This window comes from Enterobacter cloacae complex sp. P24RS, from assembly GCF_014982165.1.
GTDB classification, from domain to species: domain Bacteria; phylum Pseudomonadota; class Gammaproteobacteria; order Enterobacterales; family Enterobacteriaceae; genus Enterobacter; species Enterobacter quasihormaechei.
In genome coordinates this window covers 1-57,671 of record NZ_JADCKU010000018.1, presented here as the reverse complement: position 1 = coordinate 57,671, position 57,671 = coordinate 1, and the positions used below count along the sequence as shown (strand labels likewise).

Sequence of the window (57,671 nt, the reverse complement as noted above, 5' to 3'; positions counted from 1 at the left end):
GGAGGCAGCATGGACTACAGCGTCAGGCAGCAACAGAAACGTAAAATCGCAGGCTTTCATCTCGTGGGGCCGTGGGAAAAAACGGTCAAGCAGGGGTTCGAACAGCTCGTGATGTGGGTAGACGGACGTCATATTCAGCCGCAGGAATGGGTAGCCGTTTATTACGACAACCCGGATGACGTGCCGGCGGAAAAGCTCCGCTGCGATACCGCCGTCACGGTCCCTGATGATTTCACTGTTCCTGAGAACAGTGAAGGGGTGATGATGACTGAAATCGCTGCCGGGGATTATGCTATCGCCGCTGCCCGTGTGGAAAATCATGATTTTGCCACCCCCTGGAACCAGTTCTTCAACTCCCTTCTCCAGGACAACGCCTACCAGATTGCGCCAAAACCGTGCTTCGAACGTTATCTGAATGATGGCAATGCAGACGGCTACTGGGACATTGAGATGTTTGTACCGGTAGAGCACAAGGTGGGATAAACCTGCGAAACGCAGGGTTTTTGAGCCGGGTGCGATCCACACGCCTCAAAACACAGTACAATTGTGGTTTGCCGTAAAGCTGGAGACGGGTGTGCGCCCCGACAAGTCATTAACCCCATTTGAAATTCGGTTATACAAACATTATCGCGTGGTGCACGGTTGCCGCATTGCGCTGGCGTTTGTGTTGACCTTCGTACTGGTTCGTTTGCTGGATATCCCGGAAGGAACGTGGCCGCTGATCACGCTGGTGGTGGTCATGGGGCCGATCTCATTCTGGGGGAACGTGGTTCCTCGTGCCCTCGAACGCATAGGCGGCACCGTTTTAGGCTCGGCGCTTGGGCTTATCGCCCTGAAGCTGGAGCTGATTTCATTCCCGATCATGTTGCTGTGGTGCGCGGGGGCGATGTTTCTTTGCGGGTGGCTGGCGCTGGGCAAGAGGCCGTATCAGGCGCTGCTGATTGGCATTACGCTTGCAGTTGTGGTCGGCGCGCCGGCGGGTGATATGACCACCGCACTGTGGCGAAGCGGGGACGTTATCCTCGGCTCGTTGCTCGCCATGCTGTTTACCGGCATCTGGCCGCAGCGCGCCTTCCTGCACTGGCGCATTCAGATGGCAAACTACGTGACGGCATTTAACCGTGTCTACCAGGCCGGGTTTTCGCCGAATCTGATCGAACGCCCGCGGCTGGAAAAGCACCTGCAAAAAATCCTCAATGACGTGGTCAAAATGCGCGGGTTGATTACCCCGGCAAGCAAAGAAACGCATATCCAGAAAGCAATTTTTGAAGCCATTCAGACGGTGAGCCGTAATCTGGTCTGTATGCTTGAACTGCAAATCAATGCCCACTGGGCTTCACGCCCCAGCCACTTTCTGATGCTCAACGCGCATACGCTGAAAGAGACGCAGCAGATGACGCAGCAAACCCTGTTGACCATTGCACATGCGCTCTACGAAGGGAATCCACAGCCCATACGGGCAAACAGCGAGCGGCTGAACGAAATCGTCGCCGAGCTGAAACAGCTGATGAATGAGCGTCAGGCCGACAATGTGGCGGAAACGCCCATTCACGGTTATGTCTGGCTGAGTATGGAGCTGGCACGACAGCTGGAATTATTATCGCAGCTGATTTGCCGGGCACTGCGCAAATAAAAAGCGTACGTGATGCCTGCTGCTTCGATTCAGCAGCAATTAGGGTTATGATGGTTTTAAACGATATACTCATTGTCATTCGCAGCCGCTGTCTGTTAAAACGGTTGCCTTAACGAATCCGAATCTCACATTATCAGGGGTGTAAAAATGGAAACTATTAAGCCTTCGTTCCAGGATGTTCTGGAGTTCGTCCGCCTGTTCCGCCGTAAAAACAAGCTACAGCGTGAAATCCAGGACGTAGAGAAGAAGATCCGTGACAACCAGAAACGTGTCCTGCTGCTGGACAACCTGAGCGACTACATCAAGCCGGGGATGAGCGTTGAAGCTATTCAGGGCATCATCGCCAGCATGAAGAGCGATTACGAAGATCGCGTTGATGACTACATCATCAAAAATGCTGAGCTGTCCAAAGAGCGTCGCGATATCTCCAAAAAGCTGAAGGTGATGGGCGAAATCAAAAACGTCGACGCTAAAGGCGAGTAATCGCGCAATCTGGTGCCCGGTGGCGTTGCGCTTACCGGGTCTGCGATTCCGTAGGTCGGGTTAGGCGTAGCCGCCACCCGACAATTTTACCGAACGCAGAAAAGCAAAAAGCCTGCTTTGAAAGCAGGCTTTTTAAATGTGGCTCCTCTGACTGGACTCGAACCAGTGACATACGGATTAACAGTCCGCCGTTCTACCGACTGAACTACAGAGGAATCGTTGTGGAGGCTTATCTTAGCGGCGAAAAAACTTTTGTCAAACCTCATCTTAGGCAAAAGTGACTGATTGATGATTCTGTCGTCATTTTGTTGCCATTTCAGACATAAATTAATGGAAAATACTTTGCAGGATATGCATTTCTGCCCCATCATTTGAAATGGAGTTTCAACTTTCTCGCTAAGGTCCATTTTGAACGTCACCGCACCCATACGCCAGGCGATTATGCGCACGCCCTGGTATGCCAAACGTAAAAGTTATCGAGTTCTGTTCTGGCGTGAAATCACCCCCCTTGCCGTGCCTATTTTCCTGGAGAATACCTGCGTCCTGTTGATGGGCGTTCTCAGCACCTTCCTGGTGAGCTGGCTCGGCAAAGAAGCGATGGCCGGGGTAGGGCTGGCGGACAGTTTCAACATGGTGGTGATGTCCTTCTTTGCCGCCATCGATCTAGGGACGACGGTGGTGGTAGCGTTTAGTCTCGGCAAACTCGATCCGAAACGCGCCCGGGAAGCGGCCAGACAGTCGCTGATGATCATGACGATTTTCTCGATCGTTCTTGCGGCGGTGATTCATTACTACGGGAAAGAGATCATCGATATCGTCGCCGGCGAAGCGACCGGTGAGGTGAAGGCGCTGGCGCTCACCTACCTTGAAATGACGGTGCTGAGCTATCCGGCGGCAGCCATCGCGCTGATTGGCAGCGGCGCGCTTCGTGGCGCAGGCAATACCAAAATTCCGCTGCTGATAAACGGTGGGATGAACATCCTGAACATTATCATCAGCAGCGTTTTGATTTACGGCGTCTTCTCCTGGGATGGCCTGGGCTTTGTCGGTGCCGGTTTAGGGCTGACGATTTCCCGCTATATTGGTGCGGCGGCGATCATTGGCGTCCTCATGGCGGGCATCACGCCGTCGCTGCGCCTGACGCTGAAAAGCTATTTCCGTCCGCTTAACTTCGCCATTATCTGGGAAGTGATGGGCATCGGGATCCCGGCCAGCATCGAATCCGTGCTGTTTAACGGCGGGAAACTGCTGACGCAGATGTTTGTTGCCGGGATGGGCACCGACGTCATCGCCGGCAACTTTATTGCCTTCTCCATCGCCTCGCTGATTAACCTGCCGGGTAACGCGCTGGGCTCGGCGTCGACCATTATTACCGGTAAACGCCTCGGCAAGGGGCAGATAGGGCAGGCGGAACGGCAGCTTCGCCACGTCTTCTGGCTTTCAACTATCGGGCTGACCGCGATTGCGTGGGGCACCGCGCCGTTTGCCGGACTGATGGCCTCGTTTTATACCCACGAAAACGACGTAAAAGAGGTGGTGAAGGTGCTGATTTGGCTCAACGCGGCGTTTATGCCGATCTGGGCCGCGTCCTGGGTACTTCCTGCCGGGCTGAAAGGGGCGCGCGACGCCCGCTTTGCCATGTGGGTCTCTATGCTCGGCATGTGGGGCTGCCGCGTCGTGGCGGGCTACACGCTGGGGGTGATGCTAGGTATGGGCGTGGTCGGCGTCTGGCTGGGGATGTTCCTTGACTGGGCCGTGCGCGGCGCGCTGTTCTACTGGCGCATGGTGAGCGGACGCTGGCTGTGGAAATACCCGCGAAAAAAAGCGGAACAGGCGGTTTCGGAAACCGCAAACGCCTGACAAATGCGCGAAGTGGAGAATAAATCGGCAAACGATTGAAAATCTGCATTCACCCTTTGACATCCTCAGGGCGCATCGATAATATGCGCCCCGTTCACACGATTCCTCTGTAGTTCAGTCGGTAGAACGGCGGACTGTTAATCCGTATGTCACTGGTTCGAGTCCAGTCAGAGGAGCCAAATTTGAAAAGCCTGCTTTTAAAGCAGGCTTTTTGCTTTTCTGCGTTCGGTAAGTTTGTCGGGTGGCGCTCCGCTTACCCGACCTACGAATCCCAGGCCGGGTGAGTGGTGTGCGTGATGTGTCCTTGTTATCAGCGGAACGGTGGCTCATTAAAGGTGCGCAGCTTGCGGGAGTGCAGTTTATCGCCCTCGGCACGCAGTAAATCTATAGCGCGAATACCAATCTGAAGATGCTCTGAGATCGCCCCTTCGTAAAAACGGTTCGCCTGGCCCGGCAGCTTGATCTCGCCGTGCAGCGGTTTATCGGACACGCACAGCAGCGTGCCGTAAGGCACGCGGAAGCGGTAGCCCTGCGCCGCAATGGTGGCACTTTCCATATCGATCGCCACCGCGCGGCTGAGGTTAAAGCGCAGAGCGGAGGCAGAATAACGCAGCTCCCAGTTACGATCGTCGGTAGTGACCACCGTGCCGGTGCGCAGGCGCTGCTTCACCTCTTCACCCGGCATACCGCTCACCTCTTTAGTGGCGTCATACAGGGCGCGCTGGACTTCCGCGATGCTCGGGATAGGAATGTCCGGCGGCAGAACCGCGTCAAGGACGTGGTCGTCGCGCAGGTACGCGTGGGCGAGAACGTAATCCCCAATCAGCTGGCTTTCGCGCAGGCCGCCGCAGTGGCCAATCATCAGCCAGACGTCCGGGCGCAGAACCGCCAGGTGGTCGCAGATGGTTTTCGCGTTCGACGGCCCAACGCCAATATTAATCAGCGTAATGCCCTGGCCGTCGGCGGTGATCAGGTGCCAGGCCGGCATCTGGTGCTTTTTCCACGCCAGGTCGGAAATGGCCTGCTCCGGCGCTTCGGTTTCAGCGGTGATCCAGATCCCGCCCGCGCAGGAGAGGGCGACGTAAGGGCTATCCGGATCGAGGATCTGGCTACAGCCCCAGCGAACAAACTCGTCCACGTAGCGGGTGTAGTTGGTAAACAGCACGAACGGCTGGAAATGCTCGGCTGGGGTGCCGGTGTAGTGGCGCAGGCGCGCCAGCGAAAAATCCACGCGACGGGCGTCAAAGTGCGAGAGCGGTGAAAATTCTGCCGGGTGATAAATTCCGTCCGCCGTCTCGTCGCCAATCTGCGAAAGCTCGGTGGTTGGGAAGTGGCGCGTCAGCCCCGCGCTCATGGAGCGGTCCAGCGTTAGCGCCGAGCCGTCAATCACGTACGGGTAAGGGATTTCGTGCAGCGACGGTTCCACGGATATATGCGCACCGTAATCCTGATACAGCAACGTGAGCTGTTCTTCCAGGTAGGGGCGGAACAGCGCAGGGCGCGTGATGGTCGTGCTGTAACAGCCGGAATGGGTAAAACGTGCATAGGCGCGGGTTTTCGGATTGCTGCTGGCGCTGCCGTCCCAGGTGACAGAGAGCGATGGATAAACAAAAAGGCCCTGAGTTCTGGCCTTTTCATCGGGAAGTTTCCCTGTTTCGATATATTCACTGATGGCGCTGCGCAGTGCGTTGACGGATTGCTCATACAGCGCGTCGAGTTTTTCCAGCGCCTGAGCCGGGGTCAGGCTGGAGCCCTTATTATTCATGTCTGTCTCCTTGTTCCACAGGTGTGCGGCAATACCCGATAGTATGTCACACGCCCGTGAAACTAAAGTGAGGAGATCGGCCTAGCGCGTTTCCTTCATGAACAGGGCGGTCGCGGCGGAGAGCAGGCAGCCTGCCAGCAGATAAATCGCCACGCTGTGCCAGTTCCCGCCGGAGAAGGTCACCAGCGCGGCGGCGATAAACGGCGTAAACCCGCCGCCGACTACGCTCGCCACCTGATATCCCACGCCCGCGCCGCTGTAGCGGTAGCTGGCGCCGAACAGCTCGGTAAACATCGGCTGCTGCACGCACACCACCATATCGTGGGCGATGTTGGCGAGCATGATGGCGAAGAAGACGATCCAGAACACCGACTGCGCCTCCAGCGCCATAAAGAACGGCCAGGCGCTGAGCGTGCCGATAAGCGCGCCCGTGATGTAAACCCGGCGGCGGCCAAACCGGTCTGCGAGCCAGGCGAAGCAGGGGATGGTCAGGCAGCTGATCCCGCCCACCACCAGGCCAATGTTCAGAAACAGCTCACGCGGCAGGCCGAGGTTCTGGGTGGAGTAGTTCAGGGCGAAGGCGGTGACGATATACATGGTCAGCAGTTCGCACAGGCGCAGGGCGATGATTTTCAGAAAAGCGCCAGGGTGCTGGACCAGCGCTTCCATCACCGGCAGCCTTTTTTTCGCGACCGGTTTTTCGCGCTGCTGCTGCTCAAACTCAGCGGACTCTTCCATGCCGTTGCGGATCCACAGGGCCGCGATGACCAGCACAATGCTGAAGATAAACGGAATGCGCCAGCCCCAGCTCAGGAACTGCTCGTCTGTCGTGAGCTGGCTAATGAGCGACACCAGCCCGGTGGAAAGCAGTAGCCCCACGCCATAACCCACCTGCACGCCGCTGCTGTAAAACGCCTTCCTGTGCTTCGGCGCGCTTTCTACGGACAGCAATGCCGCGCCGCCCCATTCACCGCCGACGGCAAAGCCCTGAATGGCGCGCAATGTTACCAGCAATACCGGAGCCCACCAGCCAATCGACGCAAAGGAAGGCAAAATACCGATAAGCGCGGTGGCAATGCCCATCATCCAGACGGTGAGCATCAGCATCCGTTTCCGGCCAAGGCGGTCACCGAAGTGGCCGAAAATGATGCCGCCCAGCGGACGAAACAGAAAACCGACGCCAAAGGTGGCAAATGCGGCGAGCGTGCCCATGGCGGGGCTAATCTGGGGGAAAAATTCGCGGTTAAATACCAGCGCAGCGGTAATACCGTAGAGCAGAAAGTCATACCAGTCGACGACGGCGCCTGCGAAGCTACCTAAAGCGGCGCGGCGGGCGCGGTTCAGCGAAGGCGTCTCCTCGCTGCGGCGAGCGGAGATGAGGGTGGAGTCCATAGTTGTCCTGTCTGTACTGATTTTTAATTATTGGTATAAGAAAAGGTCACTCACATTGCGGCCGTCATCGTGACGGAAGGTATGAGACTACCGCGATGGGCGACCAGAGAAAACGTTTTTATCTTTCCTGAAAGTGCTGAATAAATAAATTTCATCTTACCCGGGCCCAATATAAATCAGCCTGTTTGGCTCCGGTTAGGGCTGAATGGTTTACAGTAATAGTGATCGCTGCGTGACGTAAGCTGAGGGAATAACGATGAAACGCCTCTTTCCTGCACTCTGGGTAGTCCTGTTTTTGGTGGCTTCGCCGCTGCATGCGGAGCCGAAAGTCTATGGTGAACAGCGCATTCACCGCTGGTGGGATGCGGTAACGGACGATATTTCTCAGACCTGGGAGCAGCCGGAGCGTTACGATCTCTACCTGCCGTTTCTGAGCTGGCACGCCCGCTTCATGTATGACAAAGAGAAAACAGACAACTACAACGAAATGCCGTGGGGCGGTGGGCTGGGCGTGTCTCGTTACAACGACGAGGGCAACTGGAGCGCGCTCTTCGCCATGATGTTTAAAGATTCCCACAACGAGTGGCAGCCCGCGATGGGCTACGGCTGGGAGAAGGGCTGGTATCTGGATAACGCGAAAGATTTTCGTCTGGGGCTGGGCGCCGCGGCGGGGATCACCGCGCGCGACGACTTTGCTAACTACGTACCGCTGCCGTTTATCTTTCCCCTGTTCTCAGCCGGATACAAGCGCGTTACCGTCCAGTTCACCTATATTCCCGGCACCTACAACAACGGCAACGTGCTGTTTGCCTGGCTGCGCCTGGGCTTTTAAAGGGTAATGACCTTTTTGGCCACCGCGTTGGAGAGGATGAGCAGCGAAAACAGGACCGACGTAATAAAGGTCAGCACAATCAGGGCCAGCTTGATGCTCAGAGAGGTCACCGGAATGAGCGCCGTCAGCAGGTGAAACACCGAGTAGTGCATAATATAGACCCCGGTCATCGTTTTGCTAATGGCGGCCAGCACGGACTCTTTAAACTCCGCATTGCGGCGAAAGCGTACGCCGTTGGCCGCGATCACCAGGGCGATAATCAGAATGTAGATTTGCGATCCGGTGAGGATAAAGGCGTTTCTGTCCGCTTTAAACAGGGCAAAAAAGAAGTGCCGCTCGTAGAACCACGTGAACAGATAGATAAACGGGATGGCAATCACCGCTGCCCTGACCACGTTTTTGCGGCCAATCCACGCCGCGATGTGCGGATCGCAAAAGAGTTGTCCCGTCAGATAAAACAGCAGCCACGTCCACAGGCGATACTGCGGCGACAGCGAAAGGACATGAACGTCAGGATAGAGCGCTGACAGCAAATCGTACCCGTAGGAGAAAAGCAGCAGGGCGGCAATCACCCCAACGAAAAGCGTTCGCCGCTGGCTGAGCCACTCCACCACCGGATGAAATGTGTAAATCACGATAAACGCGAACACGAACCAGGGCTGGATCAGATATCCGCGCTGATAGGGCTCCCACAGGTAGTAAATGGTCACCCAGAACAGAAAGACGATCACCAGGCTTTTGATCTTATCAAGCTGCCAGCGGGTGCCGTGGCGGGATTGCCCATCCAGATAGCCTGCCACCACAAAAAACAGCGGCGTGGCAATGGTCGAGATAAATGTTAAAAAGCCGAGGATCCAGTGATAGTCATAATCATACCGATCCCAGGTATTGTAGATGGTGAAAAAAGTCACCGCCGTCATACAGCCCAGCGTCTTGATGATGTTCAGTCCTGTCGCATTCATTGTTGTTCAGCTTCGTCCTTACGATGGAAACACGCGTAAATTACCGGGAGTACCAGCAGCGTCAGGATTGTAGCAAACCCAAGTCCAAACATAATCACAACGGCCATGCTCTGGAAGAACACATCCAGCAGCAGAGGAGCGAGCCCGAGCACGGTGGTAAAGGCGGTGAGCAGGATGGGGCGCAGGCGCGAGGTGGCGGCGTAAACGATCGCGCTGTGCTGATCCTGCTGCGCTTTCTGCTGTTCAATCTCCTCTACCAGCACAATGCCGTTGCGGATCAGCATCCCGCTCAGGCTCAGCAGGCCAATCAGCGCCATAAAGCCAAAGGGGATCCCGGTCAGTAAAAACCCCGGTGTCACGCCGATCAGCGCCAGCGGCACGGTCAGCCATATAGCGACGGCGTTTTTCACCGAGCTGAACATCAGCACCGTGATCACAAACATCACCAGATAACCGAGCGGCAGCGTGGTGAACAGCCCCTGCTGCGCTTCGCTGGAGTTCTCCGCGTCCCCGCCCCACTCGATGCTGTAGCCGTGGGGCAGGGGGAGCGCATCAATTTGCGGCTTCACCCGGGCGAGAATATCGCCGGAGGTTTGCTGGCTTAGCGGGTCGGGATCGGTCTGCACGGTCAGTACGCGGGAGCGGTCGCGGCGAAGGATCAGCGGATCTTCCCACTCCAGCGCGAAGCCGCTGACGACGTTGCTCAGCGGGATATACTGCTGCCGGGTCTGGCTCCAGACCAGGACGTTATTCAGGTGATTGGCGTCCAGCCGCTCGCTTTCCGGCGGGCGCACCACCACGGGCAGCAGATCGCTGCCTTCACGGTACAGCCCCGCCCGGCTGCCGGAGAAATTCATCTCCAGTGCGTTATCCACGTCCTGCTTATCCACGCCAAGCTCGCGGCCCAGCGCGGTAACGTACTGTGGGCGGATCACTTTACTGCGGTTTTGCCAGTCGTTCCTGACGCTGTCCGTGGCCGGATCGCGCGTGAGGATGATGTCTACCTGGCTGGCGATCAGGCGCAGCCTGTCCGGGTCAGGCCCTTTAATACGCACTTCAATAGCGCTGTCGCCGGAAGGACCAAACATCACCCGTTTCGTGCTGGCGTTAACCTGCGGATAGTTCCGGGCGATGTACTCATCAACGTGGCGGGTCAGGGCAGAGATGTTACGCTGGTCGTCCATCCGCACCATGATTTGCGCATAGTTGCTGTACTGGCGCTGTCCGCTGTAGGTCAAAATAAAACGCATACTTCCCTGACCGATCGTCGAGACCGTGGTTTCCACCCCTGGCTGGCCGTTGATGGTTTTCTCGATATCGCCGGTCATCTTCTCGGTCCATTTAATGTCGGTACCGTAAGGGAGCCAGAGGTCGACGAAGAAAATCGGCGTGCTGGAGGAGGGGAAGAAATTCTGCCGCACCGAGCCAAAGCCCCAGATGGCGGCTGCCAGCAGCGCGGCCATCACCACCAGCGTTGGCGCTTTACGCCGCAACAGCGCCCTGAGCAAACCCTGGTAAATGCGATAGATGCGTTTGTCGTAGGGGTCCGTTTTGTCAGCCTCTGGCGGCGCAGCGTCGTGTTTAAACAGCCACCATTTGATCAGCACCGGCGTAATGGTGAGGGCAGAGAACCAGCTCAGCATGAGCGAAATCAGCAGAACCTGAAACAGCGACTTACAGTATTCGCCGGTGGAGTCCTGCGACAGCCCGACGGGCGCGAAGGCCAGGATGGCGATGACCGTCGCGCCCAGCAGCGGCAGCGCAGAACGGCGAATAATGTGGTTAATGGCGCTCAGCAGGGGTGAGCCCTGCTGCCGGGCGATCAGTACCCCTTCGACAACCACGATGGCATTGTCTACCAGCATGCTGAGGGCGATGATCAGCGCCCCCAGCGAAATGCGCTGAAGTTCAATGCCCCAGAGATACATGATCAGCAGCGTGCCCAGCACGTTGAGCGCGAGGGAAAAGGCGATAATGATCCCGCTGCGTACGCCCATAAAGATCAGCAACACACCGACGACAATCGCCAGCGCCATCAGGAAATTAATGATAAATCCGTTAACGGAATCACCGACCTCCGCCGCCTGATCGTAAAACAGGTCGATATGGATGCCTGCCGGCTTTTCGGCTGACATCTGCTCAAGCTTCGCCTCCAGCGCATGTCCCACGTCGATGACGTTTACGCCGGGGATAAAGGAGACGCCCATGGTGACGGCTTTTCTGCCGTTGGCATGGTAGATGCTGGAGGGGGAGGCATCCAGCCCGCGAGACAGGGTGGCAATATCCCGCAAGCGGGTAGCCGCCCCAGCGCCGGGCGGGGTCACGATCAGATCGGCAAGCTCGTCAATATTCTCGAATTCCCCGGTAGGATGCAGGCGAATGGACTCGGTCCCGGCGGGAATGTCTCCGGCGCTGGAGACCACGTTCAGCCTGCTCAACAGGGCGGAAAGCTGGTTCAGCGTTATCCCGCGGGCGGCCATTTTGGTCAGAGAGATGTCCACGTTAATCTGCTGGGTGATGGCACCGCCAATGGCGACTTTGCCCACGCCCGGCACAAGGACCAGCTCCCGGCGCAGCTGCTCGGCATACCGCACCAGTTCCGGATTGCTGAATTCATCCCCGGAAATGGCAAAGAAAAAGCCGAACACGTCGCCAAAATCGTCATTCACAAACGGGGCGACTACGCCCGGCGGAAACTGTCGGGCGGCATCTCCCACCCGGCGACGCAGCTCATCCCAGATTTGCGGTAGCTCATCTGAGTGGTAGCGCGAGGCAATATTGACCGTGATCTGCGACAGGCCGTTGGAGGAGATGGAGCTGACGTTATCGAGGTAAGGGAGCTGCTGTAGCGCATTTTCCAGCGGCAGGGTGACCTCTTCCTCAACCTGCTGCGCCGACGCGCCCGGATAATGGGCGATCACCACCGCAGTTTTGATGGTAAACGCCGGATCTTCCAGCCTGCCGATGTTCAGCAGGGCAATAATGCCGCCCACGCCCAGCAGCAGAATAGTCAGCCAGACGCGAACCGGATTACTGATAAACTGACGAGAGATATCCATTACAGTCCCCGTTCACGCGTCCAGATGCGTACCGGCTGGTTGGCGTGTAGCTCGCCAACGCCTGCGGCCACCACGCGTTCACCGGCCTTAAGCCCGTCGACGACGACGATGCCCTCAGCGCTAACTTGCCCCACGCTGACCTTTCGATCTTCCAGGTGCAACGTTTCGCCTTCGCCCGTTACCACCCAGACGTGCGGCTCATTGCGCGGGCGGTTATCCGGGCTAAAGACCGCCTCAACCGGCACCACCAGCGCCTCGCTGCCCACGCCCGCCGGCAGGTCGGTTAAATTGACCGTGACCGTCCCGCTGACGCCGCCCACAACGGGAAAATCATCCGGGCGGGGCATGGTTAAAATCACCTGCCAGGTCAGCGTGTTGCTGTCGCTACTGCCCGAGTGTTCTTTGTACACTGCGGTGAACTCGCGCCCGGGCAGGGCATTGATCCTCACCACCGGTCTGTACTGCGCATTGCGGATATCGAAGGTTTTAAACAGATTTTCCGGAAGGCTGAACACCACGTCCAGCAGGTCTGTACGGGTCAATGTGACGACGGGCTGGCCGGCTGACACGACCTGATGATTTCGCACATGGACGCTGGCCGCTGTCCCGCTAAAGGGGGCGACGAGCGTCATCTGGCTCAATTCTTCTCGCGCAATCTGTAGCGCGGCGTTTGCAGAATCGCGGCTGGCGCGCTGGACATCCATCTCGGCCTTCGACACGGCCTGACGTCCCGCCAGCGTCTGGAAGCGGTCGAATTGCCTCTGCGCCAGGGTTGCCGCCGTTTGCCTGTCGTTCAGACGCTGCCGGGCTTCGCGATCGTTAAGACTGGCGAGCCGTTGCCCCTGTTTGACAACGGCGCCCTGGCGAATGTCCAGGGTCTCAATCTGCCCGGCACGTTTGAACGCGAGATCCGTAGCATCGCCGGATTCGATGCGGGCGGGAAAGACGCGCTGCTGCGCGTTGCCGGCCTTCACCACCTCTGCGACTTTTACCATTTTCGGCAGGGGCGCGGCGCGATCGGGTTTAGGATCGCACGCCGTCAGCAGTAATAACACAACGGGCAGAAGAGAGACGTAGCGCTTCACAGTATTCCCCTGATAATAATTGTTTTATTTATTTCGTCATCAATGCTGGGGTGGCGCTATTCTGCCAGGGCCGAGACGACCACATAGGTAAATAAACCGATTGCTGTGCTGGCGATAATGGCAAGCGCGATAAACAAACCAAGGCGAATCAGGCTTAAACCGTACATGCATTCCTCCATGAGGTAGAAGGTGGCGCAGGGTAAATATGAATAAACGTATTGCATGCCTGACTATGAGCATAGTCGGTGAATAAATAAATGTTAAATAACCATTATTAGTGGCGTGGCAGGCTAAGGCGAAACACGTGTGACGATAGCGTATTCGCTTTGAATAACAACCTGATATTCCTGTGCTACGTTTAATAGCATTCATCCCTTTTTTCCGAAAAGGCCTTTGCGCATATACCCCCTGGTTTGATGCGATCTCTCCTGATTCACTCACAGCTGTGTTGGTTATAAAAAGGATGCTTGATATGTATAAAACGATTCTGGTGCCGGTGGATGTTTACGAAACAGCGCTTTCAGATAAAGCGCTACAGCATGCCCAGTTCCTGGCGCAAAGCGCATCGGGTGACGTTCATCTGCTGTACATTATGCCAAAGTTCTCGGCTGAACTGACCCGCGGTTTTATTGCAGACGCGAGAAAGATGGATGAATATATGGTTAATAATGCTAAAGAAAAACTTGCCGCGCTGGTAAAAAAAATCAACCTGCCGGAAGAAAATGTTCATCTTCACGTTCGCAGCGGGAATATACGTGATGAGGCGATCAAACTGGCGGATGAACTTAACGCTGGCGCAATTATTGTGGGGTCGCGCAATCCAAATATTCAAACCCACTTATTAGGTTCAGAGGCGGCGAGTATCGTTCGTTATGCGCATGTTCCTGTTTTCGTTATTCGTTAATTGCATGAAAGCAAGGTGATTTCTGAAAAGAACCCGAGGAAGGAACGATGATAACAGAAAAGCCTCACCGTCCGTATTATCAACAGACCGTTGATGAAACCCTGACAAATATCCAATCCAGCCTGGACGGACTTAGCAGTGCGGAAGCCACCGTCAGGCTGGACAAATATGGTGAAAATGCCTTACCGCAAAAACCGGGTAAACCCGGCTGGCTGCGCTTTCTGGCCCATTTCAACGATGTTCTCATTTACGTTCTTCTGGTGGCGGCGCTGCTGAAGCTGATAATGGGACACTGGGTGGATATGTTTGTCATTCTCGGGGTGGCCGTCATTAACGCCCTGATTGGCCATATTCAGGAGAGCAATGCGGAAAAATCGCTGCAAAGTATTCGCAATATGCTCTCCAGCGAGGCGGTGGTCATCCGGCAGGGCAGCCATGAAACCATCCCCACCACGGCGCTGGTGCCGGGAGACATCGTGGTTATACGCGCCGGAGATCGCATTCCTGCCGACCTTCGCGTGATAGAGGCGCACAACCTGCGGGTGGAAGAGGCTATCCTCACCGGCGAATCCACCGTGGTGGAGAAAAGCAGCGATGCGCTCAGCGGTGAACTGCCGTTAGGCGACCGTTACAACCTGCTGTATTCCGGCACCACGGTCAGCTCCGGTGGGGGAAAAGGGCTGGTGGTAGCGACCGGCGGTGAGACCGAGCTCGGCCATATCAACCAGATGATGTCGGACATCGAAAAACACCGTACCCCGCTGATGGTGCAAATGGACAAGCTCGGCAAGACCATTTTCATCACCATTCTGGTCATGATGCTGGCGCTGTTTGTTTTCAGCCTCATCTTCCGCGATATGCCCGTTTCAGAGCTGGTGCTGTCGCTGATTAGCCTGGCGGTGGCGGCGGTGCCGGAAGGATTACCGGCCATTATCTCGATCATCCTCTCGCTGGGCGTGCAGGCGATGGCGCGCCGCAAGGCGATTATTCGCAAGCTGCCTACCGTGGAAACCCTGGGGGCGATGACGGTTATCTGCTCGGATAAAACCGGCACCCTGACCATGAATGAAATGACGGTAAAAGCGGTGATTACCGCGGATACCACCTACCGCGTGGAGGGCGACAGCTACGAGCCGGTAGGCACTATTCACCCTGTTGACGATCCGACGCCAGTCAGCGTGACCCAGGGATCTGTGCTGGAGCGCTATCTGCGCACCGTCGATCTCTGTAATGACAGCCAGCTGATCAAAGATGAGCAGGGGTTATGGAAAATCACCGGCGGCCCCACCGAAGGCGCGCTGAAGGTGCTGGCGGCCAAAATCCCGCTGCCAGCAGTTGATGCCGAGTTGCGCAGTAAAATCCCCTTTGATTCGCAGTACAAATACATGTCCACCCTGTATCGTCTGGGCGACGAAGAGGTGATGTTAATTACCGGTGCGCCGGACGTCCTTTTCCGTCTTTGTCAGCACCAGCAGACCCACAGCGGGCTCGAGCCGTTCAACCTGCACTACTGGGAAGAGAAGATTGAAGAGTATGCGCGCGAAGGATTGCGCATGGTGGCTGCGGCCTGGAAGCCAGCCGCCAGCGGCCAGCACGAGCTGACCCATGCCGATCTGCAAGAGGGCGTTATTCTGCTCGGCATCGCGGGCATGATGGATCCCCCGCGCCCGGAAGCCATTACGGCCATTGCCGACTGCCTACAGGCGGGCATTCGCGTGAAAATGATCACCGGGGATCATCCGCAAACGGCGATGAGCATCGGGCAGATGCTGGGTATTGGCAACGCGGCGAGCGCCATCACCGGACGCGAGCTGGAGGCGATGGACGACCATCAGCTGAGCGACGCGGCGCAAAAATACGATATCTTTGCCCGAACCAGCCCGGAAGATAAATTCCGCCTGGTGCAGGCGCTGCAAAGTAAGCAGGAAGTGGTCGGGATGACCGGGGACGGGGTGAACGATGCGCCGGCGCTGAAGCGGGCTGATGTCGGCATCGCGATGGGGATCAAAGGTACTGAAGTCACCAAAGAAGCCGCCGACATGGTGTTAACGGACGATAACTTTGCCACCATTGCCCGGGCGGTACATGAAGGGCGTCGGGTCTACGACAACCTGAAAAAGACCATTCTGTTCGTGATCCCCAGCAACATCGCCCAGGCTCTGCTGATCATTATCGCCCTGCTGGCGGGGAACCTGATCCCGCTAACACCGGTACTGATCCTGTGGATGAACATGGCAACCTCGGCAACGCTGTCGTTTGGCCTGGCGTTTGAAGCGGGTGAGAAGGACATCATGAACCGGCCGCCGCGTAAGTCTAACCTGCACGTGATGGACGGTTACGCCATCTGGCGCGTGGTGTTTGTCGGCCTGATGATCGCTATCAGCGCCTTTGTGCTGGAGGCCTGGCTACAACCGCGCGGCTACTCGCCGGAGTTCATCCGCACCGTGTTGCTGCAAATGCTGGTGACTGCCCAGTGGTTTTACATGCTCAACTGCCGCGTCACCGACGGCTTCTCCCTGAGTAAAGGTCTGCTGGCTAACAAGGGGATATGGATTGTGAGCGGCGTGCTGCTGGCGCTTCAGCTTCTGATCGTCTATGCGCCGTTCATGCAAATGCTGTTCGGTACCGAGGCGCTGCCGTTCCGCTACTGGATCATTACTTTCCTGGTCGGGTTTGCGATGTTCATGATCGTTGAAGCGGAAAAAGTCCTTACCCGGAGATGGCGCACGACGAAAAAGTGATTGCATGAGTATGATAAGCCTGCCCACCGGCAGGCTTTCTCTTTTGGATGAGTACAGAACACTATGATTCGATTTGCCGCGTTCGTTTTTACGCTTTGTATGCTGGTTCCCGCTGCATCTGCTGTCACCTACCCGCTGCCTCCCGAGGGGAGCCGCCTGGTGGGAGCGCCGATAACCGTCACCGTACCTGAAGGCAATACCCTGCCGCTCGAAGCGTTTGCAGCGCAGCACGGGCAGGGGTTGAGCAATATGCTGGAAGCTAACCCGGGGGTAGATCCGTTTTTACCGCGTGCCGGTACACAGCTGGTGGTGCCGCAGCAGTTAATTTTGCCGCCAACGGTGCGCGAGGGGATTGTGGTGAACGTCGCGGAAATGCGTCTTTACTATTATCCACCCGGCAGCAATACGGTTGAGGTCTTGCCTATTGGCATTGGTCAGGCCGGGCGCGAGACGCCGCGTAACTGGGTAACCGCCGTTGAGCGCAAGCAGGAAGGCCCAACCTGGTCACCGACGCCCAACACGCGGCGCGCTTACGCGAAAGAGGGGAAAACGTTGCCCGCGTTCGTCCCCGCCGGGCCGGATAACCCGATGGGGCTGTATGCTCTCTATATCGGCAGGTTGTACGCTATTCACGGTACCAACTCGAATTTCGGCATCGGCCTGCGCGTCAGCCAGGGCTGCATTCGCCTGCGTAATAACGATATCAAATACCTGTTTGATAACGTTTCGGTGGGGACGCGGGTACAGCTTATCGATCAGCCCGTAAAAGTGACCACCGAGCCGGACGGCAGCCGCTGGGCGGAAATTCATGAGCCATTATCACGTAATCGCGCAGAATTTGAATCGACCAACAAGGTGCCGCTGCCCATTACGGCTGCATTGCGGTCGCAGCTCGTGAGCGAGGGCGCGGCCGCTGAGCTGGATCGGCGGTCGGGGATGCCGGTGAGGCTTGCTATGCCCGGTGGCGCTGCGCTTACCGGGCAAACAGGACCGTAGGTCGGGTAAGGCGCAGCCGCCACCCGACAAACTTACCGAACGCAGAAAAGCAAAAAGCCTGCTTTAAAAGCAGGCTTTTCAAATTTGGCTCCTCTGACTGGACTCGAACCAGTGACATACGGATTAACAGTCCGCCGTTCTACCGACTGAACTACAGAGGAATCGTGTGAACGGGGCGCATATTATCGACCTGCGTACGCCTTGTCAAAGGATGGATCGCCGACTTTTAACTGTTTGCTGACAAAACCAGCAAAGTGACGTTTTTGCCAACGGAATGCACCATTTTTGTGCAGATATACCCCGAATGGGGCAGATCGGAAACCACTGTCCCGGACTCAAAACTGGCATTAGCGATTGGCTTTCCTTATTTTCAGCCGCTTAGCGCAGATATTCTCCCGCCGCCAAAAACTGGCATCCATATTGCAAAACCTGTTTAACAACACAGCCGTTACCGGCACGCTATTTTCGAACAGGGGGCAACATGAACTTAAGACGACTGAAATACTTCGTAAAAATCGTCGATATCGGCAGCCTGACCCAGGCGGCTGAAGTGCTGCATATCGCGCAGCCTGCGCTGAGCCAGCAGGTCGCGACTCTGGAAGGCGAAATGGACCAGCAACTGTTGATCCGCACCAAGCGCGGCGTAACGCCTACCGAAGCGGGAAAAATTTTATACACCCATGCCCGCACGATCCTGCGTCAGTGCGAACAGGCGCAGCTGGCCGTTCATAATGTGGGTCAGACCCTGAGCGGGCATGTCTCCATCGGCCTGGCGCCGGGGACGGCCGCATCGTCTGTCACCATGCCGCTGCTTCAGGCGGTGCGCGCTGAGCTACCGGAAGTGCTGGTTTATCTGCATGAGAACAGCGGTTCCGTGCTCAATGACAAACTGCTCAACGGTCAGCTGGACATGGCCGTGCTGTACGACCGCTCACCGGTTGCCGGGATCACCAGCCAGCCGCTGCTGAAGGAAGATCTTTATCTGGTCGGGACCCGTGATTGCCCGGGACAGAGCATTGATTTAACCGCCGTGGCGGAGATGAATCTGTTCCTGCCGCGCGACTACAGCGCCGTGCGCGTGCGCGTCGACGAAGCGTTCTCGCTGCGTCGTCTGACGGCCAAAATTATCGGAGAGATTGACTCCATCTCCACGCTGACTGCCGCCATTGCCAGCGGTATGGGGGTGACGGTACTGCCCGAGTCTGCCGCACGTTCACTGTGCAGCGCGGCGAACGGCTGGATGGCCCGCATCACTACGCCATCCATGAGCTTACCGCTCTCTTTGAATATGTCCGCGCGCGGTTCACTGACACCGCAGGCGCAGGCGGTGAAAGAGATCCTGATGTCTCTGGTCAGCAAGCCGTCGCTGGAAAACCGCGAGCTGCAACTGGTCAGCTGATATTCCAAATAAGCATAAGATGCTGGTTTTTATTATTTGTTCTACAGCCCGGCTGACTCTAACAATAGCCTTATGTCAGATGCGCCGGAGTGAATCGTGAATTTCCAGCAACTTAAAATTATTCGTGAGGCGGCCAGGCGGGATTACAACCTGACCGAAGTCGCCAACATGCTCTACACCTCCCAGTCGGGCGTCAGCCGGCATATCCGCGAGCTGGAGGAGGAGTTAGGCATTGAGATTTTTATCCGTCGTGGCAAGCGCCTGCTGGGCATGACGGAACCAGGCAAGGCATTGCTGACCATCGCTGAGCGCATTCTCAACGAGGCCAGCAACGTTCGCCGGCTGGCGGATCTCTTTACCAACGACGCTTCGGGGGTGCTGACCATCGCCACCACCCATACGCAGGCGCGCTACAGCCTTCCGACGGTGATCAAAGCCTTTCGTGAAATCTTTCCTGACGTACGGCTCGAGCTTATCCAGGGCACGCCGCAGGAAATCGAAGTGCTGCTGCATAACGGTGGGGCAGATATCGGTATCGCCAGCGAGCGGCTGAGCAACGACCCGCTGCTGGTGGCATTCCCGTGGTTCCGCTGGCATCACAGCCTGCTGTTACCCGCCGATCACCCCCTGAACCAGGTTTCACCACTGACGCTGGAAGAGATCGCCAAATGGCCGCTGATTACCTACCGGCAGGGCATTACCGGACGCTCGCGCATTGATGAAGCATTCAAGCGTAAAGGGCTCACGCCGGACGTGGTACTGAGCGCACAGGATTCAGACGTGATCAAAACCTACGTTGAGCTAGGGCTGGGGATTGGCCTGGTGGCCGAGCAGTCTGGCGCAGAGCGTGAAGCCGATAATCTGGTGCGTCTGGATACGCGTCACCTGTTCGACGCGAATACCGTCTGGCTGGGTCTGAAACGCGGGCAACTTCAGCGCAACTACGTGTGGCGATTTATCGAGCTCTGCAATGCGGGGCTCTCCGTGGATGAGATCAAACGTCAGGTGATGGAGCCGGAAGAAGTGGCGATTGATTATCAGATTTAGTCGCTAATCAGCAGGCCGGGTAAGGCGCAGCCGCCACCCGGCAAATTTACCGAACCCACAAAAGCAAAAAGCCTGCTATAAAAGCAGGCTTTTCAAATTTGGCTCCTCTGACTGGGATCGCCTAAGCCAATAACTGGCTAATAAATAAGCTAAACCTTGTTGCTCTTCCTGTCAAGACCACCATAATGACCACCAATTACGAATGAGTGTGCACCAAAGCGTAGATGCGATGCTTATTACTACAATAAAGTAGAACAGGCAGAGGCGGCGTTATGATTGGATGGTACCCCTGCGTATGAGACTAGGATGCTAGCACTTTATCCGCCTACTGAGTGGCGGGATGCTTGCTTGTTAAGCATAGGAAAAACTCTGAATTTACTGTCTTGAAAAATCAATCTACACAGGAAGTGCCCCACAGACATCTCAGGGCAGTGTTGATGCCGTCCGCTCTTACACAAATCGTTCAGAGTTGGAGTATGCATTTCATGTCGGATATCCTGTGTGAATGGCGATGTTTTTTGGCACTGAATTTAGTGAATATTTTAGCGGGCGTGTTGGTAGCGCTACGGATTTTGGATAACCTCTTTTCGGAAGATTTTTAGACATTTACACTTTTTAAGTCTTCTAATGATAATTTTTTGTCTGTTTTCTGTCTTTTTGATAGAATGTAATCCTTATTATTTGGTGATTTACTGAGACTTATTGCCGATAGGACATTATGAATACTGTTACTAATTGAGCTACTTTTACTAAAAGAAACATATAGTTATGTTATGGTGCAACCAAATGGGCTGGTATGTTGCCACCTTAAAAAAGGAAAATGTTCTGAAAAAAGAGTAAACTGCCAGTCACAAAGCACCTCATTAGAGACTGAATCGAGAACCCAGCCACATGCTACAAAACAACCCTGACCTTCAAAGCGCGATCAAACGCCTCTGGGATAAATTCTGGAGTAGCGGCATTAGCAATCCGCTCACAGCCATTGAACAGATTACCTACCTGTTGTTTATGAAACGGCTAGATGAACTCGATCATAAAAGGCAAGACGAAGGTGAAACGAGTGGTGAGAAATACATTTCTAAGTTTGCTGGTACTTGGATTCCACCAGAGGAAAGAAACCGCCCTGTTACGGAACAACACCCTATAGATAAACGCACGCTTCGCTGGAGCGAGTTCAAGAAATTGCAGCCCGAAGAGATGCTGCAACATGTGCGAGACAAAGTTTTTCCTTTTCTGAAAGATCTGAATGGTGCTGAATCTAACTTCACTCATCACATGAAAAACGCAGTATTCATTATCCCAAAGTCAGCATTGTTGGTGGAGGCTGTGAAGGCCATTGACGAAATCTTCGAGATGATGAAAAGGGATTCTCAAGAAAAAGGTCAAGCTTTCCAAGACATTCAAGGTGATGTATATGAATTCCTGCTGTCGGAAATCGCCACCGCAGGCAAGAACGGCCAATTTCGCACACCACGCCACATTATTAAATTGATGGCAGATCTAGTCCAGCCGCAACTGGGACAACGTATTGCCGACCCTGCCTGCGGTACGGGGGGGTTTCTGTTAGGTGCCTACCAGTACATCCTTACTCAGTTGTCTTTATCTCAAAACTCAAAAAGAGATAATTCAAAAGGATCTACTCATGATGAAGATGGGTTCTTTCGCACTTCTGTGACTGCCGCTCTGACCAAAAAGGCCCGGATTCTTTTGCAAGAGAGTCTGTATGGTTATGACATTGACGCTACTATGGTGCGTTTAGGCCTAATGAACTTAATGATGCATGGAATTGATGAGCCGCATATTGATTATCAGGACACACTAAGCAAGAGCTATAGTGAAGAAACCAAATATGACATAGTGCTAGCAAACCCGCCTTTTACTGGCAGTATAGACAGGGGGGATATTAATGAGAATTTGAAACTCTCAACCACTAAAACCGAGCTTTTGTTTGTTGAGAATATCTATCGTTTGCTGAAAAAGGGCGGTACCGCCTGTGTAATTGTGCCTCAAGGAGTATTGTTTGGCTCGGGCAAGGCATTCAAAGAACTACGGCAAACTTTAGTTGAGCGCTGCGACCTCAAGGCTGTTATTACTCTGCCCAGTGGAGTGTTTAAACCCTACGCTGGAGTAAGTACTGCCATTTTATTGTTCGTCAAAGTTTTCGGGCCGGGGGATAAAATTTCCAAACCTGCTACCGATTATGTCTGGTTTTATGAGATGTCTTCCGATGGTTACTCATTGGATGACAAACGAAATAAGCTTGAAGGCTATGGCGATCTGCAAGACATCATTCAAAAATACCATTCCCGTGATGAGGCGTCTGACACAGATCGTACAGCTAAATGTTTTATGGTGCCAAGAATAGATATTGAAGCGGAGAATTACGACCTTTCGCTGTCTCGCTATAAGGAAGAAATATTTGAAGAAGTGCAGTACGAACAGCCAGAAGTTATTCTGGAACGACTAATTCAAGCAGAAGTGGGGAATGTGGATAAGAAAGTGCTTAGTAAAGTACAAAGTGGCATATTGTACGAGCTACTGGAGTTAAAGGGGATGATAGTATGAATAGAATGACAATTCCCCTTGGTGACATATTAACTCAATCCGGTCATCACCGTGCAGGCAATCGAGAGCTTCCGGTCCTATCAATAACCATGAAAAATGGTTTGGTTGACCAATCAGACAAATTCAAGAAGCGGATTGCCAGTTCAGACACGTCTAAATATCGTATTGTATACAAGAACGAACTTGTTGTTGGGTTTCCTATTGACGAGGGAGTTCTTGGATTCCAGACAAAATATCCGGCAGGAATCGTTAGCCCAGCTTATGGTATCTGGAAACTCAAGGATGAATCGGTATGCCATATCCCTTACCTTGAGCGTTATCTGCGCTCATCCGAGGCAAGGCGACTCTATGCATCTCGTATGCAAGGGGTTGTTGCACGTAGACGTAGCTTGACGAAGTCTGATTTTCTTAGTTTGGAAGTACCTTTTCCTCCCATCAATGATCAGGCTCGTATAGCTAATTTATTGGACAAGGTAGAAGGGCTAATTGAACAACGTAAACAACTTTTGCAATACCTAGATGACCTACTAAAGAGTGTATTCGTCGAGATGTTTAGTGATCCGGTAAAAAATGCAAAAGGATGGGAACTAACAACAATAGGTGAGTTAGCTGTCGATGTAAGATACGGGACAAGTGTATCAGCGCAAGGTGGAAAATATAAATACATACGGATGAATAACATTACTCCGGATGGTTATTGGGATTTTGAGAATCTTAAATATATTGATGTAGATAATAAGGATCTGGATAAATATTCTCTTCAGAAAGGAGATCTCGTTTTCAACCGAACCAATTCAAAAGAATTGGTTGGTAAAACGGCGGTTTACGATCGAGATGAAACTGTTATTATTGCTGGCTATCTCATTCGTGTTAGGTTCGATCAACAAACTAACCCTTGGTTCGTATGGGGGCACCTGAACTCAAAGTTTGGAAAAGCAAAATTATTTAATCTTTGTCGTAATATTATTGGTATGGCTAACATTAATGCCCAAGAGTTAAGGGCTATCCCTATCCTTAAGCCTCCACTGAAGTTACAAAATAAATTCGCTACTATTGTAGAGAAAGCGCATGCTATTAAATTTCGCTATCAGCAAAGTCTTGCTGATCTTGAGTCCCTGTATGATGTTGTTAGCCAAAAGGCTTTCAAGGGGGAATTAGAAGTTTCACGTGTGCCTATTCCGACACAGATATTTTTCCCGGTATCAGGTGGAGAACAAGCCGCTGAACACGGGGATGCCGAACAACATATAGCAGCGGGTAATTATCTACCCGTAACTAATAGCTTACCATCCGCGTTGGATAATGCAGAGGCTCGCAAGTCTCTGATCGAGGAATGGCTAGAGGCCTATACAGCGCAATTGGGCAACTCATCGTTTTCAGTACATGAGTTCATGATGACGGCGCAGGCACGGCTGGCGGAATTATATCCGGACGTTGATTCTAAGTTTGGTGAAAGTGACTATGAGCATATCAAAGCTTGGGTGTTCAAAGCTCTGGCTATTGGTGCACTGAAGCAGGTATTCAATGACGCTGACAATTGCATTGAACTTAAGGCGGTTTTGGTATGAAGCTATTACGCCTAAAAATCTCTGATCCGTCCGGCTTCCGTAGTCTGCCCTGTGGTTTTGAACACTATTTTAGAACCGAATGGGATTTACAGGAAGAATTGGATCAACATGAAGGCTTTGCGCCTTTTGTGTGTGCTGGTCCCAACGGCAGTGGTAAATCCAATCTGCTTGAAGCATTAGCAGCTATTTTCTTTCAGTTGGAAATTTTGCGGGTCCGTCGAAGCTTTTTGCCTGAGGTATTGCAAAGTACCGATCATGATTTATCACCAATCTCATTTGAGCTGGATTATCTAATTCGAGTACCAGAAGAGTTTCGAATCTCTGGCGGACAAGAATGGGCAAAAGTCTCCGTGTGGAAAAATAACGGGGAGTCTGTTCGTTTCCATTGGGTCAATCAGAGTGACTTTGACACAAATGCTGATGAAGTTTTCAAGGGAAGCCATGCCGATATTCTATTGCCTCAGTATGTGTTGGGCTACTCGTCTGGCGAGAATGAAATTCTCAGTCTACCGTTTTTCAAAATGCGCTTTGTACAGTTCGATGAGTACTGGAATGCCTTGACTCGACAACTGAGCTACTCTGGCCATCCAGAGTCGAGGTTGGCCTATCTTGACAGTGGTTTCAGCCAAGCTATTTTACTTTGTAATCTACTTTTTCAAAACGAAACCGCGCTTCAACCTTTCCGTGAGGATGTTGGTATAGAGGCGTTGCGGGAGTTTCGTATTATTATCCGTCGCAGTATTCCTCTTGCGCCGGAGCAGTTGACCTCGTTTGCCAGCGAGGATAAAAACCAGCACCAATCACTTGATGACATTTTGAATAGTAACCCCGCTCTGCATGTAGATATGGATGAAGAAAGTGGTCAAAGTTACCACTTAAACCTGATGCAGCTGCTGGAAGGGGATGACAAATCCTCCTTGGTAGTCAGCGCGCTTAAACGCTGCGCTAGCTTGTATTACGAGGACGAGTCTAACGACACTCTAATTCTGGACTACTGGGTTAATGATGCTACTCGACAGGCTTTTCGCGAGAATTTTAATGGTTCGGCACTGGCTCTATTCCAGGCGTTCCAAGTATTGCTGACACTCAATTTGTATAAGGTGAGTGATAATCTCAAAACTGATCTGTATCGCTCAACAAGTCACTATGTCAGTGAAACGGTACCAACGTTGGCGTCCGACGAACGAATTATGCGCTTCAAGTTTGTGCGTTTTACTAAACAAGGAGTAGAAGAGCCAATGATGCTCAAGGAACTCTCGGACGGTGAACACCAATTGCTTCATAGCCTAGGTCTATGTTTACTGTTTAGAGAAACCAACAGCCTGTTTCTGTTAGACGAACCGGAGACTCATTTCAACCCACATTGGCGTGCCAGTTTTATCACCCGGATGCGCCAATGTTTATGTAACACTGAGAATGTGGAGCAGGAAATGTTGATCACTACTCATACACCTTTCCTTATCTCAGATAGTAAACCTGAAAAAGTACTGGTGTTTTCTAAGGATAAATATAGCGGTGCGGTCACAATAAGCATACCTAAATACAACACACTTGGTGCATCAATCAATAAAATTACTATGAATACCTTCGGCAAACGTGAAACTATCGGTGGCCATGCGCAAGCAGTACTGGATGATTTACGCAGACGTTTTAACGAAGGCATTGAAGACAAGGAAACTCTGATCACAGAAATTGATGAACAATTGGGTGACTCGGTGGAAAAAGTATTACTCCTCAAGGCTATTTTTGATAGCGACAATCCAACGAATGACGAGGTTTAGCACTGATGCTGTTTTCATATATCTATGTGCCACACAAAATGGAAAAGATGCAGGCATTCATTGATTTTATTTTTTATGAGGTATGGTGCAAAGCGCGGGTAGGAGGGCCTTTTTGTCTTAAACTGTTTGAAGCTAACGCAGAATTGTATGAAGTGATGGAGGATTTTTCTTCCTCGGATACACAAGGTGCTGTTTTCTTTTATAACCATGTAGAGAAAATTTATGGCTTGTTTTCGTCACTGACTGAGGTACAAATCGATCAGTTTAAACAGTGGTATCAAGGGAATAATGATCTGGAAAAAATATGTGCTAATGACCCTTCAATACAAGTTGTCCGTTATTCCGATATTGCCATTCACCACAAAGATATAGCAGAACAACTTGCTGTTTTCTTTAAGGGCTTATACTCACAGTCACTGCTTGATCTCGCTGTACTGCGTGCCAAGATCGGTGATATACATGATCACTATCAATCCTTTGCAACAGTGAACAAGGCGGGTAAATGTCCTTTTTGTGGTATTGGAGATATAAAGGGTGGAAACCATAGCAAGCGCGAGGCCTATGACCACTATTTGCCCAAAGCTTTATACCCATTTAATTCAATAAATTTCCATAATCTTGCTCCGGCCTGTCATGAATGCAATAGCACATATAAGTTATCCAAAGATCCTATTCAGAGTGGCGCTCTTCGTCGTAAGGCCTTCAATCCATTTTCCTCAGTGGGTCATGTAATTCAATTACAGATTACTCTACAACATGCAAATATCGATGCGCTTGAGCCTGCTGATATTATTATACAGTTCGGTCCCGATACGCTGGAGGAGGAACTAGAAACATGGAAAGACTTGTACGGTATAGAAGAACGTTATAAAGCCAAAGTTTGTGCAGAAAATGACGGTAAATACTGGCTTACTCAGGTGCTAGATGAGTGGAAGGAGGAGGGGTTGAGACCTACCGAATTCATGAGAACATTAGCACGTCAAGCGAAAAAGAAGCCTTATGCTGAGTGCAATTTCCTTAAAGAACCTTTTCTTAAAGCTTGCCATCGAATAGGTGTTTTTTGAGGCTCAATACATATCGAGCTATCAATTTTTTATAACTTACTGTTATAAAAAACATCAAACGGAGGCTTTGATCTGCTCACGATCGATTAAGATACACCGACGTTAGTAACGTCTTCATTAGTCACATGAGGACATCATAATGAAGAAGCGTTTTTCCGACGAACAGATCATCAGTATCCTCCGCGAAGCTGAATCTGGAGTTTTTGCCCGGGAGCTTTGCCGCAAGCACGCTATTCTGATGCTGCGTACTACACTTGGCGCAAGAAGTTTGATGGCATGGAAATGCCTGAGGTGAAACGTCTTAAGTCATTTGAAGAAGAGAACGCCCGCCTCAAGGAGTTGCTTGCAGAAGTCATGCTGGATAAAGAAGCGTTGCAGGTGGCTCTGAGCCGAAAGTTCTGACGACAGACCAGAAGCGGGAAGCTGTGGAAGTCATGTGTGAGGCAACGGGTCTGTCGCAACGTCATGCCAGTAGGCTGGCAGGTCTGTCCCTGTCCCCATAATACTGGGGGAATGTCAGTTTGCATGGGCGCATACTGATAGATGGGAACTGAGAATAAGACAGATCGCCACTACGGCATATGATGCCCGCGGTTACGGCGCTGTGGCCTGCTTCAATAAATCGCTCACTATGGGTGGTAGTGAATAAACTGTACGCGGCGCTCAATAAGGGGACGGCAGGGACTCGGTAGTGATTGATGCCGGAACGAGACATTTTAAGAACTAACCGCCCCCGGTTAGCAGGATCGCCTCGCCCGGCAGGAAAGCGTGCTAGCATCAACAAGAACCTCCTGTTAATGCCATTCCCCGACTCATTACCACCAATCTAATTTCACCACTGCGGAGTAAGGGGCGCTACGTCCGGCTATGCAGGGGCAGTTTTTTCTCCTGTGTGCTTTCCGTTCCCGCATTCGCTTCCGGTTAATCGTTTCCCAACACAACCCGTCTCGCAAGGGTGAAGTGCACGCATGCTGCGCCCTTGCAGGACAGAACGATGCCGGGAAAGCGAACCGTCAGGCGATACGAAGACGAAAATCACACACTGACGGAGAAAAAACCATGACGATTTCCCTGCATACCACCCGGACTAGCGCCCCTAACTTAAGTCAAAAGGCTTGCCTGCATCCTCACAGGCTTTGCGGTAAAGGTGTGGAGCCCATTCATCATCCTTGGGGTCCATAACAAAGACACCTTCACCGGCCAGAATGCTCTGGTAGAGCAATATCCCGGCTGCGACCCCTTTACCGGCTCCGGTGGTGCCAATAATGTCCGCGTGTTGTTTCTGCCAGTCCTTTAACGGGAGATACATCGATTCATTCTCCCTGTCCATGCCAGTAAAGATTCCTTTATTCAGGTCGATATAATCCAGCGGGTTATAATGCAGAGTTTCCGGTAGCAGGGATTTCACGGTGCGGACATCAGTACTTAATTCCCGTTCAAGGGTGGTCTTTTTAACAAGGCGTTTCTTAATTCTATCCAGTTCCGGCGTGAATACCCGACGAAGCATAATATGAAAAATAATCCCGGTTACAGTGAATACAATCCGTACTGACCAGGCCAGTACTGTATTATCACTGGTGAGTTTTATTTTATACAGCCACTGAAAGGATCCGATAACTATCGGGGCCAGTGTGCCATAGAGAAAACACAGCAGGGAAAAAGCAATAATCAGCTTTTTCCTGAGCGGCGCTTTCTGCCGTTCATCGCTTTTCATCGACGCAAAAAACGGCATCGTCAGCCCCGCTAATAACGCCAGTATCAGTTGTTGCTGTTGTACAAAAGCGAGCAGCGCCAGCATCTTACGGATACCTTCGCGCTGCTGGCGGGCGTCAGACAGGGAGACGGCAGGATAGGCACCCAGTGCAATACGGGATTCTTTGCCGTTAATACGGTATTTAAGATACCAGTGACGGGAGCCGCCCGGTTTGACCAGCAGATACAGGCCGTGGGAATCGGAGACTTTAAAGGGTTTATCAGAAGGTTTGAGAGTACGGATTTTTGCGTCACTAAGGGACATATGGGGGTCACTCCATTATCGAACTAACCTGACCCCAGATTTGACCACCAATTTTTCCCGATGCGGAGGGTAAAATCAAAATGCACCTGGAAGAGTTTTCACGCTAACATCTTGAATCAAAATAACATAAGGATTCGCAAGGATGCATGAAAGCAGGAAATTTGGCTCCTCTGACTGGACTCGAACCAGTGACATACGGATTAACAGTCCGCCGTTCTACCGACTGAACTACAGAGGAATCGTGTGAACGAGGCGAATATTATCGACCTGCGTGCGCCTTGTCAAAGGGGAAAACGACGTTTTTGTTCGTTTGCCGAGAATTTCAGCAAACCGATGATTTAATAGCAAATTTGCTTTCAAATTGCACAGCGAATTGCGCCGCCCGCAGGCAGGCGGCGCGAAGGATCAGAACAGAACGGAGTAGTTCAGACCAAACGTACGTCCACGGCCTTTGTAAGTATACAGACCCGGTGCGCCGTAGGTTGGGCTATACAGCCCCGGTGCGCGCTGGCCCCAGGCGGTGGTGTAGTCTTTGTCCAGCAGGTTTTCCACGCTGAAGCTGACTTTCCCCACCGGCAGGGCGTAGCTGCCGAGGAAATCAATGGTGTTATAGCCATCGATCTTCTTACCGTCGGCATCCGACACGTCGAAGGTTTGAGTGCTCTGCACGCGCAGGGCCCAGTCGCCCGGCGCCCAGTTGACCCATGCGCTGGCTTTCGACGGGCTGGCGCTGTCGACCGTCAGCTTCTCCCATTTCCCGTTTTCACGCGTTTCGGACTTGATGGCGTTAAAGTTCGCCCCGGTGCTCCAGTCGCTGTCGGTGAAGAAATAGTCCACCTGGCCTTCAACCCCGTAGATACGACGTTTGTCGTCTTCCAGGTTGATGGTCATGTCGCTCTTGTTGATGGTGATGGTTTTATCCGAGAGCGAGTAGTAGGCCGCCACCTGCGTACGCAGGTTATCGCCGGTGAAGCGCCAGCCCAGCTCGTAAGCGTTGACCTTAATCCCGTCCAGCGTCGAGTCGTTCACGTTCACGCTGTTTTGCAGACGATAGTGACCATCCACCAGCTGATAGGTGCCGGAACCGTAGTACTTCGCCAGATCCGGGATCTCGAAGCCCTGAGAGAAGTTAAACCACAGCTGCTGCTGTTCGGTCAGACGTCCAAGGATCCCGGCGTTAAACAGGAAGTTGTTGTAATCGGTTTTCCCGCCCGGCACCGCGTCTGCGGAGGTCGCTTTGCCCGTGGTAATAGCCTGCTGCTGGGCGTAACCGACAAAATCATCCACCTTATTTTCGGTGTACTGGTAGCGCACGCCGCCGCTCAGGGTGATGGCGTCAATGTCATAGCTGGCTTGCAGGAACGGCGCGAGGTTAGTAATGCTGTAACCCGGATAACGGCCCACGTTGTAGGCGTTGTCCAGCTCCATGCCGCCGCTCGCCGCCGCTTTGCTTAAGTCGAAGAACTGCTGGTTGGCGTCGAACGTTTCATGGTCGGCATCCACGCCCCAGGTAAGGGTCAGATCGTCCATCGGCTTGCTGTTCAGCGTCAGCTTGCCGCCATAAAAATCGGTTTTCTGCTGGGATGCGCCAATGCTGGTTACCGCGCCTTTGCTCAGCGTCGGGAACGGGTAGTAGGTCAGGCTCTCATCACGGTAGTAAATCTGCGCAACCAGATCCTGGCCCCAGAAGTCGGTGTTCGAGTATTGCAGGTTAATCAGGTGACGCTCTGTGCCCGGGATACGGTCAGAGTTCAGGTTGTCTTTGTTATAGGCTTTGGCATCGCCCGTGACCGCAGCAAAATTCTCCCCGAGGAACAGGCCATGTTTCCCGTCGGATTCGCTCTTGTAGTACTGCGTGGTTAACTGGAGCTGCTGATGATCGTCGATGTTGATGGTGCCTGTTCCCATCACGTCGATACGGTCAGAATACTGCAAGCCGGTCTGGGTGTTATCGATAATCACTTCGTCGCCGTTGCCGTCATACCAGCCGCCGTAGCGCTGATACGAGACCGACAGACGGCCAGACGCGTTATCGTTACCGCCGCTCACGGCAGCGGAGACGTTCTCATCATGGTCGTTATGGCTGTTAAATCCGCTTTTTGCCCCGGTCTGGAACTCGACTTCGGTTTCCGGCTGGCCTTTTTTGGTGACGATGTTCACCAGCCCGCCGGTACTGCCGCCGCCGTAGAGCGAGGTGGCACCGGAGATCACTTCGATGCGGTCAATGTTGAACGGATCGATAGAGTCGAGCTGGCGGCTGTCGCTGCGGGATGAGTTCAGGCGCACGCCGTCCACCATCACCATCATGGAGCGACCGCGCAGGTTCATGCCGTAGTTGGTACGCCCCTGGCTGCTGACGTCCATGCCGGGGATCAGCTGGGCCAGCACGTCTTTAATCTCTTTCCCGCCCTGTACCTGCTGCTCAATTTCCGCCCGCTCAATAACCCAGGTGGTCTGCGCCATCTCTGCCACGCTGCGGTGGGCACGGCTGGCGGAGACCACAATATCTTCTTCCTTTTGTTCTTCCGCCCACGCAGAGGTAGAAAGCATGGCAAGCAGGCACGGATTTAAAACCCAAAGATGAGAACGTTTCATTGTTATGTTGATCCTGAATGTGTGTGTCAGTACTCGGTGGTCTTCATTAATGATTTAAAAACCTGGCTGCTCTCCGGGCTGGTGGTGCTTCGCCAGTGGATAACGCCGGGGGTGGTTGCCAGTTCAAACGGCTCGTCATCGTGAGCGCGATTCAGAATTCGCGCCGCGCGCCAGGCCATCAGGCTGAGCTGGGGTTCGGCAATACCGAGACGGTGCATCCCGGCGTTGACGGCAAACAGGCGGTTGCGCTGCGGGCCGTCCCATTCAAGGGTGAAATCGTTGTTGATGCAGAAGGCGTCATCCTCATCCAGACGCAGTCGGGAAGAGAGCGGGGCCAGAAACGCGGGCTGCACGGCGCGGTAGCCGGTGGCGAAAATCACCACGTCGCTCTCCAGCTGTTCACGCCCGCCGTCGAGATGATGCTGTATGCTCAGGCGCTGCACGTTTTCCAGGCGCGTCAGCGCCGTCACCGAGCGGGACGGCAGCAGGTGCGCCCAGGGTTTTTCGCGCAACACTTCGAAACGGTGGTACATGGTGCGGTAAATGGCCAGTAACGACTCCGTGGTGATCCCGTCGGAGGTCATCTTCTGTTCCTGCAACATCTGACGACGCGCGTCGTCACCGAGCGTGGAGAAGCTGTCCACATACTCCGGCGTGAAATACTCGTTAGCAAACGCGGCCTCATCCAGCGCGTTGTAATTGTTGCGGCGCGATACCCAGTTGAGGCTCAGCGGCTGGCCCCATTCCCCGCGGAAGATATTCAAAAACAGATCCGCACCGCTCTGGCCGCCGCCGACAACGGTGACGCGTTTGCCCGCTAAATCCGGCGTGCGCAGCATCATCTCGCTGGCGTGGAAGCAGGTATCATCCTGCGCGGTGACGCACTCGGGCAGATTGATCTGCTTACCAATCCCCACGCAGACGTGGCGCGCAAGGAAGCGATCCCGCTGGGTCACCACCTCAAACAGGCCGTTTTGCTCATCAAAGCTGACCTGCTGCACCTGCTGGCTGAAGGCCAGATTCGTCAGGTTATCCGCCGCCCAGCACAGGTAGTCGGCAAACTCCTCGCGAGAGACGGTGCGCTGCTCGGTGGTCAGAAAACGGTAGAACTTCTTACGCTGAACGAGGTAGTTCAGGAAACTGTGGCGGTTGGTCGGCTCCACGGCGCTGACCAGATCCTTCAGGAAGCTGGTCTGCATGTGGCAGTCCGGCACCATCATCCCCGGGTGCCAGGAGAAGTGCGGCTTGCGTTCAAGAAACAGCGAGCTAAAACCGTCCAGCCCCTCTGCCAGCGCGGCGATGCTGAGGTTGAACGGACCGATACCGATGCCGATGAAATCATACGTTTTCATTGCGCTGACTCCTGGGAGACCAGAAAAAGAGGGTTATCAAGATCGCAGACGTAGTTCGGCAGCATACGGCTGCCGCCGTCGTGTTCAGAGAAGGTCAGTTTGACCGGGTTGAGGATCACGCGAATAATCTGCGGCTTAAACAGGTCGAACTTCGCGAAGCGCGCTGCAAGATCCGGATGGGCGGCCATATAGCGGTGCAGCACCTGCGCCAGGATCTGATAAAAACGCGTTTCGCTCACGCCGCATTGCAGGGTGAGGTGCGAAATAAAGCGCAGCACCGTAACAAAGTTGCCGGTTTGCAGGTCGTGGATGATGTAATCCGCACTGAGGCGCGCGGTGACGGCTTTTACCTGTTCCGGCAGGCTCAGCGCCTGCGGGAAATCTTCGTCCACCAGGCGCATATCGCCCTGAAAATCCTTCAGCAGGATGCGCTGTGGAACGTCGTCTTTCATCACCAGCGTGACGTTCTGGCCGTGGGCGATCAGCGCCACGCCGTAGCGGCAGAGCAGGTGATAGAAGGGGATCACCGTCGCCTCAAACAGCGTGTCCAGCCATGCGTCAGCGGTTAAGCCCGAGCGTTTGATCCACGCGTCAATCAGCGGGCGCCCCTGGTTGTCGGTTTCCATCAGCGCCGCCATCAGCACCGCCTGTTCGCCGTCCTGTAAATAGCAGGATGGGTTCTCGCGCCAGATCACGCCCAGCATCTCCTGATAGCGGTACGGCGCCTCAGGTAATGCGGCATAACCCGGATGCGACAGATAGCCGGCGGCGGGTTCGCCAAGTACCTGCGCCCCGGAGCGAATCAGCGTGGCATCGCTGGCGAACTGCTGCTGTAGCCAGCGCGAGGCCAGCGGACCGGCGGCAATGTACTTGCCCGGAATGCCGCGGTAGCAGGAGGTGTTGTAGATGGTCAGCGGCAGCTTGATGTCATACGGTGCGCGACGGCTGGCGTTAGTCAGCGTGCGCAGGGACTGCTGCGCCAGATACTCATCGCCAAACTCGCCCAGCTCGACCATTTCGCCGCGCGCGAGCTGTGCCAGGAAATGAATGGCAATTTTTTGCTGCCACTGCCACGGATGCAGCGGCACGGGCAGCCAGCGGTCGTCCAGTTCCAGCGCCTGCCAGCGGGCGTCGAACCGGGCGCGCTCGGCATCGTCCATGGCGCTGGCGAGCAGGGCGTTAATGTCGCAATCGGCGTCGCTGCTCCAGACCAGACGCTCGCGCTGCACGGCTACCCAGTGCAGGCGAAAGCGACCGCGATATTCCGGCGCGTACTGGCGTAGCGCATCCAGCCCCCAGCCGCGGCGTCCCTTGTTGAAGATAAACTTTGGGTGACCGCGCATCAGGCACTGTAATTCGTCAGGGTCGAGCTGGATCAGCGCATCGGCGTCCAGCGCTTCACGCGCCTGCACCAGCTGCATGTCGCCGCGCAGCGTGGCGTAGAGATCTTCCATGTGCTCCGCCGTTTGCGCGTCGCTCATCTCCAGCACGGTAGCGAGTTGCAGCAGCGCGCTTTCCGCTTCGACCGCCGCGCCGCTGGCGGTGGTCAGTGTGTCCGGGTCGATATGCAGCCAGCCCCAGATCCCACGCGTGGCGCGGAACTGCCATGACGCGTTGCCCATAGCGATGCGCCAGCCGTCCGCCGAAACCGGCTCGGCGCGCAGGGTGCGTTCGTATTCCAGTTCAGCGAGGATTTTCGCCACCATCTCGCGGTTCACTTTCTGCCAGAGCGCGTTCACAGTTCCACCTCATGAAAGAAGCGGTGACGTTCGCTCATGATCAGGCGAGAGCGCTTGTGCGGGAAGTCGAACTCCTTCACCGTGTCGAAACCAGCGGACGCCAGGTGGCGGAACAGACGCTGGTTGTCGAAGCGCGGCTCGGCGACAATACGCGCCGTGCGCGGTTCATCGAGATACAGATAGTGGCTCAGCCCGCGCAGCCAGCTGCGGATATACTGCGCCCCGCGCCAGTTCTCTTCCCCAACCAGCATGTGCAGCCCACGGTCAAAGGGCTGCCAGCGGTAGTGGCGGCCAATACGGTCTTCTGGCGCCCAGTAGAGTTCAAAATAGCCGAACGGCTCATCGTCAAAGCAGCCGATCACCGGATAGCAGTACGACGAGTCGAGCTGGCGACGCAGGTAATTTTCCTGTTCGGCCTGCGGACCGGCCATCTCCCAGAAGGCGTTCACGCGCGGGGTGTTCATCCAGCGGGTAAAACGCTCGCCGTCCAGCGCCACGTCCGCCACGCGGAAACTCAGGGTGCGCTTAATCTGCGGATCGTAACGGCGATAGACTTCACCCTGCGGGCGGTGAGGGCGCAGCGGGAAATAAAGCTGGCGGCTCTCGTCAAACTGCATGCCGCCGCTCGCCTGCGGACGTTCCCCTTTCAGCCACAGCGGCAACTGCCAGAAACGTTCACGCGCCAGATAATCCCCGCTTGCGAGGCTAAACAGCGCCTGCGCCTGGGGTTCATCCTGCCAGGCGGCCCACGGCAGGGTAATGCCCGTCAGGGCGGGCGCGGCCACAAATAGCTGGTCGAGCGCCTCCACCAGCCAGCCGTCCGGGATCCCGGCCAGACGTTCAAGGACCGCGCTGCCGTCAAGACCCAGGGTCAGCGGCAGGTTTTTTTCCGTAGACGTGCAGCGGAAGCCGTAGCCGGAATGGACGATATTCGCAATGGCCATCACGCCTTCTCCTTATAAAACGGGTTGCTAAAGTCGAAATAGATCACCGCCGGATCGGCGATGGTGTTTTCGTTGCGATCGTGCAGGTAGCAGAAGAAGTTGCCCTTACAGTTCCAGGTCGGGCTGTCGAGCACGTAATCGAGGCAGCGGGTCTGCTTCGCCGTCTTGCGCAGGTCGGCCAGCGCGTCCCGCACGCGGGACATCAGGCTCTCTTCGCTGTCGAAGCCGGCAGCGGCGAGGGCGGCGGTCACGGCAAGGGTGGAGTTCAGCAGCAGGTAGTACGGGAAGTAGCGCAGCAGCTGGCTGTCGCCAAAGCGGTTTTCCACGTCGGTTTCGCCCGCTTCTTTCAGCCACGCGTCGGCCCCTTCGGTCCATGCGCTGCCCTGGCAGTCACGGTAGATCAGCCCGACGGGAAAATCCTGCTGCATCTCAACGAGGATATTTTGCTGGTGCGCCAGCAGGACCAGGCCGTAATCCGCCTCGGCGCTGAAAAGCGGGAGGAGTACGCGGTCGCAGTAGGCGTCCAGCCAGCAGCGCGCGGCCTGGCCGAGCGGGAGATCCAGACGCGCGCTCAGACGGCGAACCGCCGCCGCCAGCAGGCTGTCGCCGCCGTCCGGTGCGGCCTGCGTCAGGCTTACCAGCACGTTGGTTTGCGTTTCAGGGGTAGGGAACAGCAGGTTGACGCGCAGGGCCATCAGGCTCTCTTCCTGAACGACGCCGTGCTCGTCGCACAGGCCCGCCCAGCCGTCTTCCTGCATCACACGCATGGTGGGGTAGCGCGCCTGGAGCCCCTGCCAGCGTTCCGTTTTCGCCAGTCGCGCCAGGCGCATTCCGCGCTTTACCTCTTTCACCGACAGCGTGCGCACGGAGTTGGTCAGGCGCACGCTCAGGGAGAATTTAATCATGTCGCTGTTGGTTTCGCTGTACAGCGAGCGGGAGGAGCTGGTGGGCAGCCACTGCGCGCCCGCTTCGCCCAGGTCCTGAAGGGCACCTTTTTCGACCAGACGCTGGCACCAGGGCTGTTCCAGCAGACAGTCAGCCTGCCACGGGTGCATCGGCAGCAGCCAGCGGGTATCGGTGAAGTGGCCAAGCAGCGCCGGGGCGCTCTGCGCCGCAAAGCGCAGCAGCCGCTCCCGCAAGGAGACATTCAGGCTATCGCCGGTAATCTGCTTACTCTCAACCGCGAACCAGCGCAGCGGGAAGCGGGAGGCAAAATCCGGCAGATAGCGGCGCGCCTCGGCGTCGTTAAACGGCTCGTGCGACTTAGGTGCTGGGTGAAACGCGTGGCCGACCAGCAGCGCCTGTTCCGCTTCGGCAAAGGTCAGCGGCTTATCGCGCAGGTTGGCCCAGTTGTGGCGTAAATCAATGGCCTGCCAGGTATGCGTATGGCTTTCCAGCACGCGCTGCCTGAAGCGCGCCAGCGTATCGGCATCCAGAGATCCGTTGACCGACGGTTTTTGCAGGATGAAATCAATCAGTTGATGAAATGTGACCGCGTCACCACCGTCGCTGTCGGCCTGAATCAGCGTGGCCGGGAAACAATACTGGTGATGCTGCGTGGGGGAGAAATAGCGTACCGGAACCCGAATGGCCTGGGTTGGGGAGAGCGGGATATGAATCTGCGATAACTCATCCGCACGGGTTGCGGGAAGATAATGCCAGTCCTTCGTTTCGCGCAGCAGCGCGTTCAAAAAACACTGGGCCGCAACATCTGTACCGGCGGAGCGGGGCAGAGCACGCATAGATGTACCTCATTCCATGACTGATAATAATTCTCGTTATGATATTCATTCTGTTTACAGTCGCAACTATTTTTGCAATATTTGTTTTCATAAACTTCATAATTTCCACACATTTATTGACATTATCTTCACAATTCTATGCGCGCCTCTATTAATAATCTGACTGATGATATTGCCCCGAAGGCCAACTGGCCCCTGGCGCTGGGCGCCGGTTTACTGGGCATCGGACAAAACGGTTTGCTGGTCATGCTGCCGCAGCTGGTATCAATGACCGGTTTTTCGCTCTCCGTCTGGGCCGGGCTGTTGATGTTCGGCTCGATGCTCTTTTTACCCGCATCGCCCTGGTGGGGACGCCAGAGCGAGCGGCGCGGCTGCAAGATCGTTATGCTGGCCTCGTTAGGCGGCTATCTGGTGAGCTTCGTGGTGATGGCGCTGGTGGTCTGGGCGATGGCGAACGGCGCGCTGAATGCCTTCTGGGGAATGGCGGGCCTGATTCTGTCGCGCATGCTGTACGGCCTGACGGTCTCGGGGCTGGTGCCTGCGGCCCAGACGTGGGCCATTCAACGTGCCGGGCTGGATAAAAGAATGGCGGCGCTGGCGACGATAAGCTCTGGCCTTAGCCTCGGGCGTCTGCTGGGGCCGCCGCTGGCCGCGCTGATGCTCAGCGTCAGTCCGGTCGCACCGCTCTGGCTGATGGCGCTGGCACCGCTTATCGCGCTGCTGCTGGTGCTGCGGGAGGCCGCGGATCCGCCGCTGCCGCCGGTGGCGCATCAGTCGACGCGGTTACAGGCCTCGATGCTGCCTTACCTGGCGCTGGCGCTGCTGCTGGCGGCGCTGGTCAGCCTGATGCAGCTTGGCTTATCACCCTATCTCTACCCGCTCTTCAATGGCGATGCCGTGCAAATCAGCCATCATGTCGCGATGCTGCTGAGCCTGGCCGCGCTGGCGACCCTTGCGGCACAGTTTCTGGTGGTGCGCCCGCAGCATTTTAGCCCGAGGGTTTTACTCTTCATTGCCGCAGTTTTGATGGTGGCGGGGCTTGGGCTGATGTGCCTCGCAAGCGTAGCCCTGTTCTACGTGGGCATTGTCATCACCTCGCTGGGTGCCGCCATGGCCACGCCGGGATACCAGCTTTTGCTTAACGATCGGCTGACGACGGGCAAAGGCGCAGGGGTAATTGCCACCAGCCATACGTTGGGGTACGGGGCGAGCGCGCTGCTGGTGCCCGTGGTGACGCGCTTGTACGGTGAGCAGTTTTTGATTACTGCCGCATGGGGAATGGCGGTGCTGTTTCTCGCGGTGAGCGTGTGGGTACGATCAACCGATCGTACCCCTTAAACATTAGTGGAACGGATGTGAGGACGTGCTCGCAGCGTCCTCGCTTTGCCGCAGACGCTGGAGCGGATCCTGCTGGTAAAACTGGCAAAAACGCTGCCACAACGCCGGGAAACGAGGGGCGAAAAGCTCGGGTGCGCTAAAGAAATACTCGGACAGCACCGCAAAGCATTCGGCGGGATCGGTCGCCGCATAGGCATCAATGCTGGCCGCACTCTCACCCACCAGGTCTATCTCATCCTGAATGTTTTCCATCGCCGCGTGCAGGTCATGCTCCCAACCTGCGACTTCACGCAGCGGGATCAGCGGCACGCCGCTGGCGCGATCGCCGTTGCGGGTATCCAGCTTATGCGCCACTTCGTGAATAATCAGGTTGAAGCCCGAGGCATCGAACGAGTCCTGAATATCCAGCCAGTTGAGGATGATCGGCCCTTGCTGCCAGCTTTGTCCGGACTGCACCATATGCTGGTTGTGCACCAGGCCAATGTCATCCTCCCACTCGTCATCAACGATAAACGGTGCCGGGTAGATCAGCACTTCGTGGAAGCCATCCAGCCATTCGATGCCCAGCTCCAGCACCGGCAGGCAGAAGAGCAGGGCGATGCGCGAATTTTTAAGCGGGTCGAGTTCGAAGCCCTGTAGCGGTACCAGACGTTTTTGCTGTAAAAAACGCTCTGCCAGCTGAATCAGCTTTGATTGCTCTTCAGGCAAGAGATTCGCCAGCACGGGGATCGCCAGAGCCTCATCCCAGGGCAGCGCCATATTTCGACCAGCGTCGTTCGTTTTCCAGGGCCACTTAATCATCGCTTTGCTCGTTACTCGCACGTGAACAAAATGGAAAGGTCAGGGGCTGTTAGCATGCCAACATACTCTGTATAGCAGTATGACACTCCTCTTCGGCAGTTTGCAGACGGGCAGCCTGTTTAAGAGGAATCCAGCCCGCATAAACTATCACTATGTGCCGTCTGGTTGATAGCGCTTTAGGGGTATCCCCTTCATTTTGTGAAGTATGTCGTGCGCGGCTATGATAAATCTCTTTTCACCCTATGTGCTTAAGGATCTCGTCCGTATGCCCGTCAATTTTGACCTCAACGATCTCTACGCCTTCCGCGCGCTGCTGGAATACGGCAATTTCCGCCTTGCGGCTGAGTCTATCTGCCTTTCCCAGTCGGCACTGAGTCGCAGAATTGAAAAGCTGGAGGCGGCGCTGGGGGCAAAGCTTTTCGACAGAACCACCCGGCGCGTCACGCTGACCCTGTATGGTCAGACCTTTGCCGACCGGTGCGGGCAACTGCTTGCCGACGTGGAGTCCATGCTTTCGGATATCGATAAAGCCAGCGAGGAGCGCACGGGGCTGATCACCGTGGCGACCGTGCCGTCAGCCGCGTGTTACTTTATGCCGGACGTGATCCGTCGCTTTCAGTCTCGCTACCCCCGCGTGCGCATAAAGCTGATCGACAGCAGCGCCGGGAATGTTATTGAGGCCGTCACCCGCGGACAGGCGGATTTTGGTATCTGTTTCGCCCAGAATTTACAGCCCGACATCGAATGTGTCCCGCTGGTGGAGGACGTCTACGTCGCCGCCTGCCGGCGCGACAGCCCGCTTGCCAAAAGAAAAAGCCTGACGTGGCAGGCTTTTTATCAGCAGGATTATATCGGTCTGGATAAGACGTCCGGCAACCGCAATCTTCTTGACCAGCGGGTCGGGCATATTCGTCCCGAGCGCCCCAGCATCTGCGAAACGCGGCACGTGACGACCATGCTGGGGATGGTTGAAGCCGGGATCGGCATTGCCGCCGTTCCCGCCATGTCGATGCCCCGCGCCGAACATTCGCTCCTGACGTCGGTCCCTTTAACCGAGCCCGAAGTCAGGCGGACCGTGGGGCTGATTCGCCGTCGCGGGCGGATCCAGTCCTATATTGCTGCCGAACTGGAAGCGCTGATCACCGAGCAGTATCGCGATCTGCGCTAACGGGCTGTAGGCCGGTTGCCGTCACGATCGGTGCTGCATCCGGGGAAGAGAGAAAGGCCAGCAGCGCTTTTCCCCGTTCAGGATGGTCGGCGCTCTGGGTCACGGCGCCGGCGAAGCGGGTTATGTACTGCATGTCGTCAGGCAACTTGCCCACAAACGTCACCCCGGGTACCGGCAGAAGTTCGCTGACCTGCTGAAAGCCGAGGTCGTATTTCCCTTTCGCCACCTCGGACGCCACCGGGATGCGTTCAACCCGGCGCGCTTTACCGTGAACCTGGCCGTCGATGCCCAGTTTCCCGAACAGCTCGCTCTCGACATACCGGCCGCTGGCGCTGTCGGAATACGCCATGGATTGGGCCTTCAGCAACGTTTGTCGAAGGGCAGCCACCGTACTGATATCCGGCACCGGCGCGCCCGCTTTAACGACCATCCCGACGGGCGAATCCGCCAGCTCCACGCGGGAACCCGTCGCCGTCCAACGATCCTGTTCAAGCTTTTCCAGCGCATCGCCAACCATAATCACCACATCCGCTTTTTCGCCCCGGGCGAGCCGGGCGGGAATAGCCTGCGGCGTTTTGCCCATCGACGGGCCGGAGATTAAAACGAGCCTGTCGCCGCTTTTCGCCTCATACTGCGGCGCCAGTTTCTCCAGCGCCGCTCTGAAGCCGCCAGAAATCATCACTGTAACGTCTTCGGCAAGCGCGCCCGCACTGAGGGTGGCGAAGGTCAGGGCGGTAATCACCGTTCTGAATTTAAGTATCATCAATCACTCCTCAACGGCGGTGTGCAGGGCTAACGTACGGCGACGATAGAGATAGAGCGTTGCCAGCAGGGCGCAAACGGCGGCAAAGCTCATCCAGTAGCCCGGAGAGGCTTTGTCCCCGGTGTACTCAATCAAGGCGGTCGAGATCACCGGCGTGAAGCCGCCAAAGACGGCGGTCGCCAGGCTGTAAGCCAGCGAGAAGCCCGCTACGCGGACTTCTGTTGGCATGATCTCCGTCAGAGCCGGGATCATCGCGCCGTTATACAGGCCATAGAGGAAAGAGAGCCACAGCAGTACGGTCAGCATCATAGAGAAGCTCGGGGCGGCGGCCAGCATCGTCAGCGCCGGATAGCTGGTTGCCAGCGCCAGCAGCGTCATGGCGATCAGCACCGGCTTCCGCCCGAAGCGGTCCGAAAGCGCACCGCCGATCGGCAGCCAGATAAAGTTGGACACCGCCACCAGCAGCGTGACCAGCAGGCTGTCCGACGCGCTCAGCATCAGCACTTTTTTACCGAAGGTCGGCGCGTAAACGGTGATCAGGTAAAAGGCGGTGGTGGTCATCGCCACCATCAGCATGCCCGCGACGACAACCTGCCAGTTGGCGAGCAGCGTTGTGAAGACCTGACGCATCGCCAGATGGTGGCGACGGGCGCTGAACTCCTCGGTCTCCTCCAGCTTGCGGCGCAGGAAAAAGATGAACGGCACAATCAGACAGCCAAACAGGAACGGGATACGCCAGCCCCACTCGCGAATGGCGCTCTCTTCCAGCACCACGTTCAGCGCGAAGCCCATCGCCGCCGCGACCATAATGGCGACCTGCTGGCTGCCCGACTGCCAGCTGGTGTAAAAACCCTTGCGGCCCGGCGTGGCGATCTCCGCCAGATAAACCGAGACCCCGCCCAGCTCAGCGCCTGCCGAAAAACCCTGCAACAGGCGGCCGGTCAGCACCAGCAGCGGCGCCCACAGGCCAATGCTCTGATAGGAAGGGATCAGCACAATCAGGAACGTTCCGGCGGCCATAATCGACAGGGTGACGATCAGCCCTTTACGGCGACCCACTTTATCAATGTAGGCTCCGAGGACAATGGCCCCGATCGGACGCATCAGAAAGCCCGCGCCGAAGACGGCGAAGGTCATCATCAGCGAGGCAAATTCACTGCTGGCCGGGAAGAACGTGTGGGCGATATAGGTGGCGTAAAACCCGAACAGAAAGAAGTCGAATTGCTCAAGAAAGTTGCCCGACGTGACGCGGAAAATCGCGCCGGCTTTCGCCCGGACGGTTGCAGGTGAGGTTGAGGAAACCATGGTTATCTCCAGTTTTTATAGCGACGTTATGCTCGTCTGTTTCTGAAAACTGGATCAGGATGTGAGAATTAATAAGCGCAAAAAGCGCATGAATTGATGCGTGCCGCGCATGAATGACAATGTGTTGACCAGGATTTACATAGGCAACAATAACTTAACATTTGGGTGATCTTTTATTTACCTGTTTTCGCTAAGTTGCTGAAATCGCTGTTTTGTGACGTCGCGCAGAGGTGAAGCCAGGCAAAGCCTGGCTTCGGTAATTTAGCGCAGCGCGTTGGCAATGGCGCTAAACATCAGCGACGCTTCCAGCGGCTGGGCGCTGAATGACGGCTCCGCCTGTGGCCAGGTGGACCACTGGACAATCACCAGGTTTTCCTTCTGATTCACCACAATCATCTGGCCGAAAATGCCCAGCGCCCAGAGGGAGTCCTTCAGCGAATCCTCGACCTTTGGCTCTACGTTTGTGGCGTTGGCCGGAACCTCATTGTTCCACCACTGATAGCCGTAAAGGCCTTTCGGATGCGCGGCGGAGACAGAACCTTTTGCCTGCGTCCACTCGGAGGACTGCTTCACCCAGCCGTCAGGGAGGATCTGCTTCCCGTCCGGCAGCGTACCGTTATGCAGGATAAATTCCCCGAAGCGTCCCCAGTCTTCCAGGGTTGCGTTAAATCCGTGCGCGCCCACGTCGTGCTGGCCTTTGCTGTAGGCATGCCATACGCCGTCGCTGGCCATGCCGTACGGCTGCCAGATGCTTTTCTCCAGATACGCGGCGAGCGTCATGCCGGTGGCGCGCTCAAGCACATCGCCTAACAGCCACGCGCCGCCCGAGGAATAGGACCAGTTTTCCCCCGCCGGATGTTCGCGGCGTAATCCTTTCACCAGCGTGCGCACGCAGTCGTAGGTGCCCGGCTTCGCTTCGCATTCGGTAAGCCGGGCGAAGTCTGACTGCGGGTTGGTGTAATCTTCATTCCACGCCACGCCGGAGGTGTGGGTGATGAGCTGCTTCAGCGTGACGCCGTCCCAGGCGGTGCCTTTTAAATCCGGTTCGTATTGGGTGACAAGGTCGTTCAGTGAGTGGATTTTACCCTCTTTGATCGCCACACCTACCAGCGCGGAGACCACGGATTTGCCCACGGATCGTGACGTCCAGAGCGTTGAGTCGGTATTGCCTTCTCCCAGATATTTATAGGCCACTTTGCCATTTTTCAGCACCAGCATGCCGCTGACGTTCTGGCGCTTCAGGTAATCCTGAAGATCATAGGTTTTGCCATTCACCTGATAGCGGGCATCTGTGAGCGGTTTTTCTGCGGCGAGCAGCGGCGAGGCGTTGCCGTGGCGGAATACATCGCCCGCGTAGTTGCGGTAGTCATTGCGAAAGCCCACCACGCGGTCGGCCTGGCTCCAGGTGAGCATCGTATGGGCGTCCGGAAGTTTGGCATCAAAAGGCGCCGGACAGGTCGTGAGGTCGGTGCCGTCACAAGCAGCCATCGCGGCAGGCGAGACCAGGCTACCGACGACAAGCGCCGCGAGCAGCGTGCGATTGGTTTTGTTTTTCATATTTATCTCGTTTGGCTCAGGAAGGACTTCAGTTTAAGAACCCGCGCCCTATAATAAAAAGCGCATTATGGGGGAAAATCCCCCGTAAAAATCGCGTGGAGAATGACGTGGCAAACCTGATCTACTCTTTTGCCCAGCTTGAGGCGTTCACCGCCGTCGCTGAGCACGGCAGCCTGATGAAGGCGGCCAGTAAACTCGGCAAAGATCGTACAACCCTTCGCGATCTGATCGATTTTCTTGAGGATGGGCTGGGCTACGCGCTGTTCCTGCGGGAGGGACGCAGCCTGCGCCTGACGCCGGAAGGGGAACAGCTTCAGCGGCAGGCGCACCTGCTGATGCGGCAGGTGAAAGCGTTTGAGGCGTTTGCCCGTACGGTGCCGGACAGCGCCACGCAGGACATTGCCCTCGTTTACGATCCGTTCACCCCCAGAGCCTTTTTGCAGGCGCTGATTGCCACGCTGGCGACGCAAAAAATTCGCCTGAGCCTGACCAGCGCGTCACGCGATGAGGCGGAAGCCATGCTGGCGAGCGGTCAGGCCGATCTGGGCATCTGCCAGGCGCGCAACCGCAGCGTGGGCAATGAGATGGAGTGGCGGGCATTAGGGGCGATCGAAATGGATTTTTACGCCGCAACGGCGCTTTTTGCGGAAGTGGCATCGCCGGTGTCGCTGCTCGATCTCTCCCTGGTGCCGCAGGTGATCATGCATGCCGCATCCGACGAGCCGGTTGCGCGTCGCCTGCAAATTTCAGGGCACACGCTTTTCACTAACGAACTGGAGATGCTGCGCGGCCTGCTGGAGCAGGGGTGCGGCTGGGGCTTTTTGCCGACCCATCTTCACGCGGCGCGGTGGAAAAATGTAAAAAGGCTGCCCACCGAAGTGGGCAGCCAGGGGATAAGTCAGACGATGGTCACCATCTGGAAGCCGGGCAGCGACAAGCGCGGGCTTATCAACGATACGCTGTCGCTGCTGCCGGCATTATGGAAACGCTCAGCGCTGTGAGCACCCTTTGCACTGTTTGTTCTGGATCTGCTGGAAGAAGTCATTGCCTTTGTCATCCACCAGGATAAACGCCGGGAAGTTTTCCACCTCAATTTTCCAGATCGCTTCCATTCCCAGTTCCGGATACGCCACGCACTCCAGGCTCTTGATGCTGTTTTTCGCCAGCACCGCCGCCGGGCCGCCGATGCTGCCGAGGTAGAAGCCGCCGTGCTTATGGCAGGCGTCGGTGACCTGCTGGCTGCGGTTACCTTTTGCCAGCATAATCATGCTCGCCCCGTGGGATTGCAGCAGGTCCACGTAGGAGTCCATGCGCCCTGCGGTGGTTGGGCCGAGTGAGCCAGACGCATACCCTTCCGGGGTTTTGGCCGGACCGGCATAGTAGATCGGGTGATCTTTCACGTACTGCGGCAGCGCTTCGCCGTTATCGAGCAGTTCCTTCAGCTTCGCATGGGCGATGTCGCGCGCCACGATGATGGTGCCGTTAAGGGACAGGCGGGTAGAGACCGGATGCGCGGAAAGCTGTGCCAGGATCTCTTTCATCGGTTTGTTGAGGTCAATGCTCACCACGTCGCCTTCACCCTGCTGGCGCAGGGATTCAGGAATATACTGGCCCGGGTTGTGCTCCAGCTTCTCAATCCAGATCCCATCGCGGTTAATCTTCGCTTTGATGTTGCGGTCAGCGGAGCAGGAGACGCCCATGCCGATTGGACAGGAGGCACCGTGGCGCGGCAGGCGGATCACGCGAATATCGTGGGCGAAGTATTTCCCGCCGAACTGTGCGCCGAGGCCGAGGTTTTGCGCTTCCTGAAGCAGTTCCTGTTCGAGCTGAACGTCGCGGAACGCCTGGCCGTGCGCGTTGCCTTCGGTTGGCAGTTCATCGTAGTAGCGCGCAGAGGCGAGCTTGACGGTTTTCAGCGTGGCTTCCGCGGAGGTGCCGCCGATAACAAAGGCAATATGGTACGGCGGGCAGGCTGCGGTGCCGAGGGTGCGCATCTTTTCAACCAGGTAGTTTTTCAGCTTCGCCGGGGTAATCAGTGCCTTGGTTTCCTGGTAGAGATAGGTTTTGTTGGCAGAGCCGCCGCCTTTCGCCATGCACAGGAATTTATACTCGTCGCCGTCGACGCTGTAGAGGTCAATCTGTGCGGGCAGGTTGGTGCCGGTGTTCACCTCTTTATACATATCCAGCGCCGCATTCTGCGAGTAGCGCAGGTTATCTTCAATATAGGTGTTATACACCCCCTGGCTCAGCGCCGCTTCGTCACCGCCGCCGGTCCAGACGCGTTGGCCTTTCTTACCCATAATGATTGCCGTGCCGGTATCCTGACAGGTTGGCAGCACGCCTTTCGCCGCAATGTCCGAGTTGCGCAGGAATTGCAGGGCCACGTATCGGTCGTTCTCGCTGGCCTCCGGGTCGCTCAGAATAGCCGCAACCTGCTTCTGGTGAGAGGTGCGCAGCATAAACGCGGCGTCGTGGAAGGCCTGCTGTGCCAGCAGGGTCAGCGCTTCGGGCTCCACCTTCAGCACTTCCTGACCGTCAAACTCGGCAACGGAGACGTGCTCTTTGGTCAGCAGATAGTATTCGGTGTCGTCATGCGCGAGCGGGAAGGGGTTCTGGTAGAAAAACGGTTTGTTTGACATAGCGTATTGCTCCACAAAAATAAAACCGCCGGAGGAGAAGTCCGGCGGTCAGGAATCAGAACATCATGGACATCCACGGGTAGCCAATCAGCAGCAGGGCCGCCAGGAAGATGGCGCCGAAGATGGTGCCGAGGCGCCAGTAGTCTTTGGTTGGCAGGTAACCGCTACCGTAGTAAATCGGGCTTGGACCAGTACCGTACGGGGTGATGATCCCCATCACGCCCAGCGAGGTCACCATCAGCAGGACGAACACTTCCATATTCATGCCCGGAATGGTGGAGGCGATGGTCAGCATCGCCGGCAGCAGCGCCGTGGTGTGCGCGGTGGTGCTGGCAAACAGGTAGTGCAGCAGGTAGAACGCCAGCAGCAGGACGATGGTCGCCACGCCCGGAGAGATACCGCTCATCAGCAGGCCGCCTTCTTTACCCAGCCAGCTGATAAAGCCGGTGGAGGAGAGGCCGTCCGCCAGCGCCACCAGGGTGGCGAACCACACGAAGGTGTTCCAGGCGGCTTTGTTGCCGGTGATGTCATTCCACTCCAGTACGCCGGTCCACAGCATCAGGCCGACAATGAGCAGGGCAGCCATCGCGGGCTCAATCCATGCGGCGGCGAAGATCCACATCAGCAGCGCGCAGCACACGAACACCAGCAGCAGGATCTCATTGCGCGACAGTTTGCCCAGTTTTTCCAGCTCACGGGTCGCCCACAGCGGCACTTCGTTGTTCACCTTCACTTCCGGCGGGTAGAACCAGTAGGCCAGCAGCGGCATGGTCAGGATCAGCAGGATGCCCAGCGGCAGGAAGGCGAGGAACCAGGTGCCCCAGGAGATATCTATCCCAACGGTGCTTTTTACCAGCGCCAGCGCCAGCAGGTTCGGCGCGAGCGCTGAGAGGAACATGGAGCTGGTGATACAGGCCGCGGTAATGGCCACCCACATCAGATACGAACCGATTTTACGCGCGCTTGGGTCGTTCGGTTTTGAACCGTACAGCGGCGGCAGGTTGGCGATAATCGGGTAGATGGTCCCACCGCTGCGCGCGGTATTGGACGGGGTAAACGGTGCCAGCAGCAGGTCCGCGAAGGTAATCGCGTAACCGAGCGTCAGGCTGCGACGGCCCAGATATTTCACCAGAATCAGCGCCAGGCGGCGGCCAAAGCGGGTTTTGTCGTAGCCCGCGGCAAACATAAAGGCACCGAAGATCAGCCACACGGTGGAGTTACCAAACCCGCTCACCGCCCATTTAAAGGAAGCGCCCGCCAGCTTGAATTTCGGGTCAGCCAGCTGTTCGGGGCTAAAGAGCACCCACTGGCTGCACAGCGCAATCGCCACCACGCCGGTGAGGCCGATTACGGCGCCCGGCAGAGGTTCGAAAATCAACCCGACGATGACGCCAACAAAGATGGCGAAGTAGTGCCACGCATAAGGCGGCAGCCCTTCAGGAACGGGGACAAACAGCAGCAGGACGGCAACGATGATGGGCAGGGCCATCATCAACAGGCGTTTTGCTGTTCCATTTGATGCCAGATTCGCCGCAGGAGGCGTTACAGCAGTTTTTGTTTTCATAGTTTCACGTCTTAAGTTGTCAAAAATTCGTCATACAGCGAAAACACAAATTCGATTGCTTTATTCGTTTTGCTTTTTTTAGTTATTTAAGGTGCGTTTTTGTGTTTTCAGTAATAGCGATTTAACGCATTTTTGTTTGCGCTAAATAAAAAATGATGATGTTTTTATATTGCGCCTTTGGATGCCATTACTATTGATCGCGATCAAAAAAATAGAATTATGAGCGTATTTTTATACTTTTTATAATAACCACTTGGAGTAGTGTGGTTATTCGCTGGTTTTACGCATTTTATGTATCAAATTTATAACATTTTAAAATTGGTATTTATATTGTTGTTTGATTTATATGGATTTCTATTGGTGTAGGTGTATTGGTTTGACCTTTGCTGATTTAACTTTTTTTAAATTAATGTGAATGGGTGAAACATTCCTGCTAACACCAATGTGTTATTAATGTTACCGAAGGGATTAAATAGTTTATTAACTAACGTAATAGCTTTGGAAACTAAAAAAAGCATTATATTACTTCCATGACATCGGCAAAAAATACGAAATAAAACGATCCCGATACCGAATTCTTAATTTTAAAGTTTGGAGTTTCTATTATGAGCACTAACGAACGAATTTTAAGCCCCTTCACATTACCGAATGGTACTGAACTCAAAAACCGTTTGTTAATGGCCCCAATGACAACCTGTACCGGTTATTACGATGGCACCGTGACCAGCGAGCTGGTGGAGTACTATCGCGCCCGCGCTGGCAGCATCGGCACCATTATCGTTGAGTGCTGTTTTGTTGACGATCTCGGCCTGGCGTTCCCGGGTGCAATTGGGATTGATAACGATGAGAAAATCGCCGGGCTGGCGAAAATCGCTGACGCTATCAAGTCCAAAGGCTCTAAAGCCCTTCTGCAAATCTACCACGGCGGCCGTATGGTCGACCCAAAACTGATTGGGGGTCGCACGCCGGTTGGTCCAAGCGCGGTTGCCGCGCCGCGTGACGGTGCCGCGACGCCGGTTGCCCTGACCTCGGAAGAAGTGGAAGGCATGATCGGCAAGTTTGGCGACGCCGTACGCCGCGCGATTCAGGCTGGCTTTGACGGTGTCGAAATTCACGGGGCGAATACCTATCTGATCCAGCAGTTCTACTCCCCGAATTCCAACCAGCGCGACGACGAGTGGGGCGGCAGCCGCGATAACCGCGCGAAATTCCCGCTGGCGGTGCTGGACATCACCCACAAGATGGTGCGTCAGTACGCGGACGACGCGTTCATCATTGGCTACCGTTTCTCTCCGGAAGAGCTAGAAGTCCCGGGCATCCGCTTCGAAGACACCCTGTATCTGCTGGAAAAACTGGCCGCACGCGGGGTGGATTATCTTCACTTCTCCCTTGGCGCCGCCCTGCGTCCATCTATCGTCGACACGCAGGATCCGACGCCGCTTATCGAAAAATACTGCGCGATGCGTTCTGACACGCTGGCACAGGTACCGGTAATGGGCGTCGGCGGCGTGGTGAATGCTGCCGATGTGAATGAAGCGCTGGATCATGGCTACGACCTGATTGCCGTAGGCCGCGCCACTATCGCCTACCCGGACTGGACCGATCGCATCGCGGCGGGCGAAAGCCTTGAGCTGTTTATGGACAGTACCCGACGCGAAGAGCTGAACATCCCGGAACCGCTGTGGCGCTTCTCGCTGGTAGAGGCGATGATCCGCGACATGAGCATGGGTGAATCGAAATTCAAACCGGGCACCTTCGTTGAAAAAGTGCAGGACGATGCCAACGAGCTGGTGATCAACGTCAGTCTTGAAACCGATCGCATTGCTGATATCGAGCTGGCCTCAGGACCGAGCGAAGACGTGGAGTTTGTCACCAGCTTCGAAGAGATCCGTACCCGCATTCTGGATGCCAATACCCCGCACGTGGACGCCATCACCGGCGCAACCAGCCAGAGCGAGGCGGTGAAAAAAGCAGTCTCGAAAGCGATGCTGAAATCCAGCAAAGCGCTGGCGGCAGAAGAGGGTGCAGACCCGAATGAAACCAGAAGCGTCGACGTGGTCGTGGTCGGCAGCGGCGGTGCAGGGCTGGCGGCGGCGATCCAGGCGCATGACGAAGGCGCGAGCGTACTGATCGTTGAGAAAATGCCAACCATCGGCGGTAACACCATTAAAGCCTCGGCAGGGATGAACGCGGCAGAGACCCGCTTCCAGCGCGTGAAAGGTATCCAGGACAGCAAAGAGCTGTTCTACCAGGAAAGCCTGAAAGGCGGCGGCAACAAAAACAACCCTGAACTGCTGCGTCGCTTCGTGGAGAACGCGCCGGAGGCGATTGAGTGGCTGGCTACGCGCGGCATTATGCTGAACGACATCACCACCACCGGCGGGATGAGCATTGACCGTACGCACCGTCCGAAAGACGGTTCCGCGGTAGGCGGGTATCTGATCAGCGGCCTGGTGCGTAACGTCAACAAACGCAACATCGAAGTGATGCTGGATACCGCCGTCAGCGACATCATCTTTGAAAATGGCGAAGTCACCGGCGTGCGTCTGACCACCGAAGAGAACGAAACCCTTACCGTGGCAACCAAAAGCGTGATTGTCGCAACGGGCGGCTTCAGCGCCAACAGCCAGATGGTGGTGAAATACCGTCCGGACCTGGAAGGGTTCGTGACGACTAACCACAAAGGCGCAACCGGCGGCGGTATCGCGCTGCTGGAACGTATTGGCGCAGGCACCGTGGATATGGGCGAGATTCAGATCCACCCAACCGTGGAGCAGAAAACGTCGTACCTGATTTCCGAATCCATCCGCGGCGGCGGGGCGATTCTGGTCAACCAGCAGGGGAACCGCTTCTTCAACGAAATGGAGACCCGCGATAAAGTTTCGGCGCAAATCATCGCGCTGCCGGAGAAATACGCTTACATCGTCTTTGACGAGCATGTCCGGGCTAAAAACAAAGCGGCGGATGAGTACATCGCGAAAGGCTTCGTGACCAGCGCCAGCTCGCCAAAAGCCCTGGCGGAAGCGCTCGGGATGGATCACCACCAGTTCCTGGCAACGCTGGAACGCTACAATGGTTTTGTGGAAAAACAGCACGACGATGATTTCGGCCGCACCACCGCGCTGCGCGCGCCCATCAACGAAGGGCCGTTCTACGCCATTCAGATTGCACCGGGCGTACACCACACCATGGGCGGTGTGACCATCAATACCGATACCTGCGTGCTGGACAGCAACCACAACGTATTGCCAGGGGCGTTTGCTGCGGGTGAGGTTGTCGGGGGTATCCACGGCGGTAACCGCATCGGCGGTAACGCGGTGGCAGATATCATTATTTTTGGTACGCTAGCAGGACATCAGGCGGCTATGCGTTCGAAAACACGGTAAGGCTCCTGTTTCCCCGGCGGCGCGGTGCCTGCCGGGGCTACATATGAGGACTCATGCAATGCCTGATAGCCATCGCGTTTACAGCTACTCCGCCGTTCTGATGGGCTCGCCCATCCTCCTGAAACTCTTTTCCCACGACGAAGCGCTCGCCTCCCGCGTGTTTCGCCTGATCAAACAGTACGAAGATCTCCTTACCGTCAACCGCGCGCATTCGCAGGTGATGAACATCAACCATGCTGCCGGTCAACATCCGGTTGCCGTCAGTCGCCCGGTGTTTGACCTGATCCGCTGCGCGAAAGCGGCCAGCCAGATGGAAGACAGTGCGTTTAATCTGGCGATCGGCCCGCTGGTCAAACGCTGGAAAATTGGCTTTAAGGGTGACGCCGTGCCGCCCGCAGACGAGATCGCTGCCTTGCTGAACATCACGGATCCTGCGGACGTGGTGCTGGATGAAGCCAGCAGCAGCGTATTTCTCACTCGCCCGGGAATGGAGATCGACCTGGGCGCAATCGCCAAAGGCTATATCGCTGACAGGGTCCGGGACCTTCTGCGCAAAGAGGGGGTTGAGCTGGGGTTAATTAATCTCGGCGGCAACATCCAGACGTTAGGCTCGCCGGAGGGCGGCTGGCGCGTCGGCCTGAAAAAACCGTTTGCCGAAGACGCGTTGATTGGGACGATGACGGTAGAGAACCGGTCGGTCGTGACGTCAGGCACCTATGAGCGCTACTTCGAGCAGAACGGCAAACGCTATCATCACATTCTTGACCCGCGCACCGGCTACCCGCTGGATAACGAACTGGACAGCGTGACGATTGTGTCGAAAGACTCCATCGACGGCGATATCTGGACCACGCTAATCTACGGCATGGGCGTGGAGAAGGGGTGTGCCGCGCTGCGCTCTCGCCCCGATATTGAAGCCATCTTTGTCACCAAAACGAAAGAAGTGGTGATCTCCTCGATGCACCACTTCCGCTTTACCCTTCTGGACGACAGCTACCGCATTACTGGCAGTACTGTTTGAGCAGCCCGACCTGTTCCGGCTGTAAACGGTAGCGATACACCGGTCTGCCGGTCGCGCCGTAGTGAATGCTGGTAAACAGGATATTAATTTGCGCCAGCCAGATCAGGTATTTGCGGCAGGAAACGCGCGAAATATTGACCGCGTTCGCCAGATCGTCAGTGGAAAATTCCATTTCCGGATGGCTGTCGATCCACTGGCAAATCGTGCGCAGCGTCTGCGGGGTTAATCCTTTCGGTAATTTTTTGCTGTCGGCCAGCTCCGGCGCGCCGCCGTGGATCAGCCTGTCGACGTCGGCCTGTTCATAATACTGATGCGACCCCATCAGGCTGCGCTTTGCCTTCCAGCCGTTCAGCGCCTCTTCAAAACGCGGAAACTGGAACGGCTTAATCAGGTAATCCACCACGCCATAGTGCATAGACGTCTGGATCGTCGCGGCGTCGGACGCCGACGAGATCATGATGACGTCGATCGGGCGGCCCGACGCGCGGATGATGGGCAGCAGATCCAGCCCGTTATCCTGCTGCATATAGACATCCAGCAGCACCAGATCGATTGGCTGGCCAGGGTTTGCGATCAGCGCCTCGGCCTGGTTGAGCGTGGACGCGACGCCGCAGCAGCTAAAACCCTCAACGCGGTTTACATACAGACGGTTGAGGTCGGCTACCATGGCGTCATCATCGACAATTAACACATTTATCACGCGATATTCCTCTCGCTATCCCAGGGGATCTGAACAAAAAATTGGGTAAATACGCCAGGCTCCGACTCGACGGTAATATCGCCGCCCAGGTTCTGGATCTGCTGACGTGCAAGGAACAGCCCAACGCCGCGGTTTTCACCTTTTGTTGAGTAGCCCTTTGTAAAAATAGCCTCCAGTCGCTCGGGATCAATCCCGGGGCCGTCATCGCTGACCTCTCCGCTCAGCCAGCCGTTCTGGTAATGGAGCAGCAGGCCGATCTCGCCTTCCGGCTGACCTTCCATCGCATCCAGGGCATTTTCGATTAAATTGCCCAGCACGGTGATCAGCACCGCAACCTGCTCTTCATTGGTGGTGTCCGGAAGCTGGCTCTCCTCCGCCAGCGTCAGGGTCACTCCGGCCTCTTTGGCGCGGTTAATTTTACCCAGCAGGAAACCCGCAATGACCGGCGATTTAACCTTGCGCTGTATCGCTCCGATGTCCGTCTGATAATTCTGCGCGGTCTGGATGATGTACTCCTCCAGCTTATCGTAGCGCTTCATGTGCAGCAGGCCGAGGATCACGTGCAGTTTGTTCATAAATTCATGCGTATGCGAGCGCAGGGCATCAACGTAATTGACCATGCCGTCAATACGCTGCATTAGCTGGCTGATTTCGGTTTTATCGCGGAACGTGCTGATCGCCCCGATCACCTGATTCTGGCTTTTCACGGGGACCATGTTGCACAGCAGCAGCCGTCCGTTACAGCCGATCTCCTGATCCTGGCGAGCAATGCCAGTTTTTGACACTTCACGCAGGCTGGCCAGCAGCGGTTCACTGCTGCTTTCGGAGTGCTGGCCCGAGGTCAGGAGTAAAATTTCTCTGGCGGTGTGGTTAATCATCGTCACGCGACCGTGCATATCCACGGCCATCACGCCTTCTCGCAGTGACTGTAACATGGCCTGACGCTGTTCAAAGAGGGCGGAGATCTCGTAAGGCTCCAGCCCGAAGAGTATGCGTTTCAGCACCCGGACCAGGCCCCATATCGCCAGTGAACTCATCAGAACGCTGAACAGGATGGTCCACACGGCGTTGAGCCGTCCGCGGGCAATCTGATCTTCCACCTTATTCAGCGAAATCCCTACCACCACTACGCCGATCTGGTCGTGCCGATCGTCATACACGGGCGTAAAGACGCGCAGCGCTTCCGCGAGCGCGCCGCGGTTAACGGAGACATTCTCTTTCCCTTCCAGGGCAGGCGTCAGATCGTCGCCGATAAAATGCAACCCTAACAGCGCTTCATTGGGGTGGGAATAACGAACACCGCGCAGATCGGTGACCACGGTAAACAGCAGGTCGTTGCGCTTCGTTACCGCCTGGGCAATCGGCTGGATGATGCCGGCCTGGGGTGAGGCCATCAGGCCACGCTTGATATCGGGGCTGTCGGCCAGCGTTCGGGCGATACCCAGCGCGGTATCCTTCACGTCATCGCGCGTGGCGCGGGTGATCTGCACGGAGTACAGCGCGAACACCACCAGCAGCACAGAGCCGATAATGGCGCACACCATCAGCGTAACCAGCGTATTCAGCTTCATAGGACGCTTGCGCATCGGGGGGAAGGGCCGCAAATCGCTCATTAACACTCCGCGAAGAAAAAGAAAGGGCTAATTATCGCTGATGAAGGCCATTTCATAAAGCCATGTAAAGAGAGGCGTTTCGTGAGCCTCCTCTCATGTGACCTATATAAAACACTTTATAGTGTGTGGGTACTCGTAATAAGGAGGCAGTTTATGAGCATTATGCTTACCGGTACGGCCAGGGAAAGACGGCAGGCCAGCACGACGAACATCGACAGATTATCCACGCTGGATATGCTTAACGTCATTCATCAGGATGACGCGCAAATCGCTTCTGCACTTACCCCCCACATGACGATGCTGGCCCGCGTGGTAGATAACGCGGCGGCGACGCTGAGCCACGGCGGACGTCTGATTTTGACCGGCGCGGGCGCGTCCGGACGCGTGGCGGAGCAGGCGGCAGAAGCGTTCGCGCCGGGAAAACATCCCGTTATTGCGATCACAGCAGGCGATAACGCCGGAAGCTACGCGCGCGGCGTTGCCGATCTCCAGACAATTGATTTTGGCGAGCACGACATGATGCTGGCGCTGTCCGTTAGCGGCAAAACGCCCTGGGTGTGGGGCGCGATGCGTCATGCGTGGTCTCTGGGCTCAACGGTCGCGCTCATTACGGAGGATGCTCAAAGTGAAGCGGCGCAGCTGGCGAGCATGGTCATTGCGCCCGAGCTGGGGGCTGACGTGGTTGCCGGGTATGCCAACACCAAAGCGGGCATTGCGCAAAGCATGATTATGCATATGGTTACCACCGGTCTGGCGGTACGGACCGGACGGGTGTACAGCAACCTGCGCGTCGATCTGGAAGCAAGCAGCACCAAATGGGCCGAGCGACAGATTGCCATTGTGATGGAAGCAGGGGGATGTTCCCGGGCGCAGGCGAAGGCCGCGCTGGAAAGCTGTAACCACCAGTGTAAAACGGCGGTACTGATGGTGCTGACGGGTCTGGATGCGTGGAAAGCCCATGAGCTGCTGGTGCAGAATAACGGGTTTATTCGCCTGGCCTTGCAGGAAGCGCCGTAAATAAAAAAGCCCGCATCGCGGGCTTTACTTTTTGCGGGGATTAGAACTGGTAGGTCATGCCGACGCCAACGATGTCATCGGTTGCAATACCGTTGTCATTGTAGAAGGCATCATCTTCGTCCAGCAGGTTGATTTTATAATCAACGTAGGTGGAGAAGTTCTTGTTGAAGCTGTAGGTCATGCCTACGTCAATGTAGTTAACCAGATCCATATCGCCTTTCTGGCCCTGAGGGTTGCCAGCGTAGCCTGGATAAGTCATGTCTTTACCCTTAGAGTAAACCCATGCCAGAGATGGACGCAGACCGAAGTCGAACTGGTATTGTGCAACTGCTTCGAAGTTCTGAGTCTGATCCGCGATACCGTAATCACCGTATGGGGTCATGTTGCGGGTTTCAGCGTACATCATCGCGAAATAGACATTATTGGCATCGTATTTAGCCCCAAAGGTCCATGCTTCGGCTCTTTCACCGCCGGCAAAGTGGGCATCATTCCTACCCGCACTTACCTGGTCGTTGGTACGGTCAGAGGAAGAATACGCCGCACCCAGCGTCAGGCCGAAATCGAAATCATAGGTGGAAGACATGCCGAAGCCGTCGCCGTTCTGGAAACGAACGTCATCATGGCCGTTTTTGGTGCCTTCCTGATCTTCGTTTGCATTGGCGCCTTCATTCGCGCCCTGGTATTGCAGCGCAAAATTAAGACCGTCGACCAGACCATAGAAATCATTATTACGGTAGGTCGCCACGCCGTTAGTACGACCAACCATATAGTTATCGGTCCAGGTGTAGGAATCACCACCAAATACCGGCAGCATATCCGTCCAGGCTTCAACGTCATACACGACGCCGTAATTACGGCCGTAATCAAACGAGCCGAAATCGCCATATTTCAGGCCCGCGAATGCCAGACGGTTAAAAGAGGTATCGCCAGCGTCTTCGGTGTCGTTTGCGTAGGTTTTATATTCCCACTGGCCGAAGCCGACCAGATCGTCAGTAATCTGCGTTTCGCCTTTGAAACCAATCTGAACGTAGGTTTCATCGCCGTCGTCGCCCGCGTTGTCTGAGAAGGTGTGGCGCGCATCAACCTTGCCGTACAGGTCGACCTTGTTGCCGTCTTTGTTGTACATCTCAGCCGCATTGGCTGCGCCAGCCATTAATAAAGCGGGTACAAGCATTGCCAGAACTTTTCTTTTCATTATATATTCCCTTTAAATATAAATTGTCTGAATATATGTAATTACTCTCCGTAATTACATGGCCGATACTATTCTATGG

At 55.4% G+C, this 57,671-nt stretch carries 38 protein-coding genes, 4 tRNA genes and 4 pseudogenes; 22 read left to right on the top strand and 24 right to left on the bottom strand.

Going from position 1 to position 57,671, the window contains the following annotated elements:
- Positions 1–9: 9 nt before the first annotated feature.
- The 3 genes from sbmC (at position 10) to INF58_RS17650 (ending at position 2,116) form a co-directional block, all read left to right on the top strand.
- A complete protein-coding gene (gene sbmC / locus INF58_RS17660) occupies positions 10–483 on the top strand; it encodes a DNA gyrase inhibitor SbmC (RefSeq protein ID WP_063450220.1) in 474 nt (157 codons plus the stop codon).
- Between the two features lie 91 nt (positions 484–574).
- Complete coding sequence (locus tag INF58_RS17655; RefSeq protein ID WP_063450219.1) at positions 575–1,633, top strand: FUSC family protein; 1,059 nt, start codon at positions 575–577, stop codon at positions 1,631–1,633.
- 147 nt (positions 1,634–1,780) lie between these two features.
- A complete protein-coding gene (locus INF58_RS17650) occupies positions 1,781–2,116 on the top strand; it encodes a DUF496 family protein (protein ID WP_063450218.1) in 336 nt (111 codons plus the stop codon).
- Between the two features lie 139 nt (positions 2,117–2,255).
- Here the strand turns inward: INF58_RS17650 and INF58_RS17645 are convergent.
- Positions 2,256–2,331, bottom strand: a tRNA-Asn gene (locus tag INF58_RS17645).
- 161 nt (positions 2,332–2,492) lie between these two features.
- On the opposite strand from INF58_RS17645, the pseudogene emmdR reads away from it, so the two are divergent.
- Together emmdR and INF58_RS17635 are read left to right on the top strand one after the other, a co-directional pair.
- A pseudogene (emmdR, locus tag INF58_RS17640) lies at positions 2,493–3,976 on the top strand (multidrug efflux MATE transporter EmmdR).
- Positions 3,977–4,079: 103 nt separating this feature from the next.
- Positions 4,080–4,155: transfer RNA gene (locus INF58_RS17635), tRNA-Asn, on the top strand.
- Between the two features lie 131 nt (positions 4,156–4,286).
- Here the strand turns inward: INF58_RS17635 and INF58_RS17630 are convergent.
- Both INF58_RS17630 and shiA read right to left on the bottom strand, forming a co-directional pair.
- Positions 4,287–5,741: an AMP nucleosidase gene (locus INF58_RS17630; protein ID WP_063450216.1), complete on the bottom strand. Its 1,455-nt coding sequence runs from the start codon at positions 5,739–5,741 to the stop codon at positions 4,287–4,289.
- Positions 5,742–5,822: 81 nt separating this feature from the next.
- Positions 5,823–7,133: a shikimate transporter gene (gene shiA / locus INF58_RS17625; protein WP_063868376.1), complete on the bottom strand. Its 1,311-nt coding sequence runs from the start codon at positions 7,131–7,133 to the stop codon at positions 5,823–5,825.
- A gap of 256 nt (positions 7,134–7,389) precedes the next feature.
- Here shiA and pagP point away from each other — a divergent pair, with 256 nt between their 5' ends.
- Entirely contained in the window at positions 7,390–7,965 is a 576-nt protein-coding gene (gene pagP / locus INF58_RS17620) for a lipid IV(A) palmitoyltransferase PagP (protein ID WP_193528198.1), read from the top strand.
- On the opposite strand, the gene INF58_RS17615 is transcribed toward pagP, so the two are convergent.
- Genes INF58_RS17615 through INF58_RS17605 form a run of 3 tightly spaced genes read right to left on the bottom strand, consistent with a single transcriptional unit; the run spans position 7,962 to position 13,071 of the window.
- Positions 7,962–8,927 carry an acyltransferase gene (locus tag INF58_RS17615; RefSeq protein WP_063868378.1) on the bottom strand — a complete coding sequence of 322 codons (966 nt, stop codon included), beginning with the start codon at positions 8,925–8,927 and terminating at the stop codon, positions 7,962–7,964. The two genes, pagP and INF58_RS17615, sit on opposite strands and share 4 nt — an antisense overlap.
- Complete coding sequence (locus tag INF58_RS17610) at positions 8,924–11,986, bottom strand: efflux RND transporter permease subunit (RefSeq protein ID WP_193528197.1); 3,063 nt, start codon at positions 11,984–11,986, stop codon at positions 8,924–8,926. The genes INF58_RS17615 and INF58_RS17610 overlap by 4 nt, the downstream gene beginning before the upstream one ends.
- On the bottom strand, positions 11,986–13,071 hold the full coding sequence (locus INF58_RS17605) for an efflux RND transporter periplasmic adaptor subunit (RefSeq protein WP_193528196.1): 1,086 nt from the start codon (positions 13,069–13,071) through the stop codon (positions 11,986–11,988). Before INF58_RS17605 ends, INF58_RS17610 begins: the two co-directional genes overlap by 1 nt.
- Positions 13,072–13,543: 472 nt before the next feature.
- Here INF58_RS17605 and INF58_RS17600 point away from each other — a divergent pair, with 472 nt between their 5' ends.
- From INF58_RS17600 to ldtA, 3 genes are all read left to right on the top strand, one after another.
- Complete coding sequence (locus INF58_RS17600; protein ID WP_193528195.1) at positions 13,544–13,975, top strand: universal stress protein; 432 nt, start codon at positions 13,544–13,546, stop codon at positions 13,973–13,975.
- A gap of 47 nt (positions 13,976–14,022) precedes the next feature.
- Positions 14,023–16,716 carry a cation-transporting P-type ATPase gene (locus tag INF58_RS17595; RefSeq protein ID WP_193528194.1) on the top strand — a complete coding sequence of 898 codons (2,694 nt, stop codon included), beginning with the start codon at positions 14,023–14,025 and terminating at the stop codon, positions 16,714–16,716.
- A 63-nt stretch (positions 16,717–16,779) separates the two neighbouring features.
- Positions 16,780–17,712, top strand: coding sequence for a L,D-transpeptidase (gene ldtA / locus INF58_RS17590; RefSeq protein ID WP_193528193.1), 933 nt, complete (start codon positions 16,780–16,782; stop codon positions 17,710–17,712).
- Between the two features lie 85 nt (positions 17,713–17,797).
- On the opposite strand, the gene INF58_RS17585 is transcribed toward ldtA, so the two are convergent.
- Positions 17,798–17,873: transfer RNA gene (locus INF58_RS17585), tRNA-Asn, on the bottom strand.
- A 320-nt stretch (positions 17,874–18,193) separates the two neighbouring features.
- Here INF58_RS17585 and nac point away from each other — a divergent pair.
- From nac to INF58_RS17550, 7 genes and pseudogenes are all read left to right on the top strand, one after another.
- A complete protein-coding gene (gene nac / locus INF58_RS17580; protein WP_063450207.1) occupies positions 18,194–19,111 on the top strand; it encodes a nitrogen assimilation transcriptional regulator NAC in 918 nt (305 codons plus the stop codon).
- 96 nt (positions 19,112–19,207) lie between these two features.
- On the top strand, positions 19,208–20,158 hold the full coding sequence (gene cbl / locus INF58_RS17575) for an HTH-type transcriptional regulator Cbl (RefSeq protein WP_063868384.1): 951 nt from the start codon (positions 19,208–19,210) through the stop codon (positions 20,156–20,158).
- Between the two features lie 891 nt (positions 20,159–21,049).
- A complete protein-coding gene (locus INF58_RS17570) occupies positions 21,050–22,723 on the top strand; it encodes a type I restriction-modification system subunit M (RefSeq protein WP_193528192.1) in 1,674 nt (557 codons plus the stop codon).
- Positions 22,720–24,291, top strand: a complete 1,572-nt coding sequence (locus INF58_RS17565) for a restriction endonuclease subunit S (RefSeq protein WP_193528191.1) — start codon at positions 22,720–22,722, stop codon at positions 24,289–24,291. The genes INF58_RS17570 and INF58_RS17565 overlap by 4 nt, the downstream gene beginning before the upstream one ends.
- A complete protein-coding gene (locus tag INF58_RS17560) occupies positions 24,288–26,072 on the top strand; it encodes a restriction system-associated AAA family ATPase (protein ID WP_058679823.1) in 1,785 nt (594 codons plus the stop codon). The genes INF58_RS17565 and INF58_RS17560 overlap by 4 nt, the downstream gene beginning before the upstream one ends.
- A 5-nt stretch (positions 26,073–26,077) precedes the next feature.
- Positions 26,078–27,136 carry an HNH endonuclease gene (locus tag INF58_RS17555; RefSeq protein WP_193528190.1) on the top strand — a complete coding sequence of 353 codons (1,059 nt, stop codon included), beginning with the start codon at positions 26,078–26,080 and terminating at the stop codon, positions 27,134–27,136.
- A gap of 139 nt (positions 27,137–27,275) precedes the next feature.
- Positions 27,276–27,633: pseudogene (locus INF58_RS17550) on the top strand (transposase); the annotation flags it as partial.
- Between the two features lie 605 nt (positions 27,634–28,238).
- Here INF58_RS17550 and INF58_RS21040 read toward each other — a convergent pair.
- From INF58_RS21040 to INF58_RS17510, 8 genes and pseudogenes are all read right to left on the bottom strand, one after another.
- Positions 28,239–28,934: pseudogene (locus INF58_RS21040) on the bottom strand (MFS transporter); the annotation flags it as partial.
- A pseudogene (locus INF58_RS17540) lies at positions 28,923–29,153 on the bottom strand (Arm DNA-binding domain-containing protein); the annotation flags it as partial. The pseudogenes INF58_RS17540 and INF58_RS21040, both read right to left, overlap by 12 nt.
- A 162-nt stretch (positions 29,154–29,315) precedes the next feature.
- Positions 29,316–29,391 (bottom strand) — tRNA-Asn (locus tag INF58_RS17535).
- A 167-nt stretch (positions 29,392–29,558) separates the two neighbouring features.
- A complete protein-coding gene (locus tag INF58_RS17530) occupies positions 29,559–31,748 on the bottom strand; it encodes a TonB-dependent siderophore receptor (protein WP_193528189.1) in 2,190 nt (729 codons plus the stop codon).
- Positions 31,749–31,774: 26 nt separating this feature from the next.
- Positions 31,775–33,100 (bottom strand): lysine N(6)-hydroxylase/L-ornithine N(5)-oxygenase family protein, encoded by a 1,326-nt coding sequence (locus INF58_RS17525; protein WP_193528188.1) that lies wholly within the window; start codon positions 33,098–33,100, stop codon positions 31,775–31,777.
- Positions 33,097–34,839 carry an aerobactin synthase IucC gene (iucC, locus tag INF58_RS17520; protein WP_370552666.1) on the bottom strand — a complete coding sequence of 581 codons (1,743 nt, stop codon included), beginning with the start codon at positions 34,837–34,839 and terminating at the stop codon, positions 33,097–33,099. The genes INF58_RS17525 and iucC overlap by 4 nt, the downstream gene beginning before the upstream one ends.
- Positions 34,836–35,783, bottom strand: a complete 948-nt coding sequence (locus INF58_RS17515; RefSeq protein WP_193528187.1) for a GNAT family N-acetyltransferase — start codon at positions 35,781–35,783, stop codon at positions 34,836–34,838. The genes iucC and INF58_RS17515 overlap by 4 nt, the downstream gene beginning before the upstream one ends.
- Positions 35,783–37,525: an IucA/IucC family siderophore biosynthesis protein gene (locus INF58_RS17510; protein WP_193528186.1), complete on the bottom strand. Its 1,743-nt coding sequence runs from the start codon at positions 37,523–37,525 to the stop codon at positions 35,783–35,785. Before INF58_RS17510 ends, INF58_RS17515 begins: the two co-directional genes overlap by 1 nt.
- 138 nt (positions 37,526–37,663) lie before the next feature.
- Here INF58_RS17510 and INF58_RS17505 point away from each other — a divergent pair, with 138 nt between their 5' ends.
- Positions 37,664–38,863, top strand: a complete 1,200-nt coding sequence (locus tag INF58_RS17505; RefSeq protein ID WP_193528185.1) for an MFS transporter — start codon at positions 37,664–37,666, stop codon at positions 38,861–38,863.
- 3 nt (positions 38,864–38,866) lie between these two features.
- Here the strand turns inward: INF58_RS17505 and mtfA are convergent, their stop codons facing one another.
- Complete coding sequence (gene mtfA, locus INF58_RS17500) at positions 38,867–39,664, bottom strand: DgsA anti-repressor MtfA (RefSeq protein ID WP_193528184.1); 798 nt, start codon at positions 39,662–39,664, stop codon at positions 38,867–38,869.
- A 265-nt stretch (positions 39,665–39,929) separates the two neighbouring features.
- Here mtfA and INF58_RS17495 point away from each other — a divergent pair, with 265 nt between their 5' ends.
- The gene (locus INF58_RS17495; RefSeq protein WP_063868391.1) at positions 39,930–40,832 is read left to right on the top strand and encodes a LysR family transcriptional regulator; all 903 of its coding nucleotides are present in this window, start codon (positions 39,930–39,932) and stop codon (positions 40,830–40,832) included.
- On the opposite strand, the gene INF58_RS17490 is transcribed toward INF58_RS17495, so the two are convergent.
- The 3 genes from INF58_RS17490 to INF58_RS17480 all read right to left on the bottom strand — a co-directional run bounded on the left by INF58_RS17490 (position 40,804) and on the right by INF58_RS17480 (position 44,457).
- Positions 40,804–41,595: a substrate-binding domain-containing protein gene (locus tag INF58_RS17490; RefSeq protein ID WP_193528183.1), complete on the bottom strand. Its 792-nt coding sequence runs from the start codon at positions 41,593–41,595 to the stop codon at positions 40,804–40,806. The two genes, INF58_RS17495 and INF58_RS17490, sit on opposite strands and share 29 nt — an antisense overlap.
- A gap of 3 nt (positions 41,596–41,598) precedes the next feature.
- Positions 41,599–42,900, bottom strand: coding sequence for an MFS transporter (locus INF58_RS17485; RefSeq protein ID WP_063450198.1), 1,302 nt, complete (start codon positions 42,898–42,900; stop codon positions 41,599–41,601).
- A gap of 261 nt (positions 42,901–43,161) precedes the next feature.
- Positions 43,162–44,457, bottom strand: coding sequence for a serine hydrolase (locus INF58_RS17480; protein WP_193528182.1), 1,296 nt, complete (start codon positions 44,455–44,457; stop codon positions 43,162–43,164).
- Between the two features lie 95 nt (positions 44,458–44,552).
- On the opposite strand from INF58_RS17480, the gene INF58_RS17475 reads away from it, so the two are divergent.
- Positions 44,553–45,458 carry a LysR family transcriptional regulator gene (locus INF58_RS17475; RefSeq protein ID WP_193528181.1) on the top strand — a complete coding sequence of 302 codons (906 nt, stop codon included), beginning with the start codon at positions 44,553–44,555 and terminating at the stop codon, positions 45,456–45,458.
- On the opposite strand, the gene fumA is transcribed toward INF58_RS17475, so the two are convergent.
- Both fumA and INF58_RS17465 read right to left on the bottom strand, forming a co-directional pair.
- Positions 45,447–47,096: a class I fumarate hydratase FumA gene (fumA, locus tag INF58_RS17470; RefSeq protein ID WP_193528180.1), complete on the bottom strand. Its 1,650-nt coding sequence runs from the start codon at positions 47,094–47,096 to the stop codon at positions 45,447–45,449. The two genes, INF58_RS17475 and fumA, sit on opposite strands and share 12 nt — an antisense overlap.
- Before the next feature lie 55 nt (positions 47,097–47,151).
- Positions 47,152–48,660, bottom strand: coding sequence for an anion permease (locus tag INF58_RS17465; RefSeq protein WP_074160984.1), 1,509 nt, complete (start codon positions 48,658–48,660; stop codon positions 47,152–47,154).
- Positions 48,661–49,265: 605 nt separating this feature from the next.
- Here INF58_RS17465 and INF58_RS17460 point away from each other — a divergent pair.
- Both INF58_RS17460 and INF58_RS17455 read left to right on the top strand, forming a co-directional pair.
- Positions 49,266–52,046 (top strand): flavocytochrome c, encoded by a 2,781-nt coding sequence (locus tag INF58_RS17460; RefSeq protein ID WP_131636853.1) that lies wholly within the window; start codon positions 49,266–49,268, stop codon positions 52,044–52,046.
- Positions 52,047–52,104: 58 nt separating this feature from the next.
- Positions 52,105–53,067, top strand: a complete 963-nt coding sequence (locus INF58_RS17455; RefSeq protein WP_193528179.1) for an FAD:protein FMN transferase — start codon at positions 52,105–52,107, stop codon at positions 53,065–53,067.
- On the opposite strand, the gene dcuR is transcribed toward INF58_RS17455, so the two are convergent.
- Together dcuR and INF58_RS17445 are read right to left on the bottom strand one after the other, a co-directional pair.
- The gene (gene dcuR / locus INF58_RS17450; RefSeq protein WP_006811173.1) at positions 53,048–53,767 is read right to left on the bottom strand and encodes a two-component system response regulator DcuR; all 720 of its coding nucleotides are present in this window, start codon (positions 53,765–53,767) and stop codon (positions 53,048–53,050) included. The genes INF58_RS17455 and dcuR overlap by 20 nt on opposite strands.
- Complete coding sequence (locus INF58_RS17445) at positions 53,764–55,380, bottom strand: sensor histidine kinase (protein WP_064910381.1); 1,617 nt, start codon at positions 55,378–55,380, stop codon at positions 53,764–53,766. Before INF58_RS17445 ends, dcuR begins: the two co-directional genes overlap by 4 nt.
- 153 nt (positions 55,381–55,533) lie before the next feature.
- Here INF58_RS17445 and INF58_RS17440 point away from each other — a divergent pair, with 153 nt between their 5' ends.
- On the top strand, positions 55,534–56,397 hold the full coding sequence (locus tag INF58_RS17440; RefSeq protein WP_193528178.1) for an N-acetylmuramic acid 6-phosphate etherase: 864 nt from the start codon (positions 55,534–55,536) through the stop codon (positions 56,395–56,397).
- Positions 56,398–56,437: 40 nt separating this feature from the next.
- Here the strand turns inward: INF58_RS17440 and ompC are convergent, their stop codons facing one another.
- Positions 56,438–57,592 (bottom strand): porin OmpC, encoded by a 1,155-nt coding sequence (gene ompC, locus INF58_RS17435; RefSeq protein ID WP_193528177.1) that lies wholly within the window; start codon positions 57,590–57,592, stop codon positions 56,438–56,440.
- Positions 57,593–57,671: the final 79 nt, after the last annotated feature.

Coding starts and splice junctions, on each gene's coding strand:
- INF58_RS17510 (WP_193528186.1), bottom strand. CDS start 37,525: ATGCGTGCTCTGCCCCGCTCCGCCGGTACAGATGTTGCGGCCCAGTGT.
- INF58_RS17480 (WP_193528182.1), bottom strand. CDS start 44,457: ATGAAAAACAAAACCAATCGCACGCTGCTCGCGGCGCTTGTCGTCGGT.
- pagP (WP_193528198.1), top strand. CDS start 7,390: ATGAAACGCCTCTTTCCTGCACTCTGGGTAGTCCTGTTTTTGGTGGCT.
- INF58_RS17465 (WP_074160984.1), bottom strand. CDS start 48,660: ATGAAAACAAAAACTGCTGTAACGCCTCCTGCGGCGAATCTGGCATCA.
- INF58_RS17495 (WP_063868391.1), top strand. CDS start 39,930: ATGCCCGTCAATTTTGACCTCAACGATCTCTACGCCTTCCGCGCGCTG.
- sbmC (WP_063450220.1), top strand. CDS start 10: ATGGACTACAGCGTCAGGCAGCAACAGAAACGTAAAATCGCAGGCTTT.
- INF58_RS17650 (WP_063450218.1), top strand. CDS start 1,781: ATGGAAACTATTAAGCCTTCGTTCCAGGATGTTCTGGAGTTCGTCCGC.
- INF58_RS17515 (WP_193528187.1), bottom strand. CDS start 35,783: ATGGCCATTGCGAATATCGTCCATTCCGGCTACGGCTTCCGCTGCACG.
- INF58_RS17570 (WP_193528192.1), top strand. CDS start 21,050: ATGCTACAAAACAACCCTGACCTTCAAAGCGCGATCAAACGCCTCTGG.
- INF58_RS17530 (WP_193528189.1), bottom strand. CDS start 31,748: ATGAAACGTTCTCATCTTTGGGTTTTAAATCCGTGCCTGCTTGCCATG.
- shiA (WP_063868376.1), bottom strand. CDS start 7,133: ATGGACTCCACCCTCATCTCCGCTCGCCGCAGCGAGGAGACGCCTTCG.
- ldtA (WP_193528193.1), top strand. CDS start 16,780: ATGATTCGATTTGCCGCGTTCGTTTTTACGCTTTGTATGCTGGTTCCC.
- INF58_RS17460 (WP_131636853.1), top strand. CDS start 49,266: ATGAGCACTAACGAACGAATTTTAAGCCCCTTCACATTACCGAATGGT.
- INF58_RS17595 (WP_193528194.1), top strand. CDS start 14,023: ATGATAACAGAAAAGCCTCACCGTCCGTATTATCAACAGACCGTTGAT.
- INF58_RS17630 (WP_063450216.1), bottom strand. CDS start 5,741: ATGAATAATAAGGGCTCCAGCCTGACCCCGGCTCAGGCGCTGGAAAAA.
- INF58_RS17555 (WP_193528190.1), top strand. CDS start 26,078: ATGCTGTTTTCATATATCTATGTGCCACACAAAATGGAAAAGATGCAG.
- INF58_RS17445 (WP_064910381.1), bottom strand. CDS start 55,380: ATGAGCGATTTGCGGCCCTTCCCCCCGATGCGCAAGCGTCCTATGAAG.
- INF58_RS17440 (WP_193528178.1), top strand. CDS start 55,534: ATGAGCATTATGCTTACCGGTACGGCCAGGGAAAGACGGCAGGCCAGC.
- INF58_RS17610 (WP_193528197.1), bottom strand. CDS start 11,986: ATGGATATCTCTCGTCAGTTTATCAGTAATCCGGTTCGCGTCTGGCTG.
- ompC (WP_193528177.1), bottom strand. CDS start 57,592: ATGAAAAGAAAAGTTCTGGCAATGCTTGTACCCGCTTTATTAATGGCT.
- INF58_RS17560 (WP_058679823.1), top strand. CDS start 24,288: ATGAAGCTATTACGCCTAAAAATCTCTGATCCGTCCGGCTTCCGTAGT.
- INF58_RS17600 (WP_193528195.1), top strand. CDS start 13,544: ATGTATAAAACGATTCTGGTGCCGGTGGATGTTTACGAAACAGCGCTT.
- INF58_RS17525 (WP_193528188.1), bottom strand. CDS start 33,100: ATGAAAACGTATGATTTCATCGGCATCGGTATCGGTCCGTTCAACCTC.
- INF58_RS17615 (WP_063868378.1), bottom strand. CDS start 8,927: ATGAATGCGACAGGACTGAACATCATCAAGACGCTGGGCTGTATGACG.
- mtfA (WP_193528184.1), bottom strand. CDS start 39,664: ATGATTAAGTGGCCCTGGAAAACGAACGACGCTGGTCGAAATATGGCG.
- INF58_RS17565 (WP_193528191.1), top strand. CDS start 22,720: ATGAATAGAATGACAATTCCCCTTGGTGACATATTAACTCAATCCGGT.
- INF58_RS17485 (WP_063450198.1), bottom strand. CDS start 42,900: ATGGTTTCCTCAACCTCACCTGCAACCGTCCGGGCGAAAGCCGGCGCG.
- INF58_RS17490 (WP_193528183.1), bottom strand. CDS start 41,595: ATGATACTTAAATTCAGAACGGTGATTACCGCCCTGACCTTCGCCACC.
- INF58_RS17455 (WP_193528179.1), top strand. CDS start 52,105: ATGCCTGATAGCCATCGCGTTTACAGCTACTCCGCCGTTCTGATGGGC.
- nac (WP_063450207.1), top strand. CDS start 18,194: ATGAACTTAAGACGACTGAAATACTTCGTAAAAATCGTCGATATCGGC.
- INF58_RS17505 (WP_193528185.1), top strand. CDS start 37,664: ATGCGCGCCTCTATTAATAATCTGACTGATGATATTGCCCCGAAGGCC.
- fumA (WP_193528180.1), bottom strand. CDS start 47,096: ATGTCAAACAAACCGTTTTTCTACCAGAACCCCTTCCCGCTCGCGCAT.